Genomic DNA, 57,671 nt, shown 5'->3' with positions numbered 1-57,671 from the left:
TGCCGCGGTCCTGTGTTCCGCCGCCGCTGTGCCATCCGGAGTGACCGGCGGCGAATTCGACGTGGGTGCCAAGCTCCGGCTGTGGCTGCCCGACGGAAGGGCGCCCTCCGGGAACTACACGGCGACCCTCGTGCTCACGCTCACCTGAAAAACCCTCCGGTCCGGCTGGAGGACTTCGACCCAGGGGCACGTCCCAACCCCAAGGAAAGGGAGCACCACCACTCATGAAGGCCAAGAAGAGAACGACAATGGCAGCGGGAGCTTCGCTGCTGCTCAGCACCGGGGGGCTGGTGGTCATGTCGGCCGGCCAGGCTCACGCGGCGCCGGAGACGTACACGGCGAGCTGTGTCAACAGCAAAATGCCGACGCTGGAGATCGCCGACGCGGAGATCCAGGTAGAGCTGACCGCGTCCCCTGCGAAGGCGACTTACGCGGTCGACGACGAAGTCACGGTCACGTGGGTCTGGAAGAAGTACCAGCCGGTCCCGGCGAAAAGCACCATAACTGTCGAAAAGGACTCGACCCACGGTGTGGCCAAGGTTGTGCTGGCGGGAGACCAGACCGGGACTGTCGATCTTGTCGGCGAGAAGAAGAACCCCGAGGCCAAGCCCGGGGAGGAACTCAAGATCGCTGACATGACCGGGAATTTCAAGATCAAGAAAGCCGGGTCCCTGCAACTCAAGGTGGACGGCTACTCGACCTTCACGAAGGTCGAAGCGCTGGATTCGGAGACGAAGTGCGCGACCAAGGCCAGTACACCCGCAGCCAAGCCGGAAGTGAAGATCAGCCCCGCGACCGGCCCGGTCGGGACCAAGGTGAGGGTCAACGCGACCGGCCTTGAAAAGAGTGGCAAGGTCGACATCGTCGGGTTGACCGCCGACGGCAAGAAGTCCTCGGACCAGGCAAAGACGGTCGACACGGATACCACCGGTGCGATCAAGGACGTGGAGTTTCCCGTCAACGACGCGGCGACGGTCAACATCGGGGTCGCGAAGGCAGGCAGCACCGACTACGCCAAGTCCGCGTTCAAGGTCACCAAGGGCGAGGAGAGCCCGCCTCCGCCGCCTGGGGACGACACCAAGCCCATGGAGCCGAAGTATGTGACGGTCGATTACCTCTGCAAGTCCGTAGCTGTGCTCAAGCAGGGCGACGTGAACAGCACCCGCCCGGTGAAGATCACGGTCCCGGCCGCGGGGAAGAAGGGCGACTCGGTCGACCTCAAGGTCGATTTCAAAGACGGCCTGATCGGTAACTTCCCCGAAGATGTTCCGAACTTGCCCATCACGCTTCAGATGACGCCGACCCTCTCGGTCAAGGTTTCGGACGGGAAGCAGTACACGGACGTGATTCCGGTGAACGCTGCCGAGTTCGACGTACCGCTGAAGAAGGGCGGCCCGATGAAGGCCGGCCAGTTCGCGGCCAAGTGGACGATTCCGGGAGGAGGGATGTATTCCTTCACCCCGGACAAGCTCGTGATGGTCGCCAAGCTGGAGGGTGCCGTCCAGGCGACCACCACGTGCACCCCCACTAAGGGCATTGACGTCTCCGCTCAGCTCAAAGCCGAAGGCGACGCGCCCCCGGCCAAGACCCCGCCGGTCGAACAGACCCAGAACCCCGGTGGCGGCGTCGCTGACACCGGCGGCAGCGGCACCGCCGCAACCGGTGGCGGCCTCGCCCGCACCGGCTCCGACGGCGGCGGCATCGGCGCCTTCGCCATGGCGGCCGGCACCCTCGGCCTCGCCGGACTCGGCGTCATCCTGGCGATCCCGTACCGCCGCCGCCGGATGCAGCAGGGCAGCTGACGTCCGGTCTTCGGAAAGTCTCCGGGCGGTCTTCGGAAAGTCTCCGGGCGGTCTTCGGAAAGTCTCCGGGCGGTCTTCGGAAAGTCTCCGGGCAGTCTTCGGAAAGTCTCCGCACGGGTGTACGGAACGCACGGACGCGGCGGACAGCACCTAGACCCCGGTGACAGCGGGCCGACGGCCGGAACACGGCCGTCGGCCCGCTGTCCCATGCCCGCACGCTTGCAGGTTGTGGTGCGCGCGGCTCAAAACCGTACGGCCTGCTTAGTCCGCAGGCTCGTCTCCGCAGTCACCGTCCCGTCGGGAAAAGCCCCACGGGACGGTGATCTCCAGGCATCCCGGAGCGGCTTGTCCGGGGCGGGTAGGTCACCAGACCCGTCCGGGCATCTACGATCGACCACATGACCCGCGTACTGCTCGCCGAGGACGACGCGTCCATCTCCGAACCCCTCGCCCGCGCCCTGCGCCGCGAAGGCTACGAAGTCGACGTGCGCGAAGACGGCCCATCTGCCCTCGACCGCGCCGGACAGAGCGGTATCGACCTGCTCGTCCTCGACCTGGGCCTGCCCGGCATGGACGGCCTCGAAGTCGCCCGGAGACTGCGCGCGGAAGGGCACGGGTTCCCCATCCTGGTGCTCACCGCCCGCGCCGACGAGGTCGACACCGTCGTCGGACTCGACGCCGGGGCCGACGACTACGTCACCAAGCCCTTCCGGCTCGCCGAACTGCTCGCCCGCGTCCGCGCACTGCTGCGGCGCGGCGCGAACGACGTCGGCCAGGGGGTGCAGGGCGTACGCATCGACGTCGACTCCCACCGCGCCTGGATCGGCGAGGAAGAACTCCAACTCACCGCCAAGGAGTTCGACCTGCTGCGGGTCCTGGTCCGCGACGCGGGCCGGGTCGTCACCCGCGACCAGCTGATGCGCGAGGTCTGGGACACCACCTGGTGGTCGTCCACCAAGACGCTCGACATGCACATCTCGTGGCTCCGCCGGAAGCTGGGCGACGACGCGGCGAATCCGCGTTACATCACTACTGTGCGCGGCGTCGGCTTCAGGTTTGAGAAGAACTGAACCGAAGTGTCGATCATGTACAAAAAGCCCCTGTGGAGATCAGCGAGGGGCGTTCTGTACATGACCGACACCCGTGGACGCCGAAAGGAAGCTGAACCGCCGTGCGCCGCAGGCTGATCACCACGACCCTCGGTGTGGTCCTCGTTGTCGTCGCGCTACTCGGCATCCCGCTGGCGATCGTCGAGACCCGCGCGATCGAGACCACCGCGAGGGACAACCTCAAAGCCGAGGCCGCCCGGGTCCTCGAAGTAGTCGAGCTGCGCCTCGCCTCCGGGGACCGGCCGGACGTGAAACTGCTCGACCAGCAGGTCGAGGACGGCCGCTACGCGCTGCTCAAGGTCTCCGACGGCACCGTCTTGGAGGTCGGCACCAAGCCCGCCGCCGACAACACCTTCGACGTGGTCATGCACGGTGCCCAGGGTGAATCGGTGACGGTCGCCGAACCGCGCGACAAGGTCACCAGGAGCGTCCGCGAATCCCTGCTGTTGATCCTGTTCGTGGCACTGCTCGCGGTGGCCGCCGCCACCCTCCTGGCCGTCTGGCAGGCGCGCAGGCTCGTCCGGCCGCTGCTCGACCTCGCGGAGACCGCCGAGCGTCTGGGCTCCGGCGACCCCCGGCCCCGGCACCGCCGCTACGGCGTGGCCGAACTGGACCGGGTCGCGGGCGTACTGGACACCAGCGCGGAACGCATCGCCCGGATGCTCACCGCCGAACGCCGGCTGGCCGCCGACGCCTCGCACCAGCTCCGTACGCCGTTGACCGCCCTTTCCATGCGCCTCGAAGAGATCATCGAGACCGACGACCCGGCCATCGTGAAGGAAGAGGCGGCCATCGCCCTGGCCCAGGTCGAACGGCTCACGGACGTGGTGCAGCGGCTGCTCACCAGCACCCGCAAGACGATGGTGGGCCGCGACCCGTCCGCGCGTTCCGCGATGGTGGTGTCGGTGGACGATGTGGTCCGCCAGCAGGTGGAGGAGTGGCGTCCGGCGGTCAAGGCCGCGGGCCGGTCCATCCGGGTCACCGGGGTGCCGCGGCTCGACGCGGTGGCCACCTCGGGCGCGCTGGCCCAGGTGCTGGCCACACTCCTGGAGAACGCGCTGATGCACGGCGCGGGCACCGTAAGCATCCGCACCCGGACCAGCGGTACGTCCGTGGTGGTCGAGGTGGAGGACGAAGGCCCCGGCGTGCCCGACTCGCTGGGGGCCAGGGTCTTCGAGCGGGCCGTCAGCGGTCACAATTCGACGGGCCTGGGCCTGGCGGTGGCCCGCGACCTCGCGGAGGCCGACGGAGGCCGCCTGGAGCTGCTCCAGGCCCGTCCGCCGGTGTTCGCGGTGTTCCTGGCCGAACAGCGCACCGAAGGCGACTAGAAGGCCACTGGCCCCCTCCGGGCAGCGGCGTTAAGCCTTGGTGGGCTCCTCCGAGACCAGCTCGGCCGCCGCGGACTCCAGGTGCGCGGCCTCGACCGATTCCGCGGCCAGCTCCGCCATCGCGTCGTAGTGCGGAACCTCGTCGGTGTGCTCGGCCCGCGGCCCGGTGAACACCCAGGTGCGGTAAGACCAGAAGCGGAACAGCGTCCCTATCGGCAGCCCGAAGCCGAATTTCGCGACGGTCTCGGAGAACACACTGGTGAAGCCGATCCAGTGGGAGATCTCCACCGCGCCGGCCTCGATGCCGATGCCGATGCCGCTGAAGACCAGGAACAGGAACAGCTCCCGCTTGTCGTCGCCGGACGTCCGGTCCTTGAACGCCCAGAAGCGGTTGCCCACGTAGTTCACCGCGACCGCGGTCGCGGTCGACGTCAGCGAGGAGAACAGCGCCGGGAGCCCGATCAGCTCACGGCAGATCCAGAAGACCACCAGGTTGACGAGCACGCCGAAGCCGCCGACGACGGCGAACTTCCCGCCCTCCGCGAGGAGGTCTTGGAATTTTCCGTGGAATTTCGCGTACAACGCCTTCACCGGGCGGTGCCCAGCGCGGGTTCACCGGCAGGCGCCTTGTGCTTGAACACCCAGGTGCGGAAGGCCCAGAAACGGAACACGGTGCCGAGGGCCATGCCGACGATGTTGCCGGAGATGTTGTCGGCGAGCGTGCTCTCGAAGCCCATCAAGTGGTGTGACACCCCCACGCTCGCGGCCTGGATGCCCGCGGCGACGGCGCTGAACACGAAGAAGAGGGAGTACTCGCGGCCCACACCGGTGCGCTCACGGTGCTTGTAGGTCCAGTACCGGTTGCCGAGGTACGCCACGATCGTCGCCGGAACCGAGGAGATGATCTTCGCGGTGACGCCGTCGAGTCCCCAGTACAGGGCGAGGTTGAACACCAGCACGTCCACGGCGTACGCGAGGCCGCCGGCGACCAGGAACTGGACCACCTCGGAACGCAGCTTCGACCTACGCCCGTCCGGTGCGCCGGCCTGGCGCTGGTCCGGGCCTGCCAAAGATGCGCTCACCGCTGCTCCGTCCCAGAGGCTTCAAAGGGAAACCGTCTCATCCCATCGAGGGTAACCGTACGGACGAGTCGGGTCGTTGAGCCGGTTGCGGTCTCCCCAGTCTTTGCCGAAAGTCGCCCAGGACCTTCGTCCGGCCGGGAATCCCGCTCCCACCCGGTTTCCGCCACCTTGTTCCACTGCATGCTCCGGCCGGGGACATGCCCCTGTGTGAGTCGTCCGTACCCCTCAGGACATGACGTAGGACACGGTGGAGGTCACCCTTCGACGCCCCGGAGAATCCGGGCCAAAACCGCCGCTAACCTTGTAACCGTGACCTTCCCAGTTGTCGGTATGGTCGGCGGCGGCCAGCTCGCCCGCATGACCCACCAGTCCGCCATCCCGCTCGGCGTGCGTTTCCGCCTGCTCGCGGGATCCCTCGACGAGTCAGCCGCCCAGGTGGCCCACGAGGTGGTCCTGGGCAACCACGACGACCTCGACGACCTGCGGTCCTTCGCGCGCGGCTGCGACGTGATCACCTTCGATCACGAGCACGTCCCCACCGGACACCTCAAGGCCCTGGAAGCCGACGGCATCGCCGTCCGGCCCGGGGCTGACGCGCTCGTGCACGCCCAGGACAAGGGCGTCATGCGCGAAAAGCTGGCCGCCATCGGCGTCCCGTGCCCGCGTAACCGCATCGTCGGCTCGGTGGAGGACGTCACGGCGTTCGCCGCAGAGGGGGACGGCTTCCCGGTCATCCTCAAGACGGTCCGCGGCGGCTACGACGGCAAGGGCGTGTGGGTCGTCCGTACGGTCGACGACGCCGCCGACGCCTTCAAAGCGGGCGTTCCCGTCCTCGCCGAGGAGAAGGTCGACTTCGTCCGGGAGCTGGCGGCCGACGTCGTACGGTCACCCCACGGTCAGGCTGTCGCCTACCCCGTCGTCGAATCCGTGCAGGTGGACGGCGTGTGCCACACGGTCATCGCGCCGGCTCCCGACCTTCCGCAGGCCCGGGCGATGGAAGCCCAGGGCATCGCGCTGAAGATCGCCGGGGAGCTCGGCGTCACCGGTCACCTCGCGGTGGAGCTCTTCGAGACCCGCGACGGCCGCATCCTCGTCAACGAACTGGCCATGCGCCCGCACAACAGTGGCCACTGGACCATCGACGGCGCGGTCACCTCGCAGTTCGAGAATCACGTACGCGCCGTCCTGGACCTGCCGCTCGGCGACCCCCGGGCCCGCGCGCCGTGGACCGTCATGGTCAACGTGCTCGGCGGGGACTTCCCCGACATGTACCACCCGTACCTCCACATCATGGCCCGCGACCCGGGTGTGAAGGTGCACATGTACGGCAAGGATGTGAAACCAGGGCGCAAGGTCGGGCACGTCACCGTCTGCGGCGACGACCTGGCCGACGTCCGCGCCCGTGCCGGGCACGCCGCCGCCTACCTTCGCGGGGACATCACAGAGTGAGCGGGGAACAGAGTGAGCGGGAGCGCGGAATGACCAACGGACCTGTCATCGGCATCGTCATGGGCTCAGACTCGGACTGGCCCGTCATGCGGGCCGCCGCCGAGGTGCTCGACGAGTTCAACGTCCCGTACGAGGCCGACGTCGTCTCGGCGCACCGCATGCCGCGGGAAATGATCGCGTACGGCGAACAGGCCGCAGGGCGCGGCCTGAAGGCGATCATCGCCGGGGCCGGCGGTGCCGCACACCTGCCCGGGATGCTCGCCTCGGTCACCGCGCTGCCCGTCATCGGTGTCCCCGTGCCGCTGAAGTACCTCGACGGCATGGACTCGCTGCTGTCCATCGTGCAGATGCCGGCGGGTGTGCCGGTCGCCACGGTGTCCGTAGCGGGCGCCCGCAACGCGGGCTTGCTCGCGGTGCGCATCCTGGCGACGCACGACCTGGAACTCCTCAAGCGCATGGAGGAGTTCCAGGTCGAGCTGAACGCACAGGCCACGGAGAAGGGGCGCAAGCTCCGCGAGGGACTGGCCGGCTAGCCCAGGTCAGGTCGTCAGACACTTGCGCTGCAGCTCGATCGCCGCGCAGCGGTCCATGACCATGTCCAGGCCCGCGTGGCGGACCCGCTCGAACGCGGCGTCGTCCCGTACACCCTGTTCGAACCACACCGCGCGGGCGGCGGTCTTCACGGCCTCGTCCGCCACCGCGCCCGCTTCGTCCGGGGGGACGAACACGTCGACCACATCGACGGGGAACGGCACTTCGGACAGGCTCCGGTAGCCGGGTTCGCCGTGCACGGTCTGCCCCAGCGGGTTGATCGGCACGATCCGCTTGCCCCACTGCTGGAGGAAGGCGGCGACGCCGAAGGCGGCCTGGCCGCAGTCGTCGCTGAGGCCCACGACAGCCCAGGTGCCGTGGGTCAGCACACGTTCGATGACCTCGCCGTCCTGGGCTGCGCAGGCTGGACGTCGACGGGTGTCACCAGTGGACCGGTGGCTGCTGTAATTCATGCGGCTGCCTCCCTTAGGGCGCTCCGCCCACCATCGTGCGACGTGTCCGGCCTCCCGGTCGAGGGGGCCGGGCGGCTGATTTCCCGTTCTGGCGCAGTGGGCTGGAAACGTACCCCTGACTTGTTCTCAGCCGGGCTTCCCCAAGGTCTCGGGTTACCCGCCGGCACCGGCGTTCTTCAGGTGCGGGGTCTTCAGGTGCGGGGTCTTCAAGCACGGGTATTTTCACGCGCGGGTATTTCACGCGCCGATCAGCCGGGGCCACTCGATCGCCGGGCAGCGGTCCACGATGACCTGCAGACCTTCCGCCAAGGCGAGGGAGACCGCGTCCTCGTTGACCACCCCGAGCTGGAACCAGACCGCCTTCGCGCCGATCGCCGCGGCCTGCGCGGTGACCGGTCCGGCCAGATCGGCGTTGACGAACACGTCGACCACGTCCACGGGGAATGTGATCTCCTCCAGCATCGCGACGCCGGGCGCGCCGTGCACCGTGTCGGCCTTGGGGTGCACCGGCACGATGCGCTTGCCGTGCGCCTGGAGGAACCCGGCCACACCCCACGCCGGACGCTTCATGTTGGAGCTCAGGCCGACGACAGCCCAGGTCTCGTAGCCGATGAGGAACTTGCGGATGGCCTCGTCATCGGTGATCACGCCGTCGCGTTGATACGTCATAGGGGCCATCCTCAGGCCGGGCGGGCCCGGCCGCCAGTGGTCAGGGCCGCCAGTGGTCAGGGCCGCCAGTGGTCAGGGCCGCCCCAGCGCCCGGTAGGTCCAGCCGGCCGAGCGCCACAGGACCGGGTCCAGGACGTTGCGGCCGTCCACGATGCGCCGGGTGGAGACGATCTGCCCCAGTTTCTCCGGGTCCATCTCACGGAACTCCGGCCACTCGGTGAGGTGCAGGACGAGGTGGGCTTCCCTGGCGGCGTCGAAGGCCGTCCCGGCGTACGCCAGCCCGGGGAACAGCTTCCGGGCGTTGTCCATGGCGTGCGGGTCGTAGACGGTGACCTGGCCGCCCTGAAGCTGCACCTGGCCGGCGACGTTCAGCGCCGGCGAGTCGCGGGTGTCGTCGGAGTTCGGCTTGAAAGCGGCGCCGAACACGGCGACGCGCTTGCCGAGGAAGGAGCCCCCGACCGCCTCGCGGGCCAGGTCGACCATCCGGGTCCGGCGGCGCATGTTGATCGCGTCGACTTCGCGCAGGAACGTCAGGGCCTGGTCGGCGCCCAGTTCCCCGGCGCGGGCCATGAACGCCCGGATGTCCTTGGGTAGGCAGCCGCCGCCGAAGCCGAGTCCGGCGTTGAGGAAACGTCCGCCGATCCGGGCGTCGTACGACAAAGCCTCGGACAGTCGGGTGACATCGGCCCCCGACGCCTCGCACACCTCGGCCATCGCGTTGATGAAGGAGATCTTCGTGGCCAGGAAGGCGTTGGCGCTGACCTTGACCAGCTCGGACGTGGCGAAGTCCATAACGACCATCGGGACGCCTTCGGCCAGCAGGGTTCCGTACACCTCACGGAGTTTCGCTTCAGCGGTCGCCGACTTCGCGCCGACCACCAGTCGGTCCGGGTGCAGGGTGTCCTGCACGGCGAAGCCCTCGCGTAGGAACTCGGGGTTCCAGGCCAGCTCCGCCTGGGTGCCCACCGGGGCGCGGGCGTGCAGCCGGGCCTCCAGGCGCTCGGCCGTACCGACCGGGACGGTCGACTTGCCGACGATCAGGCAGGGCCGGTCCAGGTGCGGGGCGAGACCGTCGATGACGGCGTCGAGGTACGAGGTGTCCGCCGCGTACTCGTTCTTCTTCTGCGGGGTGCCGACGCACACGAAATGCACGTCGCCGAAGGCTGCGGCCTCCTGGATGTCGGTGGTGAAGCGCAGCCGTCCGCTTTTGATGTGCGGTGCCATCAGCTCGGGCAGTCCGGGCTCGTAGAACGGGACGCGGCCGGCCTGGAGCGCGGCGATCTTGTCCGGCTCGATGTCCACGCCGAGCGTCTCGAAGCCCAGCTCGGCCATACACGCGGCGTGCGTGGCCCCCAGGTAGCCGGTGCCGATGACCGTGATGCGGGGTGCCACGTACTCCTCCTCCAGCAGGCCGTTCCAAAGACCGGTCGATCGTAGCGGCCGGAGGGTTGGGGCGGGCGCGGTTGGTGCGGGGCCGTTCCTGGCGGCCGGGCGGCCGGGCGGCCGGGCGGTCGGTCGGTCGGTCGGCCTGGCGGTCGGGTCACGGTGGCCGGAGTGGCCGGAGTGGCCGGAGTGGCCGGAGTGGCCGGAGTGGTCGGGACCGTCGGGACCGTCGGGTTGAGGCGGCTCCGGATCGGTAACAGGCGCGGGGGCGGTGGAGTCAGGTGGCGTCCGTCATGTTTACTAACCGGTAACTAAATATGTCGTCATCGAGACTCTCCACTGCGAGAGTCCCGTGGGGTGCAGGCCCCGGGCGCACACAGCTCAGTGAGAGGCGGGCCCTCAGGTGGCAGGCAAGGCTGGCAACAAGGACTTCGATCTGTTCCGCACCACCGAGGAACACGAGATGCTCCGCGACTCCATCCGCGCGCTCGCGGAGGCGAAGATCGCCCCGTACGCCGCCGAGGTGGACGAGGACGCGCGCTTCCCGCAGGAGGCACTCGACGCGCTGACCGCGAGCGACCTGCACGCGGTGCACATCCCCGAGGAGTACGGCGGCGCCGGCGCGGACGCGCTCGCCACCGTCATCGTGATCGAAGAAGTGGCCCGGGTCTGCGGCTCCTCGTCGCTCATCCCCGCGGTCAACAAGCTCGGCTCGCTGCCGCTGATCCTCTCCGGCTCCGAGGAACTCAAGCACCACTACCTCAGCCGGGTCGCCGCAGGCCAGGGGATGTTCTCCTACTGCCTCTCCGAGCCCGACGCCGGTTCCGACGCGGTCGCGATGAAGACCCGGGCCGTACGGGACGGTGACTTCTACGTCCTCAACGGCGTCAAGCGGTGGATCACCAACGCCGGCGTCTCCGAGTACTACACGGTCATGGCCGTCACCGACCCGACAAAGCGCTCCAAGGGCATCAGTGCCTTCGTGGTGGAGAAGTCCGACGAAGGCGTGTCCTTCGGCGCCCCGGAGAAGAAGCTCGGCATCAAGGGCTCGCCGACCCGCGAGGTCTACCTCGACAACGTGCGCATCCCCGCCTCCCGCATGATCGGCGAAGAGGGGACGGGCTTCGCCACGGCGATGCGGACGCTCGACCACACCCGGGTGACCATCGCGGCCCAGGCCGTCGGCATCGCCCAGGGCGCGCTCGACTACGCCGCCGGCTACGTCCAGGAGCGCAAGCAGTTCGGCAAGGCCATCGCCGAGTTCCAGGGCATCCAGTTCATGCTGGCCGACATGGCGATGAAGCTTGAGGCAGCCCGCCAGCTGACCTACGTCGCGGCGGCCCGCTCGGAGCGCGGCGACAAGGACCTGACCTTCTTCGGCGCGGCGGCCAAGTGCTACGCGTCGGACATGGCGATGGAGGTCACCCTGGATGCGATCCAGCTCCTCGGCGGTTACGGCTACACACGGGACTACCCGGTGGAGCGCATGATGCGCGACGCGAAGATCACGCAGATCTACGAAGGCACGAACCAGGTCCAGCGGATCGTGATGGCCAGGAACCTGCCGAAGCGGTAGGTGTTCGCGTGGGTCGGCCGGGCGGTGACCGCGTGGTCCCGCCCGGCTTCCGCGTTTCCGCACAACCGAGGGGCCGGTCCCGGCAAGGTCGCCGGACAGTGGATCTTCCAGATTTCCATGCCCGAGTCCTGCGTGGTGGCCCGTCTGCATTCGCCGAGTACGGATTTGTCCCAGTCGGCGGATACGCGGTCCAAGCCCACAAGCTTGTCTCCCGGTCCTCTCAGGATCTGGACTCCGCTACCGCGGCTTCCGTTCCGCTCGTGGAGATCGTAGAACGTGTGGCGGTGGTGCGGAACAATGCGACCGCGCTCACTGATCAAGGGGAAGTCCGCACCCGGGCGCACGCGGGATACCTGGACACGCATTCAATGGGTTGGCAATGTCTGAGACACCGTTGATCAAGAGCTTGAGATCTGCCCTGGCCGCGGCTCCGGAGGATGTTCCGCTCCGAATACACCTGGCCGGGTTGCTGATAGCCGCCGGACTGCTGGACGAAGCGGTCACCGAGGCCGCCGCTGTGCTCCAGCGGGAACCAGGGTCAGCTGAAGCCCGCGGACTGGTGATGCGGGCGATGGGGGCGCCTGCTCCAGCTCCTACCTCGACCTCTACCTCGACCCCTGCGCCGGAGCCGGCCACGACTGTCGGCCCCGGCCCCGGCCCGGGAGCAGGACCTGAACCCGGAGCAGGACCTGAACCCGGGTCCGCTGACGGCTTCGACTGGGAGGCCGCAGGCCGCGACCTGGGGGATGTCGCCGCTCCGTTGTTCGTGGACGACGCCGACGCCACAACCGACGAACCCGCCTTCGACGTGGAGCCGAGCTCAGTGCGGCTTGCCGACGTCGTCGGAATGGACCACATCAAACAGCGCCTTGAGGCCGCGTTCTTCGCGCCGATCCGCAACCCGGAACTCCGGGCCGCCTTCGGCAAGAAACTGCGCGGCGGACTGCTCCTCTACGGCCCGCCCGGATGCGGCAAGACCTACCTCGCCAGGGCCGTCGCCGGAGAACTCGGCGCGCACTTCCTCAACCTGTCACTGACCGATGTCCTCGACATGTACACCGGCCAGAGCGAACGCAACCTGCGGGAAGTCTTCATGACAGCCCGTCGGAAGGCGCCCTGCGTCCTGTTCCTCGACGAGATCGACGCACTCGGCCAGAAGCGCAGCCAGACCCGCAACAGCGCGATGCGCGGCACGGTGAACCAGTTGCTGACCGAACTCGACGGCGTCGCGGAGGAGAACGAGGGACTGTACGTCATCGCGGCGACCAACCAACCCTGGGACGTGGACCCGGCGCTGCGCCGTCCCGGACGCCTCGACCGTACGATGCTCGTCGCACCGCCGGACCAGACCGCCCGTGACGCGATCCTCCGCCACCACCTGCGCGACCGTCCCGTCGCGCGGGTCGACACCGGCCGGATCGCGAAGCGGACCGCGGGGTACTCGGGCGCAGACCTGGCACATATCTGCGAGACAGCCACCGAGTACGCGCTCTTGGACTCGATGAGGTCAGGGAAAATCCGGATGATCGAGACGGCCGATCTGGACCGCGCCCTCGCCGAAGTCCGCCCATCCATCGGTCCGTGGCTCGAATCGGCCCGCAACGTCGCGGAGTTCGCCAACGAGAGCGGCACGTACGACGAACTTGTGGCCTACCTCAAGATGCGGAAAATGCTGCGAGGGGGAAGCCGTGACAGGGAACCCGGCAGCGGTCGAGATGCAGCGGGCCTTGACGCTCATGGAAATCGGCCGCTACCCGGAAGCGGTGGAGGCGGCGCGGGAAGCCGTACGGCTCGAACCCGCTGTGTACTACTGCCACATAGTGCTGGCGAACGCGCTCGTCCTGGTCCGGGCGTCGGAAGGGCTCGCCGCCGCGCGCTTCGCGGTGGAGCTGGCACCGGACGCGCCTGAGACGCACGGCACCCTGGGCTCGGTCGCGTTCACCGCAGGGGAGTACGCGGTCGCCGAAAAGGCACTGCGCAGAACGCTTGAGCTGCAACCTGATTCAGCGTCCGCGCAGTACAACCTGGCACTCGTCCACAATCAGCTGGGACGTACGGCCAAAGCGCTGAAAGGCTTCCGCGCGGCGGCGACCGCCAACCCCAGGGGCTCCGGCGCGCGCCGGTCCATGGACGGGATCATCCGCGGGACGCTGCGGCGGGCGCGGCGATTCCTGCTGTGCGCGTCCGTGCTCCTGTGGTTCATCTCGGCGCGGGGGGCGGACACCGTCAGTGCGAGGCTCGCCGGAGTCTGGATCACCAGCCTCATACTCCTGATCGCGGTCGGACCGGCGGTCATGACGACGTTGCGGGTCCCGCCGACACTCCGCCGCTACGCCTGGCGTTCCGCGGTCACCGAGTCCTGGGGACGGCTCGACCTGACGGTCATCGGCGTGATCCTCCTCGGCGCGGTCGCCGGGCCCCTGCTGCGCATCGGTCCGCCGAGCGCTGCGATCGGCATCGCGATGATGGTGGCCGTGGTGCTGTCCGTGGTCGGCCTCGTCGGGAAGACTGTTTCCCGGCGCAGGGCGTAGAAGACCCCTGGCCCAAGACGTTGATCTTGAGTGGAACGTGACGCCGCGGCGTCACGTTCCACTCAAGATCAACATTAGGTGTTAGGCGGGATCTGCGGCCAGTTCCCCTTGTAGCGCGAGCAGTTCGTCCGCCGACTCCTGCTCCCCGTGCTCCGCGCACAGCGCGGCGGCGGCCTCCAGCCGCGGCACCGCCGGAGCCTTCTTGCGGCCGAATGACCAGCGCTTCGGCTTCTCCGCCACCACCGGCGCATCGTCCTGCTTGGCCTGCCACGCTTCGATGCGCGCGGCGAGCTTCTGCGCGTCGCAGTAGCGCTTGGTCTCACCCGGCAGCAACCCGGCGAACAACTCCACCGCCTGGTCGGCCTGGGCCAGCGCGGGCGTCACCCGGTCCACTTCGGTCAGCAGGTGGGCCAGCTGACGGTGCGTCTCGCCCCGCTGCATCGCCCAGAACTCCTTCTCCTCTGCCCCGGACGCCTTGGCGTCCGCCGCGTCGACCGCGCGCAGGGCCTGGCCGAACAGGGCCGTGGCCTTGTCCGCGGCCGGATCCAGCGGAGCCTGCTGCGCCTGGGCCTGCTCGATGAGGTTCCATCCGGCGGCCCGCAGCGGCAGCACCGTGCCGTTCGGGTTGTCGGCCGACCGCTGGGCCTCCACCACGGCGGTGAAGGCCAGTGCGGCTTCGGCGTGCATCCCGGCGGAGCTGAGGGCGTGTGCCGCCTCGTCGGCGATCTCCAGGTAGAGGTCCTTGTCATCGAGTTTCGACGCGCCCTCGGCGGCCTTGGCCAGGGTCTCCGCCGCCTGCCGGGTCTCGCCCAGAATCCGCAGGTCCGTACCGAGGAGCCAGCGGGCCCGTACGGCGGCTTCCCGCTCGAAGAACTCGTCCATGCGCGGCAGGCAGTCCTCCAGGACGGCTGCCGCGTCGGCGTGCCGGTCCAGGCCGTGGAGCAGCTGCGCCGCCACGAACTGCGCTGAGGCGGCCATGAACGCATCGCCCTCGCGTTCGAACTCCCTGGTCGCCTCGAAGGCGGCGTCCAGCGCCGCCTCGTGCTGCTCCTCGGCGGCCAGGGCCTGCGACAGCATCAGGAGTACACGGGCGGGTTTGGACGCCTTGTCCGGCCAGGCCCGCATGATCTCCAGGGCCTCACGGAGCAGTGGGACGGCCGCGGCGGGGTCCTCCTGGTTGAACCTGGCCTGGCCGAGCAGCGTCAGCGCCGTTTCGGCGGCCCACGGCCGCTCGTCGGCGCGGAAGAGGTCAAGCGCGGCCCGCAGTTCGCTCTCGCCTTCGGCGACCGCGCCGGTCCACAGACGCAGGGCACCGCGCATGGACCGCGCATGGGCGTGCCGGGCGGTTTTGCCATGGCGTACGGAAATCTCGACCATGTCGGCCAGGAAGGCTTCGGCGCGTTCGGCGACGGCGGCCTGACCGGCCTCCTCTGCTGTGTGGAAGCGGTTCACCGAGAGGTTGGCCTGGGCTTGCAGCACCCGCAACAGGTCCGCGGGCTCTGCTTCCTGACGGTCCAGCAGATCCTCGGCCCGCTCGCGGAGCGCGGCCAGGCGTACGAAAGTCTCCGCCCAGTCCGCGTCCGACTGGGACTCCAGTGCGCTGAACACGGCGCTGAGGATCAGGGCGGCCCTGGCGGCGGCGGCCCGCCCCGGTTTGCCCGCTGCTTCGTACAGTTCCGCGGCTTCGGTCATGGCCGCGGCGCGGGCCTCGGTGTTCTCGGTGCCGGTCAGGTCCATGCAGCGCTCGTCGAGCAGGACCGCCCTTTCCAGCGCGGTGAGTTCGACGCCCTGCCCGGCGGCGGTGGCCGCAAAGCGCTCCCACAGCGCGGCGGAGTCGGGGCGGCCGGTCTCGTGCGCGGTCAGGGCTTCGGTACGCAGGGCGTCCAGGTCGGTGTCGGCGGGCATGGGCGCGGCCGAAGGGGACGGCGCTTGCCGCACGACCGCCGATCGGACCCCCAGCGGCAGGGCCGCCAGCAGCGGTTCGCGGGTGGTCTCCGCGAGCATCCGCCTGGTGACCGCGTCGTTGCCGTTGCGCGCGTCGTAACGGACGCACAGGGCGTGCAGCTGGCGCTCCAGCTCGGCCAGCACCCCGGCGGCGGTCCCGTCCGTGCCGGGCATGTCGCCGACCTTGAGGTCGCCGCTGCCCAGCGCGACCAGGCGGCGCAACAGCACGACAACGCCCCAGATGAAGTGCTGACGGTCCGCTAGGTCGGCTTCCGGGGCGATGAACCAGGCACGGTGCTCGGCCAGGATCTCCAGCGCCCGGCCCTCGTTGCCGGTCAAGGCGCAGAAGGTGATGTGCTTGCCGACCGCACCGTCGAGCTGGATCTCACCGCGGGCCATGCGGTAGCCGCGCAGGTGGTTCGCCCGCGCTTCGTCGAGCCGGCCCGCGCGCACCAGGGGCAGCAGTGAGTCGGCGAGTGTGATGTGCGGTTCCTCGGCGCAGCTCAACTCCCCGGCCAGGGTGGGCGCGAGCAGCTCAAGGGCGGCGTCGTCCCGGCCCTGGCGGATCAGCCAGCGGGCCTGTTCACGGCGTTCGCACGCGTGGCAGTCGGCCATGTCGTCGCGGTCCGTGGCGAGCCAGGCGTCGAAGGCCGTGTCGGCGGCCCCGGTGTCGCCGATGTGCTTTTCGAGGTAGAAGCGGCTCTGGTGGACAGGTCGCAGGCTGTGGCCGGACATCATGTAGCGCCGCTCGAACTCCGTGTGGAAGCCGCGGATCGACTTCAACGGCACCTCGGGGGCGCCGAGCAGCGACGACGTGACCCACTTGAGGTCCCAGTAGAGATTGTGGGTCAGTCGCTCGTCGAAGGACTCGGGCTGGTCGTCCCACAACTTCAGCAGCCGGAACACCGGCACGGGCGTCTTCGCGGACTCGCCGCCGTTGTTGTACGCGCTGACCTGGCGCAGCAGCGCCCAGGCGAGCAGTTCCCCGCCGCCGAGCCCTTCGGCCGCGGTGACCAGGTGCTCGGACTGGGCGCTGCGGGCGCGCCCGTACGGCATCTGGAGGTTCGCGTCGACGCCTTCCCAGAAGCCGTCGATGTCGGTGATGCTCATGTTTCCCTCGTGTAGGTCGAGTGCGGGATCACGCTTCGGTGCCGTGCAGAGCGCGTTCGAGCAGCGCCAGGTAGGACCGCCCGAGCAGTGCGGACTCCGCGGACGTCAGCGGTCGGTGGCTGAGCAGCAGCGCCTGGGCGTAGAGCCCTTCGACGGCGGAGTGGGTCAGTTCGCGGTCGGTCAGTGTGCAGATCCGGCGGACCAGCGGGTTCAGGTGGTTGAGCACCAACTGCGCGCGGGGTGCGGAGCCGCGCAGTGAGCCGAGGATTCCGGCCCACAGGTCGTCGGTGGCCTCGGCCGCCGCGGAGTCGACGGCCCGGCCGTGCTTGGCTTCACGGTCGTCGAGCAACAGGGCGGGGACGGTCACCGGGTGGAACTCGCGCAGTGTCACGTCGACCGAGTGGCTGTCGAGTACGGTGCGCGCGGCGGCCAGGAAGCCGGCGGCGGCGAGTTCGGCGGCCGGGTCGACGGTGTCGAGGTGTGCGGTGACAGTGTCCGGGTCGAGATTCGCCACGGTGGTGCCGGGGCGGATGCCGGGGAGCCTGCGGACGAGTTCGGCGTCGTACGTGTAACCGCCGTTGACGACACCGAGCCCGGCGGCGGTGGCGATCGGGGCGACCTGGCGGAACTCGTCGACGCTGTCGGTCACATGGATGACGCCGTGGCGGCGGGCGAACTCGTCGAGGCTGACCCGGCCGTCGGTCGTCTCGAACGGCAGCCACGGAAGCATGACCTTGAGCAGTTCGTCGTCGTGCCGGGCCAGCGCCTTCACGCCGAGGTGATGCACCGCCAGGAATCTTTGCAGGCGGCCCGGTTCGGCGGCGGCGAGGTCGGCGAGCCAATCGCGCAGGCGCTTGCCGAGGGCTTCGCGCACGGCGTGCAGGGCCTCGTCTTCGTACAGGCCCTCGCGCGACGCGGTGGGCCGCAGCACATCGGTGTCCAGCGCGCAGCGGACGAAGAACGCCCATTCGGGAAGCAGCGCTTCGGCCTGCTCGGTGAGCAGCATGCCCTTGAGGTGCACGCGGTGCTTCCCGCGCAGGGACGGGCTGACGGCTGACGGCAGCACGAACGCCGCGCCCCGGACCCCGGCCAGCGGAATGTCGAAGTCGATGACGTCGAGCGGCGTGAAGCCCAGCGTCCCGGCGCAGTACGCGGCGAGTGCGACCTGCTTGGCCTGCGGTGTCGGGTACGTGCGGTCCCAGACGGCCGGGGTCTCTGTGGTCCGGACGGTCACCCCGGCCGGGTCGGTCACGGTCACGTCGTACGGAAGGAACGCGCCGAAATCCTTGGCCAGTTCAACGACCTTGGCGGTTTCGAACCACGCCTCGGATCCCCGGCGGGGTGTCAGGAGCACCGTCGTGCCGGTTTCCGGGTGCTCGGCGACAGGCAGTGTCCGTACGGTGTAGCGGCCGTCGGACCCGGCCTTCCACTCCACCGGGTCGGACCCCGAGACCGAGCGTGTCCGTACGGTGATGGTGTCGGCGACGACAAAGCACGCCAGCAGGCCGATGCCGAACTGCCCCAGGAAGTCCCGGCGCGCGCCGTCCAGGTCGCTGCGCTTCGAACTCCGGCCGATCGTCGCCAGGAACCGGTGCACATCGGGCTCGGTCAGGCCGACGCCGGTGTCCTGGATGCGCAGGCCTTCGCCGGAGACCGTGATCCTGATCTCGGCGGGCGCGCCCTGGTCGGTGTTGCGCCGGGCCGTGATCGCGTCCACACCGTTCTGCAGCAGCTCGCGGACGTACACGCGCGGGCTCGAGTAGAGGTGGTGGGACAGCAGGTCGACCAGGCCGCGCAGGTCGACCTGGAAGGTGTGGTCGGGGAGGACCTGGTCATGGGTCATACGGGAGGGTCACCTCGGGCGAAGGATGCGGCAGAAGGGGGACAGTTGATCTTAAGAGCGTCCGGTGCCCGCAGGACAGGCGGAACTAGACAGTAACCAAGCCGCCGGACAGTGCGCCGCCGGATTATTCCGGGCGACGCGGCAGGGGGTACGGCACCGGGCGCCGCCGCGCGCACCGGCCAGGGACGTATCGTCCGTTCCCAGGAACAAACCCGTGCAGGAAAGAAGGACCGGTGCCCCCCGAAACCCCCCGTCCCCGCATCGCGGCGAGCCGCAACCGGTTCCCCGGTGGTCTGGACCGGCTCGCTGAACACTGCGACATCGTCCAGTGGGACCAGGAGCGGGGGCCGACCGCCGCAGAGCTCGCCGAACTGGTCAAGGGCTGTGACGGACTCCTGGTCACCGGCCCCGACCGGGTGGACGCGGCCGTCCTGGAGTCCGCCGACCGGCTGCGCCTGGTCGCGGTGGCGGCGGCGGGGTACGACAGAGTGGACCTCGAGGCGGCCCGTCGCCTGGGGATCACCGTCAGCAACTCCCCGGACACGGTCACCGAGGCAACCGCCGACCTGGCGTTCACCTTGATCCTGCTGGCCCGGCGGCGGATCAGGGACGCACTGCGGGCGGTGTACGCGGGTGAGTGGGAGGCCCTGTCGCTGGACGGCTACCTCGGCTCCGACGTGTACGGGACGACCCTGGGCATCGTCGGCTACGGCGGCATCGGCCGCGCGGTGGCCAGACGGGCGAAGGGGTTCGGTATGACCGTGCTCCAGCACTCCCGTACGCCCCGTCCCGACGACGGCACCGCGACAGCCGTCAGCCTCGACGAACTGCTGGCCACCAGCGACGTTGTTTCCCTGCACGTGCCGCTCAGCCCGGCGACCGACCGGCTCATCGGCGCCCGCGAGCTGGCTCTGATGAAACCGACGGCGACCCTCGTCAACACCGCCCGCGGCGGGCTCCTGGACGAGCCGGCGCTGCTTGCCGCACTCCGTACGGGAAGACTGCACTCGGCCGGACTCGACGTCATGGACCGTGAGCCGCGCAACGACACCAGTGACGCCCTGTTCCGCGAACCGCGGGTGACCCTGCTGCCGCACATCGGCTCGGCCACGGACGCCGCCCGCGTCGCGATGGTCGGCAAGGCGCTGGACAACCTCCTCGCCGTCCTGGTGGACGGCAAGGAGGCGCTCACTCCGGTGACCCAGGGGCTTACTGACTAGCTCTTGTCGACCTTGTCGCCGTTGCGCAGCTTGTCGAACAGGGCCTTGGCGCCCGCGTCGTCCCACAGCACGGCGTCGCCGACGCTGGTCTTGAAGCCCGGGTTCTTGATCGGCACCGTGGTGGTCACACCGTTGCCACCGGACAGCCCGCCCATGTTGCTGAACAAGCTGTACAGGTCGAAGATCCCGGCGTCGTCGTCCACCGTGATCGCGTTCAGCGAGGCGTCGGCGACCGGGAAGGCCTTGAACGGGTTCAGCAGGGTGGACGCGCCCTTGGCCTTCTTCGCGACGGCGGACAGGAACTGCTGCTGGCGCTCCATCCGGCCGAGGTCGGCGCGCGGGTCGAAGTAGCGGGCCCGGACGAACGACAGCGACTCCGTGCCGTTGAGGGTCTGGCAGCCCTTCTTCAGGTTCGCGCCGGCCTTCTCGTCGACGATGTCCTGCTTCAGGCACATGTCCACACCGCCGAGCGCGTCGACGATCCCGACGAAACCGTCGAAGCCGACTTCGGCGTAGTGGTCCAGGCGCATACCGGTGTTCATTTCGACCGTACGGGCGAGCAACTCGGAACCACCGAACGCGTAGGCGGCGTTCAGCTTGTTCTTCTTGCCGGACCCCTCGACCGTCTTGCCGTTCTTCTTGTACGCCGGGATCTGCACGTACGAGTCACGCGGCAGGCTGATCAGCGTGGTGCCGCCGGCGCCCTTGTGCAGCAGCATCATCGAGTCGGTGCGCTTGCCTTCGGCCGAGCCGGTGTGCAGCTTCTTCTTGTCGGCGGCCGACATGTTCTCGCGCGAGTCCGAGCCGACGATCAGCCACGTGGTGCCCTCGGACGCCTTGGGCCGGCCTTCGTAGTTGTTGAGGACGTCCTTGTGCTGGATCTGCGAGGACGCCCAGAAGTACGTGCCGATGACGAAGAGCACCAGGAACACCACAAAGTAGGCCAGGCCGACGAGGATGCGCTTGCGCCAGTTGACCGGGCCGCGCGGCCGGTCGCTGCGGCCGTCACCGCCGCCGTTGCCCCCGCTACCGCCCCCGCCACCGCCACGGCGCGGCGGACCGTCCGGCGGCCCCTGCGGACCACCCGGCTGCGGAGCACGGGTGGGCCGGGTCGGCACGGTGCCCTGCGGGTTCCCCTGGCCCGGCCTGGCGGGCACGGTGCCCTGCGGGTTCCCCTGGCCCGGCCGCGACGGCAAGGTGCCGGGCGGCTGTTGCCGGGGCTGTCCGGGCTGCTGGCCGAGCCGCTGTGCCGGCTCGTCCTGGCGGTAGAGGTGGTCATAGGTCTGCTGCGCGTCGGCATGGCCGTACGGGTCCACCGACGGCCGCCCCGGCGGCCCTGATCGGGGACTGCGCCGGGGGTCCTGGTTCTCGGGTCCTGTGGGCCATGAGCTCATGGGTCAAGGCTGACACGCCGGACCGCCCCGGTCGCCCAGGACGGGCGCTCGGGGCGGACTCTGTAGCAGAACCGAAGCGAAAGCTCCTATTTACACACGACTTCGTCACCGTTCTGGGCGTCGAAGGTCGGCGCCGGGCTGGCGGAGCCGGAGCCGGAGCCGGTGGCGGACGGCGGAGTGGACACCGTCACCGCGACCGCGCCGGTGTACGAGGTCCCGGCGACCACCTCGATGGTCCGGCCCAGCCCGGCGACCGGCTCCAGCTTCGCGCCAGGGACCGCCGTGGCGACGGTGTGCGCCGACCGGTCCCAGCCCGGGTCGAACCTGATCACCGTCTGCGCCGGGTCGCTCCCGCGCGGGGCGCCCCGGGGCGAGCCGTTCATCCGGAAGCCCAGTTTCGTCAGGTCGTCCTGGACCCTGGCCCCCAGCCCCGGGGTGCCCGTGCTGTTGTAGACCTGCAGGTAGATTTCCTGCGGCGGGACCTCGACGGTCGGCTTGGCCTGCCCGCCTCCGGCCGGCTCCTGCGCCTTCGGCGTCGGCTCGGCGGGCTTCAGCAGGTCACGGTCGTCGCGTACGGCCGCGAACAGCTTCTTGGCCTCGGGCTCGTTCCACAGGACCGTCGAGCCCCAGCCGGGGACGTTGTAGTCCATCGTCGTCAGCGGGATCTGGGCGAAGGTCATGCCGCCGGTCTGCAAGCCCTTCATCTTCGTCCCCAGGTCGAGCAGGCCCTTCGCGGACAGGCCCTCGTCCACCTTGATCGAGGTGAGCACCGACTTGACCACATCGTTCAGCTTCGCCGGGTTGGTCAGCGTGCCCGTACTCGTGACCTGCGCCAGGAGCTGGGTGAGGAACTTCTGCTGGCGCTGTGTGCGGCCGATGTCGCCGGTGGGGTCCGAGGGGATGTACCGGGCCCGGACGTACTTCAGTGCGCCCGCCCCGTCCAGCTTGGTCGTGCCCGCCGGGATGTCCAGACCCGACTTGGGGTCCTTCAGCGGACGCGGCGAACAGACCTCGACCCCGCCGAGGGTGTCCACCGTGGAGACGAACGACAAGAAGTTGACCTCGATGTAGTGGTCGATCCGTAGGCCCGTGGCCTTCTCGACCGTGTCCACGGTCAACTTGGGGCCACCCATCCCGTACGCGGCGTTGATCTTGCCCTTGGTTTCGCGCTTCTCCTCACCGGAGTGCTTGTCCTTGTGCGCGGGGATCGTCACGTAACTGTCGCGGGGGAGCGACACCACCGACGCCCTGTCCCGCTTGCCGTTCAGGTGCACCAGCATGATCGTGTCGGTGCAGTCGCAGCTCTCACCGCCGGCGTGCAGCTTCTCCAGCGTCTCCTTCGGGACACCCTCGCGGTTGTCCGAGCCGACGATCAGGAAGTTCGTGTCGGAGTCGCTGCCTCCGGTGTCGGGCCGGTTGTCCAGGCCACCGAAGGAGTCCACCCGGGTGATCTTGCCGTCCAGGTAGTTCACATACGCCCAGCCGATGCCTGAGGTCAGCATGATCGCCGCGGCCAGCACCGAGGCCAGCAGCAGCGACCAGCGGCGCACCGGGTTCGGCTGGTTCGCCGGGGTGCTCTGGACCGGTCGCGCCCGGGCAGGGGTACGGCCGGGGCCTGATGGGCCTTCCTGGGTCGACATGCGCTGGATCGTCCTCCTGGGTCGCCCGGTGCTGGGACCGCTCACGTTTGGTGCCCGGCGGCCGGCGCCGGGCTGCTGGTGTCCGGAGCTGCTTGAGTCCGGAGCGGCTCGTGTCCCGGACTGGCTGGTGTCCCGGACTGCTGGTGTCCGGCTGCCCCCGCAGGACGGTGTCCAGTCCGTACCGTCCCGTGTGGAACATGAGACGCACCGCACGGACCTGTGGTTCTCTCCACACCGTTGAGCCACCGGCAGCCGCTCTTAGTCCCAAAGTAGGCATGTCAGGTGATCTGGTCCCAGGCGGCGCGCCGGGCGACGGAGACCTCACCCCCGGCGGCCACACCAGTGGTCTAGGAGGCCGCTGAAGATCTGAACAGCCTCCTAGTACGCTCCGTGCTGATGAACGGCACCGCTAATGAGACGAGCCCCGTGGTGAACTCCCGACCCGGCGACCTGCCACCCCTGGAGGGCAAGCCCCCGGTGTCCGTGGTGATGCCGATCCTCAACGAGGAACGCCATCTGGCGGAGGCCGTCGGCCGCATCCTCACCCAGGACTACCCCGGCGAACTCGAAGTCGTGCTCGCGCTCGGCCCGTCCACGGACCGCACCGACGAGATCGCCGCGCGCCTGGCCGCCGCCGACCCGCGGGTCCGTACGGTGCCTAACCCGACCGGGCGCACGCCCGCCGCCCTCAACGCTGCGATCGGCGCGGCCACCCACCCGGTGATCGTCCGCGTCGACGGGCACGGCATCCTGCCGACCGACTACATCCGTACCGCAGTCGGACTGCTCAGCGAGACCGGCGCGGCCAACGTCGGCGGCCTCATGCACGCTGAAGGCACGACGGAGTTCGAGGAGGCGGTCGCCGCCGCCATGACCTCCAAGCTCGGCGTCGGCAACTCCGCCTTCCACACGGGTGGTGAGGCCGGCCCGTCCGACACCGTCTACCTCGGTGTCTTCCGCCGTGAGGTGCTCGACGACCTGGGCGGCTACAACGTGGAGTTCATCCGCGCCCAGGACTGGGAGCTGAACTACCGCATCCGCGACGCCGGACACCTGGTCTGGTTCGACCCGAAGCTCAAGGTCTCCTACCGGCCCCGGCCGAACGTCAAGGCGCTCGCCAAGCAGTACTACAACTACGGCCGCTGGCGTCGTGTCGTCACCCGCTACCACCGCGGCTCGGTCAACCTGCGCTACCTCGCCCCGCCGGCCGCGCTGATCGCAGTCGCCGCGGGCACGGTCGCCGGACTGTTCGGCCACAAGGCCGGCTGGCTGCTCCCCGGCGGCTACGTGGCCGGGATCGTCGCCGGTTCCGCCTGGGAGGGCCGCAGCCTGAAGCCGGCCGTCCTCCTCCGGCTGCCGGTCGCGCTGGCCACCATGCACGGCTCCTGGGGTTACGGCTTCCTGACCAGCCCCAAGGCCCTGGCCGAACAGGTCATCGCCACACGGAAGGACTGACGCGGGGCCCACCCCGCCAGGAGCCCGGCGGGAGTCCGGCGGGAAAACGCCAGGAAGAGCACAATCAGAACGCGGCGACGCCCGCTGTCGGTCGCTCACCGGGAATCCCACACGCCGAAGCGCGGCGGAATCCGGCCCTATCGGGCTGTCTCCGTGATGTGCTGTTCGTCGGCAGGGCTGTGATTCCCCGGGTGCGGCACCCGGACCCCGGGAGACCCCGGCGGCCCGGCTGCGAAGGACACCCTGCCGGTCGAAACATCCTGTCCGGCCGGAACGCTCGGTCGGCTGAAACGCTCTGTTGGTCGAAACGCTCTGTCGGTCGGAACGCTCGGTCGGCTGAAACGCTCTGTCGGTCGGAACGGTCGGTCGGCTGAAACGCTCTGTCGGTCGGAACGCAGCAGAACCCTTGGGAGACGGACACATGAGTGACACGGAATCCGCCATGGCCGCGGATGCCCCGGACGTCGCCGGCGCCACAGGTGCGAAGTCCGGTACGCCCGAGGTGCCCGCGCAGTCGACCGCATCCCCCGGGGAGGCCGCCCCGGCCGGCGTTCCGCCACGGACGGCCCACGGCCCGGTGCGGTACGCACTGAGCACGGCCGTGCCCGGTGACGAGGACGGCGCCGCCGCCAGGCAAGCCGCCGCGCTCGCGGCGGACGGCGCATACGTCCTGCTCACCGTGCCCGCCGAGAGCCGCGACGTCACCAGCGAGGTCGCTTTCGTACGGGCCGGAGACGGTACGTCAGGTGTGGTCCGCACACTCCGCGTCCCGGTGGACGCCGAAAAGGCCGCTGAACTCGCCGCGGCACAGTCGGCCGTCACCACGCTGCGCGGGGAGGGCTTCTCCATCGGGCTGCGACGGCACACAGCCAAACGGAAACTGCAGGCGCTGCGCCGCAAGCACCGCATCGACGCCGTCCGCGAAGGTGAGGCCTGGCAGCAGCGCTGCGCGCAGGCGTACGGCCCGTACATCGACGCCTTCGCCCCGGCGGCGACGCTGCGGCTCGGCGAGTCTCCGGTGGTTCCTCCTGTCGCTCCGGCTCCGGCTCCGGCGCCTTCTCCTGCTCGGGCTTCGGCTTCCGGCTCAGCTCCCGGCTCAGCTTCAGCTTCAGGGCAGCGTGCCACCGTCCTCGGCATCGGCCCGTCGAACACCGCGGGCCAGGCCCGTGCCTGGGGCGCGGCGGCGGCCCGGCACCTCGACGACGTAAGGTCCGAGACCTTCATGCTCGCCTCGGGCAACACCTTCGGCTTCGAGCACGACAGAACCATCGTTACGGACGACTGGCTGTCGAAGAAGTGGCAGCTGGCGCAGCTTTCGTACGTCCTGGACACCTACACCCACGTTCTCGCCGAAGGCGGCATGCCGCCGTTCGGCCGGCTCAACGGGGCGTGGGCCGACGGCGACCTGCGGGAGCTGCGGGCCGCCGGGATCGCCCTGGCCCTGGCCTTCCACGGCGCGGAGGTCCGCGACCCGGCCCGGCACCGGACACGGGTGCGGTTCTCGCCGTTCAACCCGAGGCACGAGCTCACCCACGCGCTGCAGACGAAGGCCGACCGGCTGCTCCCGGTCGTCCAGGCCATGGACGTACCGAAGTTCGTCTCCACCCCCGATCTGATCGAGGATGTCCCGGACGCGGTGTGGCTGCCGATCACGGTGGACCCGGAGCTGTGGCGGTGTGAGTCCGCGCCGCTGGAGCGCGAACGCCCGGTGGTCGTCCACGCGCCGTCCAACCCGTACCTCAAGGGCACCGCGTGGATCGACCCGATGCTCACCGCGCTGCACGAAGCCGGGACCATCGACTACCGGAAGATCAAGGGAGTTCCGCACGCGGGGATGCCCGCGGTCATCGCCGGCGCGGACATCGTCCTCGACCAGTTCGCGCTCGGGACGTACGGTTCGCTGTCCTGCCAGGCCCTGGCCGCCGGGCGGGTGACGATGTGTTACCTGCACGAGACGGTCACCGGGCGGATCAGCGGCGACCTGCCGATCTTCAACGCCGACCCGGACAATCTGCGCGAGTCGCTCCTCGAGGTCCTCGCCGAACGCGACGCGGCCCGGGAACAGGCGGCCCGCGGGCCCGAGTTCATCGCCGAATACCATGACGGCCGCCGCTCCGCGCGGGTACTTTCGGAGTTCCTGACGTCACATTAGGGCGGTGGGGCCGTCGCGTTGGCGCATGAAATCCAAGGAGCCGCACGTGAGTTCTCCGCGCATTGCCGCCACCGCCGACATGGACGACCGGGCGGAGATCGGCGACGGCACAACCGTGTGGCACCTCGCCCAGGTCCGGGAGAACGCCAGGCTCGGCACGGACTGCATCATCGGCCGCGGTGCCTACGTCGGCCCCGGTGTGCGGATCGGTGACAACGTCAAACTGCAGAACTACGCGCTGGTGTACGAGCCCGCGGTCCTGGAGGACAACGTCTTCATCGGCCCGGCGGCGGTGCTGACGAACGACATGTACCCCCGGTCGACCGATGCGGACGGCAAGGTCAAGCGCCCCGACGACTGGCATGCCGAGGGCGTACGGGTTTGTGAAGGGGCCGCGGTGGGGGCCAGGGCTGTGGTGCTGCCGGGCGTGCGCATCGGCCGCTGGGCAACGGTCGCCGCCGGTGCGGTGGTGACCCGCGACGTCCCCGACTTCGCACTGGTGGTGGGGGTGCCCGCGAAGCAGGCCGGCTGGGTGGGCCGGGCGGGGAAGCGGCTTGCAGGCTCGGCCGCTGAGGGCTTCCGGTGCCCGGAGACGGGGGAGCGCTACGTGGAGACGGGCGGAGTGCTCACCGAGGCGGGATAGCGCGCGGGCCGCCACCGGACGTCCGGTGGCGGCCCGCTGTGCGGTGACGCCCTACTTGGCGCAGATTTCCTGATCCGCGGTCTTCAGCTTGATCTCCGCGTCGGACGGCGCCGCAGGCGGCGGAGTGTTCGCCTTCGGGGTGGTGCCGGCCTTCGGGAAGTCCGCACCGATGATCAGGATCAGCTGGGTGCCGGGAGTCTTCAGCTCCTCGATCGCAGTCTCCGGGAGACCGGCCAGCATCGCCACGGTCCTGGCCGCGTCGCCCTTGCCCTTGGGGTACTGCACGACACTTATGTCGCGGGCCTTGTAACCCTTGCTGGTGCTGGCGACCGCCTTGAGCTTCTTCCCCAGCAGGTCCTTGGTGGTGCTGGTGCCCAGGCCGTCCGTCTTGGTGGTGTTCTGCACGGTCACCGCGATGGTGGCCGGGTCGACGGGCGGCGGCGGGGGGGACACCGGGGCGGTTTCGGACGGTGCGGGCGCGGGCGCACCGGGCTCGCCCTCGGTCAGCGGCTTGTCGGCGGCGAGCTGGGCCCAGAGCTGCTTGGCCGCGGGCTGCATGGGCTGGACCACGTTCTTGTTCGCGGGGAAGTCCTCAACCGGAAGTGTGGTGAAGGCCAGCCGCTTCTCCGGAACCTTCTTGATCTCGTTGCCGAGAACGATCAGCTTGTCGATGCTGCCCAGGCCGCTGTCCACGGTGAGGTTGCTGGTCGCGGCCTTGGCCAGGTTGAACATTCCCTCGACGTTGCTGAGCGAGGCACTGCTTTTGATCTTTCGGGCCAACGACATCAGGAAGGCCTTCTGGCCCTCGATGCGGGCCAGGTCGCTGCCTTCGGCGTAACCGTGCCGGGTGCGCAGGAACTTGAGGGCTTCTTCGCCCTGGAGCGTGTGGTTGCCCGCTTTCAGATGCAGGTCGGTGCCACCGGCTGGATTTGTGGTGATCGGGTCGTCGATCGGTTTCTTCAAGCAGACGTCCACACCCTTGACGGCGTTGGTCATCTCTTTCACGCCCTTGAAGTCGATCACCATGAAGTGGTCGATCTGCACGCCGAGCATCTTCTGCACTGTCAGCGCCGTGCACGGGGCTCCGGCACCGTCACCGTAGCTCTCGTTGAACGAGGCGAAACGCGCCTTGTAAGTCTTCTTGTCGCTCTTGCACTCGGGGATGTTGACCTGTGTGTCCCGCGGAATGCTCACAATCGACGCGTTCGACCGGTCAGCGGCCACGTGCATCAGGATCGTGGTGTCCGCGAGGCCGCCGTGGCCTTCGTCGCCGTACCCGCCGTTGCCCTGGCCGACGCGGGTGTCACTGCCGATCAGCAGGATGTTCAGCGGCTTCCGGCCCTTTTCGTCGGCCGCGGCCCCAGGAGTTTCGTTGTCCTTGAGCTTGTCCTGGGTCGAGATCTGCCGGTTGAAGTACTCGTAGACCCCGTACGCCCCACCCACACAGACGAGCAGCGTCACGGCTGTGCCGACCGCCACCCACTTCAGCCGCTTCTTGGCCTTGTCGGCTTTTGGTGCGGAGCGTGCCGTCGCGTTTTCGGCGCGGTTCGCGCCGCGACGCCCGGGGGTGGGCGCTTCTTCCAGGACGGCCGCGCGGCGGCGCGAGCCGCTGCCCGCGGACGTCGACGGGGTGTCAGCGCGGGGCGGGTCGCGGTACAGGTGGCCGAAGTCGCCGCCGGAACCGCCGTCACCGGAACCACCGGGGGCGGCCGGGGCTGCGAGCGGCACCATCCGGTACTGACCCGTGTCCGGGTCCATCTCCCACATGTCGGCGGCGTCTACGCCGTCCAGAGGATCATGTCGATCCCCGCGTCGGCCATCGCTGGTCGACCCGTTGCCTCCGGTCATGCCGTGTTCCCTCCCGGCAGTTTTCTGCGGTACTTCTGCGCACGCCCCCGAACGCATCTGACGTTATGAAACAGCAACCCTAGCGGTCGTATTCGAGCCAAGGCGTGCTCGGCGTTGAACTACTTGACCTATTTCGATCATAAATGCAAGGAAAAGGGACAGTTCGCCCTGAATCGATGGGTTCCTGGTGCATAATCCATACACCGACTATGCGCACACGTCCTGTTCGGCCGTCCGTCCGGTCACCGTCACCAGCGGACCCCCGGGCCCCGCGGACGCCGCGGCGGCCGGGGCGGTCGACTCCGCGGAAACCGGCGCGACGATCCCTGCCGCAGTGCCCGGCGACGTGCTCGCACTGTCGGCGCCTGACGTTCCCGCCGAGGCGGCAGGGGAGACAGGGCTCCCCGTGGCCGACGGGGAAACAGAATCGGACGGTACGGGCTTGTTCTTCGAACCGGAACCGGATGTGGGCGTCGCGGAGGACCCCGACCCCGGCGGCAGCGAGGCCGACGGATTGACCTGCACGCTGCCACCGGGCGTGCCGGGGGCGTCGCCGACCTGGACGCGGTCGTAGCGGATCGCCTCGAACAGCTTGTCCGCCCCGGGCTGCACCAGTTCGTCCCGGTCCCTGTCGAAGCGGTTCGGCTGCCGCGGCACCGTCAGGAACGCGGTCTTGCTCTCCGGGATGTCCCGCATCGTCTCGACCAGGTTCATCAGCTTCTTCACCGAGTTCAGGCCCGGGTCGGTGGTCAGTGACCGGGTGGCGGCGTCGGCGACCCGGTACAGCGCCGGGCCGTTGGTCAGCATGTTCTGCTTCTTGACCTTCTTCACCAGCGAGGCCAGGAACTTCTGCTGACGGGTCATCCGCTGTGTGTCGCTGCCGTCGTCCAGGCTTTCGCGGGCGCGGACGTACGACAGGGAGTCCTCCCCGTTGAGCTTCTGCCGGCCGGCCGGGAGGTCGAGCTTGGAATGCGTGTCCTTGACCGCCTTGGGGAGGCACACCTCGACACCGTCGACCGCGTCGACGATGTTCTTGAAGCCGGTGAAGTCGACGACCATGTGGTGGTCGATGTGGACGTTCGTCATCTGCTCGACCGTCTTGACGGCGCAGGCCGAACCGCCGATCTCGAAGGCCGAGTTGAACATGCCCTTGTACGGACGCGAGTTCGGCTGTCCGTCGCGGACACAGGAGGGGAGGTTCACCACCAGGTCGCGCGGGATGCTCACAGCGACCGACGACTCCCGGTCCGCGGCGATGTGCAGCAGGATCGTAGTGTCCGAGCGCTGGGTCCCCTCGCCGACGTCGCCGTACTCCTTGTTCGCCCCGTCGCGGTTGTCCGAGCCCATCAGCAGGACGTTTATCGCATCGTGCGCGGCCGGGACCACCGGCGGCCGGGTCGGGCCCAGCTTCTGGACGATGTCCTCGGTGGTGATGTTCGCGTCGAGCTTCCGGTAGAGCACGTATCCGGTCACCCCGGTGGCGATCAGGCCGAGGACGAGCGTCACAGAGACGCCGACGGCGACCCGTTTAAAGATCTTGCGGCGCCGCGAGGGCATGCTGATGAGAGGGCTCTCGTTCGCGGGGGTGCCGTCGGGGGTCGCCCCGGATTCGCCCCGTGTGTTTTCGCTGACCACGTGTCCGCTTTCTTCCGGTCCCGGATGGCAGGTGGATCCGGTGGATCCGGCAGGTTCGCAGGCGGGCCGGTGTGCCGGCCCGGCGTTCCACTCTCGGGTCAGACGTACCTGACGGCGTGGGAGTTGCACCGGCCGACACGCTTGTGACGCACGTCATACATACTGATGGTGGTATGTCCGGGAAAGCCTTCGGCTGCGTCCGAGGGGCACGGTACCGTGCGCCCCGGCGGGAGTCGCGGACGGGGACTCGCCAGACAGGACGGTTGCCGCTGGAAGGTGACCGGCGTCATGCCGCCCGGTACGGCCCCGAAGCCCGGTGCGGCCCCGGAGCCAGACGCGGTCCGCGTCGCGGAGCCCGCCCGCCCGCCAGCAGGATCAACAGTGCGGCCCGGTGCCGGTGTCCCCGGTACGGCTCAAGGAGTTCCAGCATCCCGGCGTCGTCGACCGGTGTGCCGGTCAGCGCGTATCCGATGTGTTTGGCCAGGTGCAGGTCCCCGACCGACAGGGCGTCAGCTGACCCGTGCGATCGCTGCATGGTCTCCGCGCAGGTCCAGACCCCGATGCCGGGCAGTGATTTCATCCGCTCGGCGGCTTCGGCGTCGGGGAATCCGGCCGTACGGTCCAGACCGGCCGCCGCACGGGCGGCCCGGATGACCGTCTGCGCCCGGTGGTCGTCCACCCCGGCCCCGCGCCACTCCCAGGACGGGATCCCCGCCCACACCGACGGCTCGGGCGGCACCCGCAGGCCCTCGGGCGAGGGCCCGGGGGCGGGTGTTCCGTATGTCTTGAGGAACCGCCGGTAGGCGGCCCGCGCCTCGATGACGGTCACCCTTTGTTCGAGGATCGACGGGACGAGTGCCGAGAAGACCAGGTTCGTCCGCGGCAGCCGCAGGCCGCGGTTTGCCTTTGCGGCTTCCCGTACAAGATCGTGATGGGTGGTGAAGGTGTCAGGGTCGTCCCGCGCCCCGAGCAGGTCCGGGATCCCGTCCAACTGCCAGGCCGCACCGGGGCCCCAGGCGGAGGCTTCGATCTCGGCGCCGCCCGGGACGACGGCGACCCGCAGCGCGCAGGGCCCGTCAGGAGTGCGCGAAGCCTGCCACACCGCGCCGTCCGCGCCGGTCCGGAAGGTCGGATCGCTGTGCCCGCGCCGCAACTGACCCAGCGTCCGCCGGACGTCCAGTTCGAAGCCGGGACGCCAGTTGCGGGAAAGGTGCGGTTCCACCCGTTACCTCCCTGATCGCGGCCGACTCCGGCAACGCTACCCGACCCCCCGGGAGCCGTTCGTACGGTTAGCGCATTGTCACGCTGAGCAGACTTCCCACTATGCGGGTCATGGTGTTCGGCACATATGACACGGCCATCCACCCGAGGGCGGGCATCCTCACCGAGGGTCTGCGACGGCAGGGCGTCGACGTGGTGACGTGCAATGTCCCCCTGGGACAGCACGACGCCGGGCCGACCCGGCCGCCCCGGCCAGGGGCGGGGGTCCCCCGAGCACGCGTCCGGCACGCCCGCTGCCTCGCCGAGCTGGCCGGCAAGGCCCGCCGCGCCCCGCACCCCGACGTGGTCCTGTGCGGCTACCAGGGCCGACTCGACATCCAGCTGGCCCGCCGGCTGTTCCGCGGCGTCCCCCTGGCCATCGACCACCTGGAGACCGTCGAGGACTACGCGGACCGCATCGGCGAGACCCGGCAGGCGTCCCTGCGTTCGGCCGCCCGGATCGAAGCCGCCGCCCTCAACGCCGCCGACCTCCTGGTCGTGGACACCGAGGAACACCGCCGGATCCTGCGCGAAGCCGACCGGGACCGCGCCGTCGTGGTGCCCATCGGCGCGGCCCGGACCTGGTTCGACGCCGGGCACGACGTCCTGACCCCGGAGCGTGCCCGCGGACGGACCGGCACCGCCCGGCCGCTGCGTGTCATCTCCTTCGGCTACTACTCACCCGTCCAGGGAGCGCCCGTCATCGGTGAAGCCCTGCGGCGCCTGGACGGCTTCCCACTGTCGGTGACGATGATCGGCCGCGGCCTGGAACTGGCCCGCACCCGCGAACTGGTCGGCGACACCGCCCAGGTCACCTGGCACCCGTGGATCCCCGAAGCGGAACTGCCCGCCCTGGTCGCGGACCACGACGTCGCGCTGGGCATCTTCGGCACCGACTCCAAAGCACTGCGCCTGGTCCCCAACAAGGTCTTCCAGTCCGCCGCGGCCGGGTGCGCCGTCGTCACCTCCGACACGACCCCGCAGCGCCGGCTCCTGGACAAGTCGGCGCTGCTGACCACCCCGGGCGACCCGGAGGCGCTCGCCGACGCACTGCGCCGCCTGGTGACCCACCCGTCGGAGGTGGAGCGGATGCGGTCCGCGGCCCTGGCGCTCGCCCAGGAGCGGTTCACCCCCACAGCGGTGGTGGAGCCGCTGGTCGACAGGCTGAGCCGACTCGTCGCCGAGCACGCGAAGAAGAGATAACAGCAGGTCGTACGGAGACCAGGAAGGCGATGGCGATGGCGATGGCGGTGGCGATGGCGATGGCGGTGGCGATGGCGGTGGCGATGGCGGTGGCGTGGACCGGTGGCGGCCGGGGACCTAAGACATCAGCTGCTGGACGGCCTGACGGATCTCCGGGAGCCGGTCGTACAGCAGCTGCCCCGGGCACTCGGTCGCGAATGCGTCCCGGTGCCCGGAGACGACATCGAAACTGTGGTCGGTGCCGCTCTGGTACCGGCTGCCGCTGTCGCCTGACGTCAACGTGACATTGCCGAGCGGGTTCCGCCCGTACATGCCCAGTTTCCAGGCGACGACCTGCTCCAGACCCTTGAGCATCTCCTCCGGCGGACCGGTCTTGGAGTAGGTGCCCAGCGCGGCCACACCCATGGTGTTGGTGTTGAACCCGAGCGTGTGCGCGCCGAGCACCGGCTTGTCCACCCCGCCGGCCCGGCCCTCGAAGATGGTTCCGCACTTGTCGACGACGAAGTTGTAGCCGAAGTCCGCCCAGCCGTTGCTCTTGACGTGGTACCGGTAGATCGCCCGCAGCACCGTCGGGGTCTCGGCGCACGAGTAGCCGTTCCCGTCGGCGGTGTGGTGGATGAAGGCAGCCTTGACGGTGCTTGTGTACTTCAGGCCCCGGTCCCGCAGGTCCTCGTCCGCGCCCCACCCCGCCCGGCTGACGATCGGCGGCCGGGGGGCACTGGGCGCCGCGGTGTGCACCCACGGCGGCGGCTCGGCCTCCCGGCCGCGCGCGCCCTTGACGCCGGGGCCCGGGTCGACGAGTTCCAGGCGCAGGTCCTGCGGCGCGCTGCCGGAGTTCACCAGGACCTTCACCTGGACGCCGTCGGACCGTCCGGTCCACAGGGGGTCGGTGCCGCCGCGCAGCTCCTTCCGTACGGATTCGGAGATTTCGGGGGTGTCCGAAGAAGCGTGCAGGGCGGACCAGCCGGTCCACCGGCCGCCGCTCCTCGTGCGGACCAGGACCTCCACGTCGTACCGCCCGCGCGGATCCGACCAGGTGACCCCGAGCAGTGAGAACGGCCGGACGGCGCGCGGCGCGGTCTCCGCGACCGTCCGGTCGTCCGCCGGGCCGACGCTCCGGCCGCGCCCCGGACCGGTCCCGGACAGCGGGAGGGTGTGGGTGGTCCCTGACGGACCGACAGCGGCGGACGCGACCTGAGTCATGTCGAGGTACGGCGTGGTGACCATCGAGATTGTGGCGACGGTCAGCAGCGAAACAGTCTTCCAGCGCAGGCGCACAAGCGCTCCCCTGAGTTCGTCCGGTGGATGCGCTGGTGCTTGTGCCCTGGACAACGCCCTGAATATCAATAAATGTACTAATTGCTCCATTTGAGGATGGAGGCCGACTCGTACGCTGGACCCATGTCCGTCACGCCTGTCGACCAACTGCGCGCGGCCCTCGCCGCCGACGCCTCCCGCCCGTTCACCACCTTCTACGACGACGCGACCGCTGAGCGCGTCGAACTGTCGGTCGCCACCTTCGACAACTGGGTGGCCAAGACAGCCAACCTGCTCCAGGACGACCTGTCCGCCGAACCCGGACAGCGGCTCGCACTGCTGCTCCCGGCGCACTGGCAGACCCAGGTGTGGCTGCTCGCCGCGTGGTCGGTCGGCCTGACCGTGGCAGTCCAGGGCGACCCCGCGGACGCGGACATCGTGGTCACCGGACCCGACACCCTGGACGCGGCCCGGACCTGCCCGGGTGAGCGGGTCGCGCTCGCGCTGCGCCCGATGGGCGGCAGGTTCCCGCAGCCGCCCGAGGGTTTCCTGGACTACGGAGCCGAAGTCGCCGCACACGGGGACCGGTTCGCCGCGTACGTCCCGCCGTCGGCCGCGGACCCCGCCCTGGTGGTCGACGGCCGGACGTTCACCGCCGCCGAGACGGCCGAAGAGGGCCGCAAAGCCGCGGCGGACTTCGGCCTGGCGGCGGGCGACCGGATCCTCACCGATCTGCCGTTCACTCAGATGAGTGGTCTTCACGCGGGACTGCTCGCCCCGCTGGCCGCCGCTGTTCCCGTTGTCGTGTGCCGCCACCTGGACAGATCCCTCCTTGAACGGCGCAAGGAGATGGAACACGTGTCACGCGCGGTCACTCGTTCCATGGAATAGAACGCCATAACAGCGGGCAAGCCGGGCTTTCATCGTTACCGTAAGCGGCCGTGGAACGTTCTGGATCTAGGACGCTCTTGACCGCGTGGCCGTTCCGGCGGGCGGTCACCGTGACGGGGGCGTGGACTGCGAGGGCTCCAGCAATGGTCACGAGGTACTCCCCACCCGCCGGACCGGGGGCTGGACGCCAGGTCGCCGCCGCCCGCCGCCCTGACCCACACAGCCCCCGGGGCGCGGCCGGGGCCAGCCTGTCGGCCGGCGGCCGGGCCACGGCCCGTAAGAACCGCAAGCGCCAGGACCGGCGGCGCAAGGTAATCCTGCCGGTCGTCGGCGGCCTGGTGCTGCTGCTCGTGGTCGTCGGCGGCGGTGTCTGGTACGCCTACGCGCTGCTGAACGGCAACCTCAAGTCCGACAAGGTCGACGACAAGCTCAGCCGGGAACGCCCGGTGGCCACCGGCGGCCTCAACCTGCTGGTGATCGGCTCGGACTCCCGGGCCGGAGCCAACCGCAGCCTGGGCGCGGGGAGCGCCGACGGTACCGAGCGCTCGGACACCGTCCTGCTCGTCCACCTCGCAGAGGGACGCAAACGCGCGGTCGTGATGAGCATCCCCCGCGACCTGCGGGTGACGATCCCGCCCTGCGTACGCAAGGACGGCACCCGGTCGCTGCCGCAGGAGCGGGCGACGTTCAACGCGGCGTTCCAGCTCGCCGGCCCGGCCTGCACCCGCAACACCGTGGAGAAGCTGACGGGCATCCGGATCGACCACCACATCATCGTGGACTTCTCGGGCTTCAAGGGGATGGTCGACGCGGTGGACGGCGTCGAAGTCTGCCTGCCCAAGGCGGTGGAGGACCCGCACAGCGACATCCACTTCAAAGCGGGCACGCAGACCGTCCGCGGCAAGCAGGCGCTCGACTACGTACGGCTGCGGCACGACGAGACCATCGGCGGGGACGGCAGCGACCTCAGCCGGATCAAGCGCCAGCAGGCTTTCGTCGGCTCCCTGGCGAAGAAGATCAGGAGCAGCGGGACGATGAACAACCCGGCCCGGATGTTCGCCCTCGCCGACGCGCTGACCAAGTCCATCCGCACCGACGAACACCTCAACTCGGTCACCGACCTGGTCGACCTGGGCCGCAGCCTGCAGGGGATGGGCACCTCCGACATCGTCTTCGCGGGCATCCCGGTGGTCGACGCCGTCGGCGCGAACGGCAAGGTCACCGGGCGGGTCGACCTGATCCAGCCGAACTCCGACCGGTTGTTCGAGGCCGTCAACAAGGACCTGCCGGTCGGGAAGCAGGCCAAGCCGCCGGCCCCGGAGACACCGGCACCCGGCGGAGCGGAACCCGGTCCGGCTCCGGGCAGGGGTTCCGGAATGCCGACGCCGGCCGCCGTGCAGCCCGCTGCGGCGCCCCCGCCGGTGAATGTGCTGACCCGCGACGCCGACCAGGACCTCTGCAATGTGAACTGACACTGTCTGAACCGAGGCCGGTCCCGGACCGTGCGCCTAGGGCCTGTTCTGGGTTTCCCGCAGGCGCCGCCTGGCACCGCCCACGCGGACCACTGCGTCGGCGCTCCCGCCGTTGTGTACGGGACACCGTGTCCCAGAACTCAGCGGACTTCGATAAAGGCTTCCGCGCTGCGCTCCGGGCGCTCCCGGGGCGACCCGGCCGGGTGGCCCACGGCGATCGCCCCCATCGGGTCCCAGTCGGCAGGCAGGTCCAGCGCCTCCCGTACGACGGCCGGGCAGAACATCGTGGACGACACCCACGCCGAACCCAGGCCCTCCGCGGTCAGTCCGAGGAGCAGGTTCTGCACCCCGGCGCCCGCCGAGACCACGAACATCTCCCGCTCGGCGGCCGACCGCAGCGCGTCCGGATAGGCGTGTGTCCCGCCGGTGGTCACCAGGCAGGGCACGATCAGGTACGGCGCGGCGTACAGCACGTCGCCCCGCTTGACCCGTTTCGTGATCCAGTCTTCCGTACGACCGTCCCCACGCAGGTCGGACACCCACGCGTCGCGCATCGCGTCCAGCAGGACCTTGCGCGAACCGGCGCTTTCCAGCAGCACGAACCGCCACGGCACGGTGTGGTGCGGGGCCGGTGCGGTGATCGCGGCGTCGACCGCCCGGCGGACGGCCGGACCGTCCACCGGCTCGTCGGTGAAGGCCCGGACGGTGCGCCGCGCGGTGATCGCCCCGTGCGCGCCCTCCCGCAGGGCTTCGGCGGTCCCGAGCCGGAACAGGTCCTCCTGCGAATCGCGGACCAGCGGCCGTACGCCGTCACCGTCAGCCTCGGTCACCAGCGCGCCCAGACCGCGCACCACCGCGACCGGCACCCCGTCGGCCTTGCCCTTGACCAGCTCGGCGGCCGAAGCCAGTTCGTCCACGACCGCGGTGACCGTGACGGCGAGCTCATTGCCGTGGGTGTCCGTGCGGCCCCGGTGGTCGTCCACCGCGTCGAGGCCGGCGACACCGATGGCCACGTCGGTAAGTCCGTTCCGCCAAGGCCGCCCGAAAGTGTCGCTGACCACGACGCCGACCCGTACGCCCTGACGTTCCCTCAGCTGCGCCCGCATCCTGCGGGCCGACGCGTCGGAGTCCTCGGGGAGCAGCAGTATCGTGCCCGGCGTCGTGTTGGAGGCGTCCACTCCGGCCGCGGCCATGACAAAGCCGTTGCGGTTCTGCACGATCCGGGTGCGGCCCTTGGTGGCGACGACCCGGACCGTCTCCGCGGTGATGGCGTCCTCGCGGTCGGCCCCTTGGCGGATGCGGCCTTCGGCCTTACTGATGATCTTCGAGGTGACGACGAGGATGTCGCCGTCGCGCAGTTCCACGGCTTCGGCGATCAGTGCTGCGAGGTCCGCGCCCGGCTCCACTTCCGGGAGCCCGGGAACGGCGATGACCTCGTACGAGCGGTTCACCCGCGTACTTCTTCCGCCAAAGCCAGCGCGGCACGCGCCATCTCGGCCGTCGCGTCGACATCCGTCATCAGCAGCGGCACCGCGCGGCAGGCGATGCCGCCCGCCTCGACCGCGCCGACCACGTCGGCGTCCTGACTGTCCACCAGCCAGCCGTCGAGCAGCTCAGAGCCGTAGTTGAGCGCGACCGCCTGGGCGGTGGCCTCGACGCCGACGGCCGCGAGGACCTTGTCGGCCATGCCGCGCACGGGCGCGCCACCGATGATCGGCGACAGTCCGACGACCGGTGCGGACGCCTTCGCGACGGCCTCCCGGATTCCAGGCACACCCAGGATCGTACCGATGCTGACCACCGGGTTCGACGGCGGGAAGATGATCACGTCGGCTCCGGCGATGGCCTCCAGGACGCCTGGGGCGGGCCTGGCCGTGTCACTGCCGACCGCGAGGATCGCCTGTGCGTCCACCGATGCGTGCAGCCGGACCCAGTACTCCTGGAAGTGGACGGTCTTCTTCCCGCTGGGCGCCGCCGGGTCGGCGAGGACGACGTGTGTCTCGACCCGGTCGTCGGACATCGGGATCAGCCGCACCCCCGGCTTCCACCGGTCGCACAGTGCTTCGGTGACCGCGCTGAGCGGATAACCCGCGCCGAGCATCTGCGTCCGGACGATGTGCGTGGCGAAGTCCCGGTCGCCGAGCCCGAACCACTCGGGCCCGACCCCGTACGCGGCCATCTCGGACTTGATACTCCAGGTCTCGTCGCGGCGACCCCACCCCTGTTCCTCGTTGATGCCTTCACCAAGGGTGTACATCACGGTGTCCAGGTCCGGACAGATCTTCAGTCCGAACAGGTGGATGTCGTCGGCGGTGTTCCCGATGACGGTGATGTCCGAGCCCGGTGCCGCTGCCTTGAGGCCGCGCAGGAAACGGGCGCCCCCGATTCCTCCGGCCAGTACCACGATGCGCATGGGCGTCAGTGTCCCAGAGCCGCCACGCGCACTCGTGCGGGAGTGCCCCCGTACATCGTCATGGTGGTCAGCCGCGTGGCGTAGACGTGCACACTGACGGCGGGTTCGGTACCCATATTGGTCATTTCATGGACATACGACGGAGCGAACACCCGGACCGGACCCGGTGTGAGACTGCGCTCACGGCGCAGCCTGTCGGCTACTGCGTACGAACGCTCGTGCAGTTCGCCGGACACCACGGTGAAGACACCCGAGGTATCACCGTGGTCGTGCAGGCCCGAACCCTGGCCGGGCAGCCAGCTGAGCAGCCACACCTCGTGGTCGTCGGCGACGGCCAGGCGCTTGTACCAGCGGGTGACCGGGTCGTACTCGACCTCGGCCAGCTGTTCGGCCGCCTCGGCCGCGTAACGCCGGACCAGACCGGCCAGGGTGCCCACGGTGGGACGCAGCACGGGGGCGGCGCCGGCGATCAGCGCGGGATCGGCGGCCAGCAGGTCGCCGGCGATGTAGATGTCGTTCGACACGGGAGTCCTCTGTCGGGGGAGGGCCGCCGGGCCGCGCACCCGGGAGGGAGCGGGCGGCCGGGGCCGCGGCAGACACAGAAAAAAGAGAAGACGCGAACAGGGGAGCGAAGGGTGCGCCGCCAGGCCTGATCGCTAAGGAAAACGACCCCAGCTGATCGCCGGATCGGCGGCGACGCGTTCGGCGGGGTTGTGCGGGCCGGTCAGCAGCCGGGGCGACAACACTCCGGGCGACGGCGACAGCCCGGAACGGCGGCGGAGCCGCAACAACGCACAGCGGACACCCTGCGGCGGTCGACGGACCGGCTCGGGACCAGGATGCTGTGTGCGGACATGACAAAAAGAACAGCGGACCGTGGTGGTCCTTGTCAACCTGGACCGGTCCGGAGTCCGGCATGTGGTGGCCGTACTCGCTGGATCGGGTGAACTTTTGACGTTCGTCGGGGCGTCGGGGTTGGATTTGACCCCCTGCGGGGCAGCCGATTTCCGATCCGGACGCTTTGCCGTTCCCAGGTCGGTTGCCGTCACGGGGCCGTGCAGGGAAGCGCAAACGACGGTCCGGGTTCCGGCAACGGCCCGCCGGGATCCGCCAGAACCGGTCGGGTCCGCCCCGTGCAGATCGTCTCCGGTGGTCGCATCGACGTCCCCACCTGCGGGAACCGTTCGCCTTTCATGATCGTCGCATCATTACGGGACGGTCTCGGCAGACCGGACCGAACAGGCGCCCCCAGGGTGAGTCGGATCATCGGCCTCGGGGGGTGAAAGTACGGTCGAAGTCCGGTGCGGGATATTTGTCCGGTTGCGTAGGCTTTTCCCGCCTGCTTGGTCCCGGGGGGTGAATCCCCGTCCTAATAGCAGAGCGCGGCTTGACGCCACGACAGCGACGCGCTTGTAATTTCACACATGTCGTCAACCGTTACCGGTAACGGCTGTATTACGGGGAAGCAAAAACGGGTGAAGGAGGCCACGCGATGGGCGAGCTTTTGCAGCTGCTGCTCACGGACGTCGAGGAAGAGCTCAGCTGGCAGGAGCGCGCACTGTGCGCGCAGACCGACCCCGAGTCCTTCTTTCCGGAGAAGGGCGGATCCACTCGGGAAGCCAAGAAGGTCTGCCTGGCCTGCGAGGTCCGCGACGAGTGCCTGGAATACGCACTCGCCAACGATGAGCGCTTCGGGATCTGGGGCGGCCTGAGCGAGCGTGAGCGCAGGCGCCTGAAGAAGGCCGCGGTGTAGCCCACGGGGCGTGGCTCCGGTTACCCCGTTGGCGCTGAGTCCCCGTCGCGTAGGGTGAGGGCCCTTCCATCCGGTCCATCCGGCCGCCAGCCGGGTGAACCTTGAACCGCCGCCTACGCCCCGGGGTCCACAGCGTCGATGAGTTACCTCCCAGCACCGCCGGCGTTTCCCCGGCATGTCGTCACCGCGGTCCTCGTCGCACATGACGGCGCCCGCTGGTTGCCGACCACCGTCAACGCCCTGGTGAACCAGCAACGACCGGTCCAGCGAGTCATGGCTGTCGACACCGGCAGCACCGACGACAGCGCGCAACTCCTGCGCGACAGCCTCGGCACCGGAGCCGTGGTCAGCGCCGGTCGCGGCGACGGCTTCGGCGACGCGGTCGACCAGGCACTGCGCGCCGCGCCGCCGCTCGACCCGGCCACCCTTCCGTACGCGATCGACGTGCAGTACTCCGACGGCCGGGACGACCCACTGGGCCGTACCGAAGTCGTCGAATGGCTCTGGCTCCTGCACGACGACAGTGAGCCGGACCCGGACGCCCTGCACCACCTCCTGCGCGCCGCCGACGAACTGCCCAGCGTGGCCGTCCTCGGCCCGAAACTCCGTGGCTGGTACGACCGCCGCCAGCTCCTGGAGGTCGGCACCTCCATCGCGCGCAGCGGCCGCCGCTGGACCGGGCTCGAACGCCGCGAGCAGGACCAGGGCCAGCACGACCAGGTCCGCGGAGTCCTGTCGGTCAGCACCGCGGGCATGCTCGTCCGCCGCGACGTCTTCGAACGCCTCGGCGGCTTCGACCCCGCACTCCCGCTGTCCCGCGACGACACCGACTTCGGCTGGCGCGTCAACGCCGCCGGACACCGCGTCGTCGTCGTCCCCGACGCCGCAGTCCAGCACGCCGAGGCGGCCACCCGCGACCGCCGCCCCATCGACGCCGCCGGCGGGGCCCGCCCGCACCGCGTCGACCGGGCCGGCGCCACGTACACCCTCCTGGCCAACGTGCCGGGCCGCGCGCTGGCGATGACGTACCTCCGGCTGTTCTTCGGCTGCGTCCTGCGCAGCCTCGGCTACCTGGTCGGCAAACTGCCGGGCCTGGCCGTCGACGAACTGCTCGGCACCATGTCCGTCCTCGCCAAGCCGGGCAAGGTGTTCGGCGGCCGGTCCGCACGGGCCAAGACCAACGTCATGGACAGCCGGGACTTCCCCGACCTGTTCCCGACCCGGGGCGCGACGCTCCGCCAGGCCGTCGACCAGATGTTCAGCTCGCTGAGCGGGCGCACCGAGCCGGAGGTCACCTCCCGCCGGGCCCGCGCCGTCGAATCAGGGCCGGGGTCCGAGGACTCCGACTCGCTCGACTCCGGCGGCTCCGGGCGGCTGCGCGCCATGCTGCGCCGCCCCGGACTGCTGCTCACCGCGGGCCTGGTGCTCACCACCCTGATCGCCGCCCGCGGACTGCTCGGCGGCGGCATCCTCACCGGCGGGGCCCTGCTGCCCGCGCCGGCGGGCGCCTCCGACCTGTGGCACAGCTACACCGAGAGCTGGCACGGGGTCGGCCTGGGCAGTGACACCACAGCCCCGCCGTACCTCGCCTTCCTCGCACTGGTCGCCACCGTGCTGCTCGGCAAGGCCGGGGCCGCGGTGACCTTCCTGCTGCTCGGCAGTGTGCCGCTGGCCGGGATCAGCGCTTACCTGGCGGGACGCCGGTTCGTCCCCAACAAGATCATCCGAGCTTGGGGGGCGGCGGCGTACGCCCTGCTCCCCGTCGCGACCGGAGCCATCGCGGCCGGGCGGCTGGGCACCGCGGTAGTTCTGATACTGCTGCCGATGCTGGGCCGTGCCGCCGTGTCCGCACTCGGCGTCGGCGGATCGGCACCGAGCTTCCGCGGCGCCTTCGCCACCGGCCTCGCCCTCGCGGCCGGAACCGCGTTCGTCCCGCTCCTGTGGCCCGTCGCGCTGTTCCTCACCGTTGTCGCGCTCGCGCTGGCCTACACCACCCGCGCCGTGACGCCCCCCCCGGCACCTGGCGAACCACGGAAGAGCCCGCGCGACAAGTGGCTGCCGGTGCGGGTGCTCATCTCCCTGCTCACCCCCGCCGTGCTGCTGTTCCCGTGGAGCGGCTCGCTGCTCACCGACCCGAAGCTGTTCCTGCTCGAACCCGGGCTGTCCACTGCGGGGCTGGTCGAACCCGACCCCGGGCCGTTCGGGCTGCTCCTGGTCGACCCGGGCGGCCCCGGCACCATCCCGGGCTGGCTCGGCGTCGGGCTGCTGCTCGCAGCCCTGGCCGCGCTACTGCGCGACTCGCGCCGCCGGGCCGTCCTGACCGCCTGGGCGGTGGCCCTCACCGGGCTGCTGGTCGGCGCGCTGGCCAGCCGCGTCGAGGTCACCTCCACCACCGGCGCATCCGTCCCGGCCTGGCCGGGCCTGGCCGCCGCCCTCGTCGGCATCGGCTACGTGGCCGCCGCCGTGATCGGCGCGGAGGACGCGAGAGAGCGGGTCGCCGCGATCAGCTTCGGCTGGCGTCAGCCGGTCGCCGTCGTGGTCGCCGCGCTCGCCGCGCTCGCCCCGGTCGCCGCCGGACTGTGGTGGATGGCGGCAGGTGCCGACGGGCCGCTGGAGCGCCGCTCGCCCGTCCAGGTCCCAGCTTTCATCGCGGCGGACACCGACCCGCGCACGCTCGTACTGAGCGAGCAGAAGGACGGCACGCTGGCCTACACGGTCGCCCGCGACGGCGGCCTGACCCTCGGCGACGCCGATGTCGCGGGCACTGAGGGCTACAACAAGCTCGACGCCTACCTCGGAGCGCTCGTCTCCGGCTCCGGCGGTGCCGACGCGCGCGGCCTGGCCGGCTTCGGCGTGCGCTTCGTGCTGCTCAAGCCGCCGATCCGGGCCGAACTGGTCGACCGACTCGACGGCACCCCGGGGCTGACGCACGTCAGCGACGACAACGGCACGGTCGTGTGGCGGCTCGGCTACCCGGCCGGGCGCGTCACCGTGCAGAACGCCGACGGAACGCTCGTCCCGCTGCCGTCCGACCACGGCATCGTCCGGGCCGTCATCCCGCCCGGCGCGGAAGGCCGCGTGCTGCGGCTCGCCGAAGCCACGGGCGACGGCTGGCAGGCCACGCTCAACGGTAAGAAACTGACCCGCCAGACCCTCGACGGCTGGGCCCAGGGCTTCACACTGCCCGCCGGGGGCGGGAAACTCGTCGTCGAATACGACGGCGGCTTCCGTGGTCTGTGGACCGGCGCGCAGTGCCTGCTGTTGTTCGTCGTTGTCATCCTGGCCCTGCCGGGCCGTCGCCGCGGCAACGACGACGAGCCGCTGACTTCGTCAGCTCCCGAGCCGGAGAGCGCTAACGCCGAGTCGGCGTCCGCAGGGGAGGGCACCGGCCGTCGTGGCCGTCGTGCCCGTTCCGAAGGCGGGGTGACCCCGGCCGAAGGCACGCCCGCCGCCGAGCCGCCGACTCCGCCAGCCCCCCAGGCGGAACCCGGGCACGCACCCGCTGACCAGTACGCCCAGCCCCAGCTTCCGGCCGACAGCTGGCCGGAGCAGCCGTACGACACCGGGCAGCAACCGCAGCCCGGCTACGGCCGGGACGAATACGCGCGCCCTTCGTACGACCAACCCTCGTACGACCAGGGCGGTTACGACCAGGGCGGTTCCGGACAGCACGCCTACGGCAGTGACCCGGCCGTGCCCGCGCAGCCGTCGTACGACCAGAACGGCTACGAGCAGCAGCAGTACCCGGCGTACGACCAGGGTGGATACGGGCAGACCGGCTACGACCCGGCCCAGCCACAGCCGGAGCAGCCACAGCAGGGCCAGCCGCAGTACGACCAGACCGGCCAGGCCGGTCAACCGGGCTACGAACAGGGTTACGACCAGGGATACGACCAGGGTTACGACCAGGTCCAGTACGACCAGTACATCCCGCAGCAGCCGTCGTACGACCCCGGGAACGCACCGGACCCCGAACACCCCCACGGTGACGAACCGTGGCGGACCACCCCTGGGAGGGGCCAGCAGTGAAGCGCACCACCCTCTCGCTGGCGGTCGTCGTCGCGATCCTCGCCGTACTCGCCGGAATCGCCACCCTGACCCGCCCCGATACCGCGGAAGCCGGGCAGAAGCACGCCCGTACGGTCCCGGTGCAGCGCACCGAAGTCGTCTGCCCGCAGATCAAGGACCAGCCGGGCGAAGCGCGGACCCTGGTCAACGCCATCGCCCCGGGTGCCGCCGGGGGCGGCGGCACCGACGGTGCCGCCGCCGTCGCGGAGATCGGTGACCGTGCCAAGGTCCGCGCCAAGGTCGAAGCCCCCGGCAAGCCGGCCGCCGCCGCCGCGGACAAGGCCGGCCTTCCGCCGCTCGTCGGCACCGCGACCGGGAACTTCGCACCGGGCTTCGCCGTCCAGGAGACCACTTTGATCTCCTCGGGCAACGGCCGCGGTCTGGCCGGGGTCGCCTGCAAGTCCCCGGGCGTGGACTCCTGGTTCGTCGGTACGTCGACCGCTGACGGGCGAAACGCCTACCTGCACCTGGCCAACAACAAGGACACTCCGGCCCAGGTCGACATCGAGGTGTACGGACCCGACGGCCGGATCGAGTCCGACGGCGGCCGCGGCGTGACACTCGCGCCGAACACCACGCAGAGCTTCCTGCTGCGCACGCTCACCCCGCAGCCGGTGCCGACGATCGCCGTGCACGTGGTGGCCCGGGTGGGGCGGGTGGCCGCCGACATAAGGGACGAGGGCGGCACGACCGGCACCGACTGGCTGCCGGTCGCCGGGGTCCCGGGGCGCAATCTGGTGGTGCCGGGCCTGCCCGCCGACGCAACGTCGGTGCAACTGGTGCTGGCGGTCCCCGGCGACGACGACACTGCCGTGCAGATCGAAGTGGCGGGGAAGAACAGCACGTTCAAGCCCGCCGGGAACGAGACAGTCCACGTGAAGGGCCGTCAGGTCCTCGCGGTGGACCTGGGGGCGCTCACCCAGGGCGAGGCGGGGGCGCTCAAGCTCACCGCCGACCGGGCCGACGTCCTGGCCGGTGTCCGGATCGTCAAGGGCACCGGGGACAAGACCGATTCGGCCTTCGTGGCCGCCACTCCGGCTCTGACCGGCCGTTCGGTGCTCGCGGACAACCCGACGGGCAAGGACATCGTCAGTACGGTCCTGTTGACCGCGCCGGGCGACAAGTCCGGGCGGGTCAGGCTCAGTGGTCTGGCCGCCACCGGCGAGCCGGCCGTCCAGGAGTTCGACGTGCCGGCCGGCACCACCGTGTCCGTGCCCGCGCCGGTCCCGGCCGGGTCCGCGACCTTCAGCCTGGTCGCGGAGCCGCAGCCGGGCTCGGGCCCGGTGTACGCGGCCCGCGTGATCGAGGAGAAGGTCGACAACATCCCGATGCTCACGGTCCAGGGCTTCGTCCCGGCGCAGGAGACCGCAGTGGTCCCCGACGTGCAGTCGGACGTCTCGGTGGTCGTGCCGCAGAAATAACATCAAGGCCTTCTCGTACGGAAGGGCTCCTACCGCGAGGTAGGAGCCCTTCCGTACGAGAAGACTTTTTCGCTGGCCGTCTAGCCGGGGTCGATTGCGTCCGGGTCCATACCGAGCAGGTCCGCGACGAACTCCACCAGGATCTCGTTCACCAGTTCTTCGAGCTCGGTGCGGCTCTTGGCCCGCAGCTCCAGCGGGCGGCGGTAGAGGATCACCGTGGCCGGCTTCCCCTCGGCACCCCCGGTGCCGGGCTCCCCGGGGGCCAGCTTGCCCAGCGGCACCGGCTCCTCGAAGGTGCGGTCGGCGTCCACCTCGGGCACGTCCATCACCGCGAAGCGGACCTTCTCCAGCTCCGGCCACTTCCGGGTGAGCCGGTCCACCGCGTCCGAGGCGAGGTCGTCGAACTTCTCCGAGCGACTCAGCGCGATCGGCACCGGACGCCGGGCCAGGGGCCCGCGCATGCCCCGGCCGTGGCGGTCGCGACGGCTGCGCGGACGGCCGTCGCGGGGGGTGGAGGCAGGCTGTTCGGGATGCACCTGATCGAGCCTAGAGCAACAGTCGACAGATCTCGCCGGACCGGGGAATCGGGGATGCGGTGCAGTGTGAGAGACGACACGTGATTTCCACCCGGGGTGTATACGGCCCGGTCGGGTGCTGCGTACGGTACCGTCCAACGTCGTGAGCCCTGTACGTCGCTGTTCGCGGACTGCGTGTGGCCGTCCCGCGGTCGCCACGCTGACGTACGTGTACGCCGATTCAACGGCCGTCCTGGGCCCGTTGGCTACCTACGCCGAACCCCACTGCTACGACCTCTGTGCCGTGCACTCGGAGCGCTTGACCGCTCCGCGCGGCTGGGATGTCCTGCGCCTGGCCCCCGATCCCGCAGCGGGCCGCCCCACCACCGACGACCTCGAAGCGCTGGCTGACGCGGTCCGCGAGGCCGCGCGCCCGCCGGCCCCGCCCTCGGCGGCCCCGCCCGAGCAGCGTCCGGGCCAGCCCGAGTCCGGCCGGCGCGGGCACCTGCGCGTCCTGCGGTCGCCGGACTCCTGACCGCCGGCCGTCCGGGCCGCTGAGCCAGGCCGGACGCTCAGTCGTACGAGGGATAGGGTTCGGGGCATCCGAAACCCGAATTACGACGAGGAGACCCCGGTGCGCGACCTCTCGCAGATCGTGAAGGCGTACGACGTGCGGGGCGTGGTCCCGGCACAACTGGACGCGGACACCGCCAAGGCGATCGGCGCGGCCTTCGCCAAGGTCACCGGAGCCCCGGCGGTCACCGTCGGCCGGGACATGCGCCCGTCCTCCCCTGAGCTGTCGCGCGCCTTCGCCGAAGGCGCGGCCTCCCAGGGTGTCGACGTCACCGAGATCGGCCTGGCCTCCACCGACCAGCTGTACTTCGCCAGTGGCAGCCTCGGGCTGCCGGGCGCGATGTTCACCGCGAGCCACAACCCGGCGCAGTACAACGGCATCAAGATGTGCCGCGCGGGCGCCGCGCCGGTCGGCCAGGACACCGGGCTCACCGAGATCCGCGACCTCGCCCAGGGCTACCTCGCCGACGGCCTGCCCGCGTTCGGCGGCACTCCCGGCGCCATCAAGCAGCAGGACCTCCTCGACGACTACGCGGCCTACCTCAAGGGCCTCGTGGACCTGACGGGATCCCGGCAACTCAAGGTTGTCGTCGACGCCGGGAACGGCATGGGCGGCCACACCGTCCCGGCGGTCCTGCGCGACCTGCCGCTGGAGATCGTGCCGTTGTACTTCGAGCTCGACGGCACCTTCCCGAACCACGAGGCCAACCCGCTCGACCCGAAGAACCTGGTCGACCTGCAGGCGAAGGTCCGCGAGACCGGTGCCGACATCGGCCTGGCCTTCGACGGCGACGCCGACCGGGTCTTCGTTGTGGACGAGCGCGGCGAGCCGGTCTCCCCGTCGATGATCGCGGCTCTCGTCGCGGTCCGTGAGCTGGCCAAGCACCCCGGCGGCACGGTCATCCACAACCTGATCACCTCGCAGACTGTCGCCGAGGTCGTCCGGGAGAACGGCGGCACGGCGGTCCGCACCCGGGTGGGGCACTCCTTCATCAAGGCGGAGATGGCCCGCACCGGCGCGATCTTCGGCGGTGAGCACTCCGCGCACTACTACTTCCGCGACTTCTGGAACGCCGACACCGGCATGCTCGCCGCGATGCACGTCCTGGCCGCCCTCGGCGAGCAGGCCGGCGAACTCTCCGCCCTGGTCGCCGGGTTCGACAGGTACGCAGCCTCCGGCGAGATCAACAGCGAGGTCGCCGACCAGCAGGCCGCCGCCGGCACCGTCCGGACGGCCTTCGCCGACCGGGCCGGCGTCACCGTCGACGACCTCGACGGCATGACTGTGACCGGTGACGGCTGGTGGTTCAACCTGCGGGCCTCCAACACCGAGCCGCTCCTGCGCCTGAATGTCGAAGCCGGCGAGCAGAAGACCATGGAAGCCCTGCGCGACGAGGTCCTCGCCTTGATCCGCGCCTGAGCCCGCGCAGGGGCCCGCACCTGATCAATACGTGATCTGTACGACAGGTTTCCCCAGCTGCAAGCCGCAACTGTGCTGTCCGCAGGGGGTTCCGCCTCGGTAATGTGGTGCGTCCCCCCGGGCCCGGGGGGACCGCCGCACCAACTTGGAGTAGCCGTGAGCACAGGCGACACCACGAAGATCGAACCGGCCCTCCTCTCGATCCTCGCCTGCCCGGTCTGCCACTCGGCGCTGCGCGAGGACCGCAACGACGCCGGCGTACCCGAGCTGGCCTGCGGCGACGCGGACTGCGGCCGGGTCTACCCGATCCGCGACGGCATCCCGGTCCTGCTCGCCGACGAGGCGCGCCGTACGGGCCACTCCTCTATTGACCCGGGGGGCGCCCCCCGGACCTCCCGGAACCACTGATGACTCCTTTCGACGAGGCACTGCTCGACGACTCCGCCCGGCTGGCCGCCGCCGACCCGCGGGGCGTCCTGCGTACCCTGGCCGCCGCCGGGGCCCAGGTCCGGCGGGCCGCCTGGACGGTCGCCGAGACTCCACTGTCCCGGGTGGACAGCGCTGACCGGCCGCGACTGTTCGCGGTCGCCGCCCCCGCCTCGTACGGGCCGCTGACCGGGGCCCTGCTGGCACTGGCTGGCCCCAAGACCCCGGTGCCGGTCGTGCCCGTCCACGGGGCGACCGTGCCCAACTGGCTCGGCCCCCTCGACCTGCTTGTCGTCGTCGGACGCACGGGCACCGAACCCGAGCAGACCGCCCTGGTCGAACAGGTGTGGCGGCGCGGCTGCGCGCTGGTTGTCATCGCCCCCGCCGACTCGCCGCTCGACCGGGCCGCCGAGCAGGCCCGCGCGATCCGGTTGCCGGTCAACGCGCTGGCCGAGCCGAGTCCTGGCACGGAGGCCCAGGACCGCCCGGGGGCGGCCTTCTGGCCGCTGCTGGCCGCGATCCTGGCGACCGCGCGCGCGTACGGTCTGCTGCCCGCGGAGGCCGCCGACCTCGAAGCGGTCGCCGACCGCCTCGATGAAGTGGTCACCCAGCTGCGGCCCACCGCCGACACCTATCTCAATCCGGCCAAGAGCCTGGCCGTCGAGCTGGCCGGAAGTGTCCCCGTGCTGTGGGGCGCCGACCCGGTAGCGGCGGTCGCCGCCGAGCGGTTCGCCCAGACCGTCACCGCGGTCGCGGGCCTGCCGGCGCTGCACGGCGCGCTCCCGTCGGCCGCGGCCGCCTCCGGTGCGCTGCTCGACGGACCCTTCACCCGGGCTGCCACGTCCGACGGGGACAAGACCGACTTCTTCCGCGACCGCGATGAGGACGAAGACGGCGTACGGCTCCGCCCGATGATCCTGACGACTGATGATTCCCGGAACACCCGGCAGCTCATCGATGCCGTCCAGCGCACCGCTGAGGAGGCCGGGCACCAGGTCCGCCTGCACACCGCCACCGGCGAGGGCCCGGCCGTGCGCCTGGCCCACCTGATCGCGCTGGGCGACCTGACGGCCGCGTACCTCGCGCTCGGCCACGGCACGGTCCCGAGCGGGCACGGCCCGTTCAGCACGTCCCAGGTCTTCGAAACCGGCATCTTCGGAGCCGGTGGCCGCTGACCATGGACCGTCTTGTCAACGAGATCCGGGCGTACGCCTGGGGCTCGACCACCGCGATCCCGGCGATCCTGGGCCTGCCCGCCACCGGCGAACCCCAGGCCGAACTCTGGATGGGCGCCCACCCCGGCACCCCGTCGCGCATCGACCGCGGTGCGGGCCTGCGCTCGCTGGCCGACGTCATCGCCGCCGACCCCGTCGGTGAACTCGGCATCGCCATCGCCGCCCGCTTCGGTGCGCGCCTGCCCTTCCTGCTCAAGGTGCTCGCGCCCGAACAGCCGTTGTCCCTCCAGGTGCACCCCGACACCGGGCAGGCCAGAGCCGGGTTCGCGGCCGAGGACGCCCTCGACATCCCCCTGGACGCACCCCACCGCAACTACAAAGACCGCTGCCACAAGCCGGAAATGGTGTGCGCGCTCGAGGACTTCGCGGTCCTGTGCGGCTTCCGGCCGATCGAGGCGACGGTCCGCCTGCTCGAACTGCTGGACGTCGGCTGCCTCAAGGAGTGGCAGGAGACCCTGCGCGACCGGCCGGACCACGACGGCCTGCGCGCCGTGGCCACCGGGATCTTCGGCATCCCGGTCGGACACCGTGGTGTCGTCGTCGCCGAGGTGGCCGAAGCCTGCCGCCGCGTCGCGGGCACCGACTCGGAGTTCGCCGCAGGCTGCGCGGTGGTCGCCGACCTGGCCGACCGCTACCCGGCCGACCTCGGCGTGGTCGCCGCGTTGCTGCTCAACCACCTGGTGTTGCGTCCGGGCGAGGCGATGTTCCTGCACGCCGGAGTCCCGCACGCCTACCTGCACGGTGTCGCGGTCGAGATCCTCGCGAACTCCGACAACGTGCTTCGCTGCGGCCTGACAGACAAGCACGTCGACGTGCCCGAACTGCTGCACGTCATGGCCTTCGACAGCAGCCCGGTCAAGATTTTGAATCCCGTACGGGCGGCAAGCGGCGAAGAGGTCTACCCGGCTCCGGTCGCCGACTTCCGGCTGTCGACGCTCACGGTCGGCCCGGACGACTCCCGGCGGCTCGAAACCGCCGTCCCGCAGATCTTGTGGTGTGCGGCGGGTACGGTCCTGGTAGCCGACAGTTCCGGCGCCGAAACGATCCTGCGACAGGGCGCTTCGCTCTACGCCGGGGCCGGATCACCGGAACTCACCCTGACTGGGGAAGGCCGGCTCTTCCGGGCGACGGTCCCTTCCTGAAGTCGGGCTCCAAGCGCGGGCGTCTGATGCCGGGCTCCAAGCGCGGGCGTCTTCCTCACATCTCCGTCGCTGCGCTCCGGGGCTGTTCGGCGCCGGAGCGTCGCCCGGTAAAACCGCGCCCTCCGGGCGCGCTCGGGACGCTTCGCGCCCTTGCTGTGCTGATGCCGGGCTCCAAGCGCGGGCGTCTTCCTCACATCTCCGTCGCTGCGCTCCGGGGCTGTTCGGCGCCCGAGCGTCGCCCGGTAAAACCGCGCCCTCCGGACGCGCTCGGGACGCTTCGCGCCCTTGCTGTGCTGATGCCGGGCTCCAAGCGCGGGCGTCTTCCTCACATCTCCGTCGCTGCGCTCCGGGGCTGTTCGGCGCCCGAGCGTCGCCCGGTAAAACCGCGCCCTCCGGACGCGCTCGGGACGCTTCGCGCCCTCGCCTCGTGGTAGGGCAGGCTGGGACGCTTCGCGCCCGGCGCGTTCGTGGCGTGGGTTTAGAGGCAAGTGCCACAATGAGCCGCCGCCGGACGGTGGCCACACAGGAACGGGGACGGACAGCCGAATGAGTGCAGGCGGCGGAAACAAGGCAATCGTGGCGGCACTGGCCGCCAACCTGGGCATCGCGGTGGCCAAGTTCACTGCATGGGCCTTCACCCAGTCCTCGTCCATGCTCGCCGAAGGCGTGCACTCGCTCGCCGACTCGGGCAACCAGGTGCTCCTACTCGTCGGCGGCAAGCGGGCCGCGCGGGAAGCGACCCCCCAACACCCGTTCGGGTACGGGCGGGAACGTTTCATCTACGGCTTCCTAGTCTCGATCATCCTGTTCTCCGTCGGTGGCATGTTCGCGCTGTACGAGGGCTTCACGAAGATCGCCAACCCGCACAAGATGGACAACTGGTACTGGGCCGTCGGCGTGCTGATCTTCGCGATCCTCCTGGAGAGCTACTCCTTCCGTACGGCGATCAAGGAGTCCAACGAGATCCGCGGCAACCTCACCTGGATCCAATTCATCCGCCGCGCGAAGACTCCGGAACTGCCGATCGTGCTCCTGGAGGACTTCGGCGCGCTGATCGGCCTGGTCCTCGCTCTGGGCGGCGTCAGCCTCGCGGTCGTCACCGACAACGGCGTGTGGGACGGCGTCGGAACCCTGTGCATCGGCATCCTGCTGATCCTCATCGCGATCGTCCTCGCCCTGGAGACCCGCAGCCTGCTGCTCGGCGAAGCCGCCGACATCGACACGGTCAAGGCCATCGAGACCGCCCTGGTCGACGGCACGAGCGTCCCGCGCCTCATCCACATGCGCACCCTGCACCTGGGCCCGGAGGAACTCCTCGTCGCCGCGAAGATCGCGGTCAACGACAGTGACACCGCCGCCGATGTCGCCCGTACGATCGATGAAGCCGAGGCGCGAGTCCGCGCCGCAGTCCCGATCGCCCGGGTCATCTACCTGGAGCCGGACATCTACAGCGAGCACGAAGCAGCCCGCGGAGCCGACTTGGCGGCCACTCCCGGGGGTCCTCCGCAGACGCACTGAGCTGCTAACGTCGGTCCCGAACCGCGTACAGCAGTCGCCCGCAGAGGGCGGTCGGTCACCGGCGGGGCAGCTTCCCCCGGGCCGAGGGCACAGAAGGCCTCCGACTGATGGCACGGGCCTGGAGCGTTTGCTCCGAGCGGATTTCCGCAGGTTGAGACCTGCCTGGAAACATTTCCGCGGGCCCGGCCGCCACAGCCCGACCACCTTTTTGCCCCCGCTGTAGGAGGACACCAGAATGTCCACGTTCACCGACTTCAAGGTCGCCGACCTCTCCCTGGCCGCGTACGGCCGCAAAGAGATCAACCTCGCCGAGCACGAGATGCCCGGCCTGATGTCGATCCGCAAGGAGTTCGCTCCTTCGCAGCCGCTGGTCGGCGCGCGCATCATGGGCTCGCTCCACATGACCGTGCAGACCGCCGTGCTCATCGAGACGCTCACCGCCCTCGGCGCCGACGTCCGCTGGGTCTCCTGCAACATCTTCTCCACCCAGGACCACGCCGCCGCCGCGATCGCGGTCGGCCCGAACGGAACCCCCGAAAACCCGCAGGGTGTCCCGGTGTTCGCCTGGAAGGGCGAAACTCTGGCGGAGTACTGGTGGTGCACCGAGCAGGCGCTCAACTGGCCCGGCCACGACGGCCCGAACATGATCCTCGACGACGGCGGCGACGCGACCCTGCTCGTTCACAAGGGCGTTGAGTTCGAGAAGGCCGGCGCTGTCCCCGCCGACGCCGAGGGCGACGCCGAGGAGTACGGCTACATCCTCGCGACGCTGCGCCGCAACCTGGTCGAGAGCCCCGGTAAGTGGACCGCGATGGCCCCCCACATCAAGGGTGTCACCGAGGAGACCACCACCGGTGTCCACCGGCTGTACGAGATGTTCAAGGAGGGCTCGCTGCTCTTCCCGGCCATCAACGTCAACGACTCGGTCACCAAGTCGAAGTTCGACAACAAGTACGGCTGCCGGCACTCGCTGATCGACGGCATCAACCGCGCCACTGACGTCCTCATCGGCGGCAAGGTCGCGGTCGTCTGCGGCTACGGCGACGTCGGCAAGGGCAGCGCGGAGTCGCTGCGCGGCCAGGGTGCCCGCGTCATCGTCACGGAGATCGACCCGATCTGCGCGCTCCAGGCGGCGATGGACGGTTTCCAGGTCGCCACTCTTGAGGACGTCGTCGAGACCGCCGACATCTTCATCACGACGACCGGCAACTTCAACATCATCATGGCTTCGCACATGAAGCGGATGAAGCACCAGGCGATCGTCGGCAACATCGGCCACTTCGACAACGAGATCGACATGGCCGGCCTGGCCAAGATCCCGGGCATCGTCAGGGACGAGGTCAAGCCGCAGGTCCACACCTGGAAGTTCGAGGACGGCAAGGTCCTCATCGTCCTGTCCGAGGGCCGCCTGCTCAACCTCGGCAACGCGACCGGCCACCCGTCGTTCGTCATGTCGAACTCGTTCGCGAACCAGACGATCGCGCAGATCGAGCTGTTCACGAAGACCCAGGACTACCCGGTCGGTGTGTACGTCCTGCCGAAGCACCTGGACGAGAAGGTCGCCCGCCTGCACCTCGACGCGCTGGGCGTGAAGCTCACGACGCTGACGGACGAGCAGGCCGCCTACATCGGTGTCCCGGTCGAGGGCCCGTACAAGGCTGACGCCTACCGCTACTGAGTTGACCTGACCGAAGGGCCGGAGACCGTGGGTACGGTCTCCGGCCCTTCGTGTCTCACCCGGGGGGAGCGAACCCACCGTCGTCCGGCTGCTGAGCCGGCGCCGACTGCGGTTGAGCCTGCGGCTGGGGCGCGGGCGCGGGCGCCTGCCACTGCGGCTGAGCCTGCGGGTATGGCTGCGGGAAAGGCTGCTGGTACTGAGGCTGCATAATCTGACCCGGCATCGGATACCGCGGTACCTGCTGCTGGGCCCGGAACATCTCCCGGCGTCCGCGCTCCGCCAGGACCGTCGCCAGGAACATCGACGGATGCATCCCCGGCGGAGGCGGCGCGCCGATCTTCGCCGACACGTCCATCGCCATCCGCTCACCCAGTGACGCGGCCACCGCCGGGTCCAACTGCTGTGCCCGGGACAGGTACTGACGCGCGGCTAGGGCCAGGTCGTTCGGCAACCCGGACAGATCGAGTTCCGCAGCCCACGCCGTCGCCGCCGGATGCAGCGGCATGTACGGCACGCCGCGCCCGCCCGGAGTGCGTTCCCGTAGCACGAAGGTCCCGGCGAGCATGTCGCCGATGCGCTTGTTCTTCTTCGAGAACAGCGATGAGAACAATGCACCGCACCCGACGGTGGTCCAGAAGTCGACGAAGAACCCAACGAGGGCCCGTACCAACGCCTGCCGGAACCGCACAGGACCGCCGTCGTCCCGGACGACCCGCAGGCCCATCGCCATCTTCCCGATGGAGCGTCCGTGCGACAGCGTCTCCCAGGCGACCGGCCAGACGACCATGACGAGCACCAGGGTGGACAGCAGGATCGCGGCGAGCAGCGCCTCATCCACATCAGGCAGCGCGAAGCCGTAGATCATCACCAGTACAACGAAGAGCACCACCTGTACGGCGACGTCGATGCTGAACGCCAGAGCCCGGCTCGGCAGTTGGGCCGCCCGCAGATCGAGCGCGACGGCCTCACCGGTGACGACATCGGTCACACTGCTCACCCCTTCGTTGATCAGAGACAGCGTTCAAGTAGAAACAGCACTGGCTGACGGTTCTTCTACCAGGCAGGATGCCCCACATGGACGTCGATGTGTTCGTTGCAGTGCACAGGCACGAGTGGGACCGCCTGGAACAGCTCGTGGGTCGCCGGACCGCCCTCAGCGGCGCGGAGGCCGACGAACTGGTGACGCTGTACCGGCGTACGGCCACACACCTGTCCACGATGCAGTCGGCGGCACCTGACCCGGTGCTCGTCGGCCGACTGTCCTCACTTGTGGCCAGGGCCCGCTCAGCCGTCACGGCCCCCCGCCGGGCCTCGTGGCGCGAGGCACTGCTCTTCCTGACCGTCCGGTTCCCGGCAGCCCTGTACCGGACCCGCTTCTGGTGGCTTGGCGTCGGAGCGGTGGTCCTGGTGATCGCCACGGTCACAGGTGTCTGGGTCGCGAACAACCCGGACGTCCAGAACTCCATCGCCGCGCCGGAGGACATCCGCCGACTGACAAAGCCCGGCGGAGAGTTCGAAACCTATTACTCCAGCGCGCCGGCCTCGTCCTTCGCCGCACAGGTCTTCACCAACAATGCATGGGTCGCCGCCACCTGCCTGGCCTTCGGAATCCTGCTCGGCCTGCCAGTGATCTTCATCGTGTTCCAGAACGCACTCAACGTCGGCCTGTCCGGCGGCCTCATGGCGGCGGCCGGCCGCTTCGACGTGTTCCTCGGCTTGATCGCCCCTCACGGACTCCTTGAACTGACAGCCGTGTTCGTCGCCGCCGGCACCGGCCTGCGCCTGGGATGGACGGTCATCGACCCAGGACCGCGTACGAGGGCCAAGGCGGTGGGCGAGGAGGGCCGCGCGGCGATCGGGATGGCCATTGGACTGGCACTGGTCCTGCTGATCACCGGTGTGATCGAGGCGTTCGTGACCCCGTCGGGCCTGCCCACCTGGGGCAGGGTCGGCATTGGCGTGGTCGCTGAACTGCTGTTCTTCGCGTACGTGTTTGTGCTCGGTCAGCGCGCCGTTCGCGGGGGAGCGTCCGGTGATGTGGAAAGCACCGATCTGGCCGACGAACTGCCCACAGCCGCCTGATCGGATGGACGTTGACAGGCGTGTTGGCCGACAGTAGGTTCGAAGGGTTGCCGTGAAGCTGGTCAGCGGCACGACGGCCTGGTAGTGTCTACCAACACCGAGCGAGCGGTACCACGATCTGTGGTCTTCCTTATGGGAACTCAAATCGCAGCTCCAAATCCTGCAGGACGCCAACCATTCTTCATTGAGTGCTGCACTTATGCGTGCGCCCGATGTATTAATGCGACGCGCCTTTGTGAGAGTTGGAAACCGCTGGTGGGAGCGTAAGTGGGACTGAAAAGGTCTGCTAAGCTCATCGAGCTGGAAGAGAAAGCCGAGAGGCCGGACCGGAAGGCAGGCAGAGCGAAAGCAGACCGGAAACGGTGTGCTAAGCTCGAAGAGCAGAAGGAAAGCCCGCAAGGACTGACCCGATGCGAACGGGAAGCGGAAATGCGCCGGAAACGACGTGCTAAGCTTACCGAGTCGGAAGAAACGCCGACAAGCACAATAGAACGATGCAACGCCCGGAGGGCGGCCCTGAAAAGCCC

General features: G+C 69.8%; 46 protein-coding genes (1 of these 46 running past the window's edge). 27 read left to right on the top strand and 19 right to left on the bottom strand.

Annotation, left to right across the window (positions count from 1 at the left end; genetic code table 11):
- The 4 genes from AC0Z36_RS18390 to AC0Z36_RS18375 all read left to right on the top strand — a co-directional run.
- A protein-coding gene (locus AC0Z36_RS18390; protein WP_485464014.1) for a WxL domain-containing protein crosses the window boundary here: on the top strand, nucleotides 1–148 show its end. Its footprint begins 689 nt before the window's first position; the window shows 148 of its 837 coding nt (coding positions 690–837); its start codon lies off the left edge, out of view; its stop codon occupies nucleotides 146–148.
- A gap of 100 nt (nucleotides 149–248) precedes the next feature.
- Nucleotides 249–1,802 (top strand): hypothetical protein, encoded by a 1,554-nt coding sequence (locus tag AC0Z36_RS18385; protein ID WP_485464013.1) that lies wholly within the window; start codon nucleotides 249–251, stop codon nucleotides 1,800–1,802.
- 398 nt (nucleotides 1,803–2,200) lie between these two features.
- Nucleotides 2,201–2,872: a response regulator transcription factor gene (locus AC0Z36_RS18380; RefSeq protein ID WP_485464012.1), complete on the top strand. Its 672-nt coding sequence runs from the start codon at nucleotides 2,201–2,203 to the stop codon at nucleotides 2,870–2,872.
- A gap of 101 nt (nucleotides 2,873–2,973) precedes the next feature.
- Nucleotides 2,974–4,239 carry an ATP-binding protein gene (locus AC0Z36_RS18375; protein ID WP_485464011.1) on the top strand — a complete coding sequence of 422 codons (1,266 nt, stop codon included), beginning with the start codon at nucleotides 2,974–2,976 and terminating at the stop codon, nucleotides 4,237–4,239.
- 30 nt (nucleotides 4,240–4,269) lie between these two features.
- Here the strand turns inward: AC0Z36_RS18375 and AC0Z36_RS18370 are convergent, their stop codons facing one another.
- Together AC0Z36_RS18370 and AC0Z36_RS18365 are read right to left on the bottom strand one after the other, a co-directional pair.
- Nucleotides 4,270–4,821: a GtrA family protein gene (locus AC0Z36_RS18370; RefSeq protein WP_485464010.1), complete on the bottom strand. Its 552-nt coding sequence runs from the start codon at nucleotides 4,819–4,821 to the stop codon at nucleotides 4,270–4,272.
- Between the two features lie 5 nt (nucleotides 4,822–4,826).
- Nucleotides 4,827–5,321 (bottom strand): GtrA family protein, encoded by a 495-nt coding sequence (locus AC0Z36_RS18365; RefSeq protein WP_485464009.1) that lies wholly within the window; start codon nucleotides 5,319–5,321, stop codon nucleotides 4,827–4,829.
- Between the two features lie 309 nt (nucleotides 5,322–5,630).
- Between AC0Z36_RS18365 and AC0Z36_RS18360 the strand changes: the two genes are divergently transcribed.
- On the top strand, nucleotides 5,631–6,770 hold the full coding sequence (locus AC0Z36_RS18360) for a 5-(carboxyamino)imidazole ribonucleotide synthase (RefSeq protein ID WP_485464008.1): 1,140 nt from the start codon (nucleotides 5,631–5,633) through the stop codon (nucleotides 6,768–6,770).
- A 29-nt stretch (nucleotides 6,771–6,799) separates the two neighbouring features.
- On the top strand, nucleotides 6,800–7,303 hold the full coding sequence (gene purE / locus AC0Z36_RS18355; RefSeq protein ID WP_485464007.1) for a 5-(carboxyamino)imidazole ribonucleotide mutase: 504 nt from the start codon (nucleotides 6,800–6,802) through the stop codon (nucleotides 7,301–7,303).
- Nucleotides 7,304–7,309: 6 nt separating this feature from the next.
- Here purE and AC0Z36_RS18350 read toward each other — a convergent pair whose 3' ends face one another.
- The 3 genes from AC0Z36_RS18350 to AC0Z36_RS18340 form a co-directional block, all read right to left on the bottom strand.
- Complete coding sequence (locus tag AC0Z36_RS18350; RefSeq protein WP_485464006.1) at nucleotides 7,310–7,774, bottom strand: CoA-binding protein; 465 nt, start codon at nucleotides 7,772–7,774, stop codon at nucleotides 7,310–7,312.
- A 237-nt stretch (nucleotides 7,775–8,011) separates the two neighbouring features.
- On the bottom strand, nucleotides 8,012–8,443 hold the full coding sequence (locus AC0Z36_RS18345; RefSeq protein WP_485464005.1) for a CoA-binding protein: 432 nt from the start codon (nucleotides 8,441–8,443) through the stop codon (nucleotides 8,012–8,014).
- A 72-nt stretch (nucleotides 8,444–8,515) separates the two neighbouring features.
- Nucleotides 8,516–9,835, bottom strand: a complete 1,320-nt coding sequence (locus AC0Z36_RS18340) for a UDP-glucose dehydrogenase family protein (protein WP_485464004.1) — start codon at nucleotides 9,833–9,835, stop codon at nucleotides 8,516–8,518.
- A gap of 394 nt (nucleotides 9,836–10,229) precedes the next feature.
- On the opposite strand from AC0Z36_RS18340, the gene AC0Z36_RS18335 reads away from it, so the two are divergent.
- Nucleotides 10,230–11,402 carry an acyl-CoA dehydrogenase family protein gene (locus AC0Z36_RS18335; protein WP_485464003.1) on the top strand — a complete coding sequence of 391 codons (1,173 nt, stop codon included), beginning with the start codon at nucleotides 10,230–10,232 and terminating at the stop codon, nucleotides 11,400–11,402.
- Here the strand turns inward: AC0Z36_RS18335 and AC0Z36_RS18330 are convergent.
- Nucleotides 11,342–11,596, bottom strand: coding sequence for a hypothetical protein (locus AC0Z36_RS18330; RefSeq protein ID WP_485464002.1), 255 nt, complete (start codon nucleotides 11,594–11,596; stop codon nucleotides 11,342–11,344). The two genes, AC0Z36_RS18335 and AC0Z36_RS18330, sit on opposite strands and share 61 nt — an antisense overlap.
- Before the next feature lie 185 nt (nucleotides 11,597–11,781).
- On the opposite strand from AC0Z36_RS18330, the gene AC0Z36_RS18325 reads away from it, so the two are divergent.
- Entirely contained in the window at nucleotides 11,782–13,311 is a 1,530-nt protein-coding gene (locus AC0Z36_RS18325; protein ID WP_485464001.1) for an AAA family ATPase, read from the top strand.
- Nucleotides 13,223–13,933 (top strand): tetratricopeptide repeat protein, encoded by a 711-nt coding sequence (locus tag AC0Z36_RS18320; protein ID WP_485464000.1) that lies wholly within the window; start codon nucleotides 13,223–13,225, stop codon nucleotides 13,931–13,933. Before AC0Z36_RS18325 ends, AC0Z36_RS18320 begins: the two co-directional genes overlap by 89 nt.
- 81 nt (nucleotides 13,934–14,014) lie before the next feature.
- Here the strand turns inward: AC0Z36_RS18320 and AC0Z36_RS18315 are convergent, their stop codons facing one another.
- Together AC0Z36_RS18315 and AC0Z36_RS18310 are read right to left on the bottom strand one after the other, a co-directional pair.
- Entirely contained in the window at nucleotides 14,015–16,987 is a 2,973-nt protein-coding gene (locus AC0Z36_RS18315; protein WP_485463999.1) for a hypothetical protein, read from the bottom strand.
- Nucleotides 16,988–17,015: 28 nt separating this feature from the next.
- Nucleotides 17,016–18,830 carry an HSP90 family protein gene (locus AC0Z36_RS18310; RefSeq protein ID WP_485463998.1) on the bottom strand — a complete coding sequence of 605 codons (1,815 nt, stop codon included), beginning with the start codon at nucleotides 18,828–18,830 and terminating at the stop codon, nucleotides 17,016–17,018.
- A gap of 233 nt (nucleotides 18,831–19,063) precedes the next feature.
- On the opposite strand from AC0Z36_RS18310, the gene AC0Z36_RS18305 reads away from it, so the two are divergent.
- Nucleotides 19,064–20,050 carry a 2-hydroxyacid dehydrogenase gene (locus AC0Z36_RS18305; protein ID WP_485463997.1) on the top strand — a complete coding sequence of 329 codons (987 nt, stop codon included), beginning with the start codon at nucleotides 19,064–19,066 and terminating at the stop codon, nucleotides 20,048–20,050.
- Here the strand turns inward: AC0Z36_RS18305 and AC0Z36_RS18300 are convergent.
- Nucleotides 20,047–21,444, bottom strand: a complete 1,398-nt coding sequence (locus AC0Z36_RS18300; protein ID WP_485463996.1) for an LCP family protein — start codon at nucleotides 21,442–21,444, stop codon at nucleotides 20,047–20,049. The genes AC0Z36_RS18305 and AC0Z36_RS18300 overlap by 4 nt on opposite strands.
- A gap of 86 nt (nucleotides 21,445–21,530) precedes the next feature.
- On the bottom strand, nucleotides 21,531–23,084 hold the full coding sequence (locus AC0Z36_RS18295; protein ID WP_485463995.1) for an LCP family protein: 1,554 nt from the start codon (nucleotides 23,082–23,084) through the stop codon (nucleotides 21,531–21,533).
- Between the two features lie 396 nt (nucleotides 23,085–23,480).
- Between AC0Z36_RS18295 and AC0Z36_RS18290 the strand changes: the two genes are divergently transcribed.
- The 3 genes from AC0Z36_RS18290 to AC0Z36_RS18280 all read left to right on the top strand — a co-directional run bounded on the left by AC0Z36_RS18290 (nucleotide 23,481) and on the right by AC0Z36_RS18280 (nucleotide 27,334).
- Entirely contained in the window at nucleotides 23,481–24,539 is a 1,059-nt protein-coding gene (locus AC0Z36_RS18290) for a glycosyltransferase family 2 protein (RefSeq protein WP_485463994.1), read from the top strand.
- A 421-nt stretch (nucleotides 24,540–24,960) separates the two neighbouring features.
- Entirely contained in the window at nucleotides 24,961–26,691 is a 1,731-nt protein-coding gene (locus AC0Z36_RS18285; RefSeq protein ID WP_485463993.1) for a hypothetical protein, read from the top strand.
- Nucleotides 26,692–26,770: 79 nt separating this feature from the next.
- Complete coding sequence (locus tag AC0Z36_RS18280) at nucleotides 26,771–27,334, top strand: acyltransferase (RefSeq protein WP_485464024.1); 564 nt, start codon at nucleotides 26,771–26,773, stop codon at nucleotides 27,332–27,334.
- A gap of 51 nt (nucleotides 27,335–27,385) precedes the next feature.
- On the opposite strand, the gene AC0Z36_RS18275 is transcribed toward AC0Z36_RS18280, so the two are convergent.
- The 3 genes from AC0Z36_RS18275 to AC0Z36_RS18265 all read right to left on the bottom strand — a co-directional run bounded on the left by AC0Z36_RS18275 (nucleotide 27,386) and on the right by AC0Z36_RS18265 (nucleotide 32,039).
- Nucleotides 27,386–29,182: an LCP family protein gene (locus AC0Z36_RS18275; RefSeq protein WP_485463992.1), complete on the bottom strand. Its 1,797-nt coding sequence runs from the start codon at nucleotides 29,180–29,182 to the stop codon at nucleotides 27,386–27,388.
- Nucleotides 29,183–29,389: 207 nt separating this feature from the next.
- The gene (locus AC0Z36_RS18270) at nucleotides 29,390–30,739 is read right to left on the bottom strand and encodes an LCP family protein (protein WP_485463991.1); all 1,350 of its coding nucleotides are present in this window, start codon (nucleotides 30,737–30,739) and stop codon (nucleotides 29,390–29,392) included.
- Nucleotides 30,740–31,103: 364 nt separating this feature from the next.
- Nucleotides 31,104–32,039, bottom strand: a complete 936-nt coding sequence (locus AC0Z36_RS18265) for a DNA-3-methyladenine glycosylase family protein (protein WP_485463990.1) — start codon at nucleotides 32,037–32,039, stop codon at nucleotides 31,104–31,106.
- A gap of 101 nt (nucleotides 32,040–32,140) precedes the next feature.
- On the opposite strand from AC0Z36_RS18265, the gene AC0Z36_RS18260 reads away from it, so the two are divergent.
- Nucleotides 32,141–33,280, top strand: a complete 1,140-nt coding sequence (locus tag AC0Z36_RS18260) for a glycosyltransferase family 4 protein (protein ID WP_485463989.1) — start codon at nucleotides 32,141–32,143, stop codon at nucleotides 33,278–33,280.
- A gap of 117 nt (nucleotides 33,281–33,397) precedes the next feature.
- Here the strand turns inward: AC0Z36_RS18260 and AC0Z36_RS18255 are convergent, their stop codons facing one another.
- Complete coding sequence (locus AC0Z36_RS18255) at nucleotides 33,398–34,558, bottom strand: peptidoglycan recognition protein family protein (RefSeq protein WP_485463988.1); 1,161 nt, start codon at nucleotides 34,556–34,558, stop codon at nucleotides 33,398–33,400.
- Between the two features lie 123 nt (nucleotides 34,559–34,681).
- On the opposite strand from AC0Z36_RS18255, the gene AC0Z36_RS18250 reads away from it, so the two are divergent.
- Together AC0Z36_RS18250 and AC0Z36_RS18245 are read left to right on the top strand one after the other, a co-directional pair.
- Nucleotides 34,682–35,428 (top strand): TIGR03089 family protein, encoded by a 747-nt coding sequence (locus AC0Z36_RS18250; RefSeq protein ID WP_485463987.1) that lies wholly within the window; start codon nucleotides 34,682–34,684, stop codon nucleotides 35,426–35,428.
- A gap of 143 nt (nucleotides 35,429–35,571) precedes the next feature.
- Entirely contained in the window at nucleotides 35,572–36,900 is a 1,329-nt protein-coding gene (locus tag AC0Z36_RS18245; protein WP_485463986.1) for an LCP family protein, read from the top strand.
- A 140-nt stretch (nucleotides 36,901–37,040) separates the two neighbouring features.
- Here AC0Z36_RS18245 and AC0Z36_RS18240 read toward each other — a convergent pair whose 3' ends face one another.
- From AC0Z36_RS18240 to AC0Z36_RS18230, 3 genes are read right to left on the bottom strand one after another with little or no spacing between them, the layout of a single operon-like run.
- Nucleotides 37,041–38,351 carry a coenzyme F420-0:L-glutamate ligase gene (locus tag AC0Z36_RS18240; RefSeq protein WP_485463985.1) on the bottom strand — a complete coding sequence of 437 codons (1,311 nt, stop codon included), beginning with the start codon at nucleotides 38,349–38,351 and terminating at the stop codon, nucleotides 37,041–37,043.
- Nucleotides 38,348–39,313 (bottom strand): 2-phospho-L-lactate transferase, encoded by a 966-nt coding sequence (gene cofD, locus AC0Z36_RS18235; RefSeq protein WP_485463984.1) that lies wholly within the window; start codon nucleotides 39,311–39,313, stop codon nucleotides 38,348–38,350. Before cofD ends, AC0Z36_RS18240 begins: the two co-directional genes overlap by 4 nt.
- 5 nt (nucleotides 39,314–39,318) lie before the next feature.
- Nucleotides 39,319–39,837 carry a cysteine dioxygenase gene (locus AC0Z36_RS18230; RefSeq protein WP_485463983.1) on the bottom strand — a complete coding sequence of 173 codons (519 nt, stop codon included), beginning with the start codon at nucleotides 39,835–39,837 and terminating at the stop codon, nucleotides 39,319–39,321.
- A 968-nt stretch (nucleotides 39,838–40,805) separates the two neighbouring features.
- On the opposite strand from AC0Z36_RS18230, the gene AC0Z36_RS18225 reads away from it, so the two are divergent.
- From AC0Z36_RS18225 to AC0Z36_RS18215, 3 genes are all read left to right on the top strand, one after another.
- A complete protein-coding gene (locus AC0Z36_RS18225; protein WP_485463982.1) occupies nucleotides 40,806–41,066 on the top strand; it encodes a WhiB family transcriptional regulator in 261 nt (86 codons plus the stop codon).
- A 138-nt stretch (nucleotides 41,067–41,204) separates the two neighbouring features.
- Nucleotides 41,205–45,095 (top strand): glycosyltransferase, encoded by a 3,891-nt coding sequence (locus AC0Z36_RS18220; RefSeq protein ID WP_485463981.1) that lies wholly within the window; start codon nucleotides 41,205–41,207, stop codon nucleotides 45,093–45,095.
- Nucleotides 45,092–46,555, top strand: coding sequence for a DUF5719 family protein (locus AC0Z36_RS18215; protein WP_485463980.1), 1,464 nt, complete (start codon nucleotides 45,092–45,094; stop codon nucleotides 46,553–46,555). The genes AC0Z36_RS18220 and AC0Z36_RS18215 overlap by 4 nt, the downstream gene beginning before the upstream one ends.
- A gap of 80 nt (nucleotides 46,556–46,635) precedes the next feature.
- Here the strand turns inward: AC0Z36_RS18215 and AC0Z36_RS18210 are convergent, their stop codons facing one another.
- Nucleotides 46,636–47,091, bottom strand: coding sequence for a metallopeptidase family protein (locus tag AC0Z36_RS18210; RefSeq protein WP_485463979.1), 456 nt, complete (start codon nucleotides 47,089–47,091; stop codon nucleotides 46,636–46,638).
- Nucleotides 47,092–47,233: 142 nt separating this feature from the next.
- Between AC0Z36_RS18210 and AC0Z36_RS18205 the strand changes: the two genes are divergently transcribed.
- From AC0Z36_RS18205 to ahcY, 7 genes are all read left to right on the top strand, one after another.
- The gene (locus AC0Z36_RS18205; protein ID WP_485463978.1) at nucleotides 47,234–47,605 is read left to right on the top strand and encodes a DUF3499 domain-containing protein; all 372 of its coding nucleotides are present in this window, start codon (nucleotides 47,234–47,236) and stop codon (nucleotides 47,603–47,605) included.
- 99 nt (nucleotides 47,606–47,704) lie between these two features.
- Entirely contained in the window at nucleotides 47,705–49,063 is a 1,359-nt protein-coding gene (locus tag AC0Z36_RS18200; protein WP_485463977.1) for a phosphomannomutase/phosphoglucomutase, read from the top strand.
- Nucleotides 49,064–49,243: 180 nt separating this feature from the next.
- Complete coding sequence (locus AC0Z36_RS18195; protein WP_485464023.1) at nucleotides 49,244–49,471, top strand: Trm112 family protein; 228 nt, start codon at nucleotides 49,244–49,246, stop codon at nucleotides 49,469–49,471.
- Nucleotides 49,471–50,664: an SIS domain-containing protein gene (locus AC0Z36_RS18190; protein WP_485463976.1), complete on the top strand. Its 1,194-nt coding sequence runs from the start codon at nucleotides 49,471–49,473 to the stop codon at nucleotides 50,662–50,664. Before AC0Z36_RS18195 ends, AC0Z36_RS18190 begins: the two co-directional genes overlap by 1 nt.
- 2 nt (nucleotides 50,665–50,666) lie before the next feature.
- Nucleotides 50,667–51,866, top strand: a complete 1,200-nt coding sequence (manA, locus tag AC0Z36_RS18185; protein ID WP_485463975.1) for a mannose-6-phosphate isomerase, class I — start codon at nucleotides 50,667–50,669, stop codon at nucleotides 51,864–51,866.
- A 546-nt stretch (nucleotides 51,867–52,412) separates the two neighbouring features.
- Complete coding sequence (locus tag AC0Z36_RS18180; RefSeq protein WP_485463974.1) at nucleotides 52,413–53,384, top strand: cation diffusion facilitator family transporter; 972 nt, start codon at nucleotides 52,413–52,415, stop codon at nucleotides 53,382–53,384.
- A gap of 235 nt (nucleotides 53,385–53,619) precedes the next feature.
- Nucleotides 53,620–55,062, top strand: coding sequence for an adenosylhomocysteinase (gene ahcY / locus AC0Z36_RS18175; RefSeq protein ID WP_485463973.1), 1,443 nt, complete (start codon nucleotides 53,620–53,622; stop codon nucleotides 55,060–55,062).
- A 55-nt stretch (nucleotides 55,063–55,117) separates the two neighbouring features.
- Here ahcY and AC0Z36_RS18170 read toward each other — a convergent pair whose 3' ends face one another.
- Entirely contained in the window at nucleotides 55,118–56,050 is a 933-nt protein-coding gene (locus AC0Z36_RS18170; RefSeq protein WP_485463972.1) for an RDD family protein, read from the bottom strand.
- Between the two features lie 86 nt (nucleotides 56,051–56,136).
- On the opposite strand from AC0Z36_RS18170, the gene AC0Z36_RS18165 reads away from it, so the two are divergent.
- On the top strand, nucleotides 56,137–57,144 hold the full coding sequence (locus tag AC0Z36_RS18165) for a stage II sporulation protein M (protein WP_485463971.1): 1,008 nt from the start codon (nucleotides 56,137–56,139) through the stop codon (nucleotides 57,142–57,144).
- The last annotated feature ends 527 nt before the right edge of the window (nucleotides 57,145–57,671 follow it).

The sequence above is a fragment of the Kitasatospora sp. UYEF31 genome, assembly GCF_057291755.1.
This window is presented reverse-complemented; position numbering and strand designations above follow the sequence as displayed.

What these genes read in the sequence shown, in the direction of transcription:
- AC0Z36_RS18385 (WP_485464013.1), top strand. Translation starts at nt 249, where the DNA reads ATGGCAGCGGGAGCTTCGCTGCTGCTCAGCACCGGGGGGCTGGTGGTC.
- AC0Z36_RS18380 (WP_485464012.1), top strand. Translation starts at nt 2,201, where the DNA reads ATGACCCGCGTACTGCTCGCCGAGGACGACGCGTCCATCTCCGAACCC.
- purE (WP_485464007.1), top strand. Translation starts at nt 6,800, where the DNA reads ATGACCAACGGACCTGTCATCGGCATCGTCATGGGCTCAGACTCGGAC.
- AC0Z36_RS18350 (WP_485464006.1), bottom strand. Translation starts at nt 7,774, where the DNA reads ATGAATTACAGCAGCCACCGGTCCACTGGTGACACCCGTCGACGTCCA.
- AC0Z36_RS18345 (WP_485464005.1), bottom strand. Translation starts at nt 8,443, where the DNA reads ATGACGTATCAACGCGACGGCGTGATCACCGATGACGAGGCCATCCGC.
- AC0Z36_RS18325 (WP_485464001.1), top strand. Translation starts at nt 11,782, where the DNA reads ATGTCTGAGACACCGTTGATCAAGAGCTTGAGATCTGCCCTGGCCGCG.
- AC0Z36_RS18315 (WP_485463999.1), bottom strand. Translation starts at nt 16,987, where the DNA reads ATGAGCATCACCGACATCGACGGCTTCTGGGAAGGCGTCGACGCGAAC.
- AC0Z36_RS18310 (WP_485463998.1), bottom strand. Translation starts at nt 18,830, where the DNA reads ATGACCCATGACCAGGTCCTCCCCGACCACACCTTCCAGGTCGACCTG.
- AC0Z36_RS18300 (WP_485463996.1), bottom strand. Translation starts at nt 21,444, where the DNA reads ATGAGCTCATGGCCCACAGGACCCGAGAACCAGGACCCCCGGCGCAGT.
- AC0Z36_RS18295 (WP_485463995.1), bottom strand. Translation starts at nt 23,084, where the DNA reads ATGTCGACCCAGGAAGGCCCATCAGGCCCCGGCCGTACCCCTGCCCGG.
- AC0Z36_RS18290 (WP_485463994.1), top strand. Translation starts at nt 23,481, where the DNA reads ATGAACGGCACCGCTAATGAGACGAGCCCCGTGGTGAACTCCCGACCC.
- AC0Z36_RS18285 (WP_485463993.1), top strand. Translation starts at nt 24,961, where the DNA reads ATGAGTGACACGGAATCCGCCATGGCCGCGGATGCCCCGGACGTCGCC.
- AC0Z36_RS18280 (WP_485464024.1), top strand. Translation starts at nt 26,771, where the DNA reads ATGGACGACCGGGCGGAGATCGGCGACGGCACAACCGTGTGGCACCTC.
- AC0Z36_RS18275 (WP_485463992.1), bottom strand. Translation starts at nt 29,182, where the DNA reads ATGACCGGAGGCAACGGGTCGACCAGCGATGGCCGACGCGGGGATCGA.
- AC0Z36_RS18270 (WP_485463991.1), bottom strand. Translation starts at nt 30,739, where the DNA reads ATGCCCTCGCGGCGCCGCAAGATCTTTAAACGGGTCGCCGTCGGCGTC.
- AC0Z36_RS18260 (WP_485463989.1), top strand. Translation starts at nt 32,141, where the DNA reads ATGCGGGTCATGGTGTTCGGCACATATGACACGGCCATCCACCCGAGG.
- AC0Z36_RS18250 (WP_485463987.1), top strand. Translation starts at nt 34,682, where the DNA reads ATGTCCGTCACGCCTGTCGACCAACTGCGCGCGGCCCTCGCCGCCGAC.
- AC0Z36_RS18245 (WP_485463986.1), top strand. Translation starts at nt 35,572, where the DNA reads ATGGTCACGAGGTACTCCCCACCCGCCGGACCGGGGGCTGGACGCCAG.
- cofD (WP_485463984.1), bottom strand. Translation starts at nt 39,313, where the DNA reads ATGCGCATCGTGGTACTGGCCGGAGGAATCGGGGGCGCCCGTTTCCTG.
- AC0Z36_RS18225 (WP_485463982.1), top strand. Translation starts at nt 40,806, where the DNA reads ATGGGCGAGCTTTTGCAGCTGCTGCTCACGGACGTCGAGGAAGAGCTC.
- AC0Z36_RS18220 (WP_485463981.1), top strand. Translation starts at nt 41,205, where the DNA reads ATGAGTTACCTCCCAGCACCGCCGGCGTTTCCCCGGCATGTCGTCACC.
- AC0Z36_RS18190 (WP_485463976.1), top strand. Translation starts at nt 49,471, where the DNA reads ATGACTCCTTTCGACGAGGCACTGCTCGACGACTCCGCCCGGCTGGCC.
- manA (WP_485463975.1), top strand. Translation starts at nt 50,667, where the DNA reads ATGGACCGTCTTGTCAACGAGATCCGGGCGTACGCCTGGGGCTCGACC.
- AC0Z36_RS18180 (WP_485463974.1), top strand. Translation starts at nt 52,413, where the DNA reads ATGAGTGCAGGCGGCGGAAACAAGGCAATCGTGGCGGCACTGGCCGCC.
- ahcY (WP_485463973.1), top strand. Translation starts at nt 53,620, where the DNA reads ATGTCCACGTTCACCGACTTCAAGGTCGCCGACCTCTCCCTGGCCGCG.
- AC0Z36_RS18165 (WP_485463971.1), top strand. Translation starts at nt 56,137, where the DNA reads ATGGACGTCGATGTGTTCGTTGCAGTGCACAGGCACGAGTGGGACCGC.